This is a genomic window from Bacteroides sp. 2_2_4, from assembly GCF_000157055.1.
Taxonomy (GTDB): Bacteria; Bacteroidota; Bacteroidia; order Bacteroidales; family Bacteroidaceae; genus Bacteroides; species Bacteroides ovatus.
The window spans coordinates 468846-510410 of the sequence record NZ_EQ973356.1 but is presented as its reverse complement, the minus strand read 5'-3'; the positions used below and the strand labels follow the sequence as shown (position 1 = coordinate 510410).

The following is a 41565-nucleotide window of genomic DNA, read 5'->3' as shown; positions in this document are numbered from 1 at the left end:
AATGCATCATGAGAAGAAAGTTGCCGAGCGTTTGTCTAAGATGGGAATTGATTCTTTTGTTCCCGTTCAGCAACAGATCCATCAATGGAGCGACCGTCGAAAGATGGTTGATACAGTCTTGCTTCCCATGATGGTTTTTGTTCATGTCAATCCAAAAGAGCGTATGGAAGTCCTAAGCTTCTCCACGGTTAGCCGTTATATGGTGATGCGTGGTGAAAGCACTCCTGCCGTTATTCCTGACGAGCAGATGGCCCGTTTCCGTTTCATGCTCGATTATTCCGAAGAAGCAGTCTGTATGAATGATACTCCACTGGCGCGTGGTGAGAAAGTTCGTGTCATAAAAGGTCCTTTGAGTGGCCTTGTTGGCGAACTCGTGACTGTCGGGGGTAAGAGTAAGATTGCCGTTCGTTTAAATATGCTTGGCTGTGCTTGTGTAGATATGCCAATCGGTTATGTAGAACCCACAAAGATTAGTAATGACGACACAAAAAAACTTTAACGTATTTCTATTCATTCTACTGTTAGGAGTTTTTTCTCCTTTGATGGCTCAAAATATGAGCGATTCTCAAGTGTTGGAGTATGTCAAAGAGGGGATTAGACAAGGGAAAGAACAAAAACAATTAGCCTCCGAACTTGCCCGTAAGGGCGTGACCAAAGAACAGGCTATGCGTGTGAAGCAGCTTTATGAGCAGCAGAACAACGTCAATGCTTCCAACGCTACCGGTACGGATGTCAATGAATCTCGTCTTCGTGAAGAAATGAAGGAGAACACCTCCGATATGCTGGAAGACCATCCGAGTACTCAAGACCTTGAACGTAGTAATCAGGTTTTCGGACGTAACATTTTTAATACCCGTAACCTGACTTTTGAACCCAGTGTCAACATCGCCACCCCTTTAAATTACCGTCTCGGTCCCGGTGATGAAGTGATTATCGATATCTGGGGAGCCAGCCAGAACACTATCCGCCAACAGATTTCTCCTGATGGCACTATCAACATTCAGAAAATAGGTCCCGTCAACCTGAACGGCCTGACTATTTCTGAAGCCAATGACTATCTCAAGAAAACATTAAACAAGATATATAATGGTCTTAATAATACGAATGACCCCACTTCTGACATCCGTCTGACTTTGGGTAGCATCCGTACTATCCAAATTAATGTGATGGGTGAAGTAGTCCAGCCGGGCACTTACTCTCTTTCTTCCTTTTCTACTGTCTTCCATGCACTTTATCGTGCAGGAGGTGTGAGTGACATAGGAAGTCTTCGCAATGTTCAGCTGGTACGTAATGGTAAGAACATCGCCACGATTGACGTCTACCAATTTATCATGAAAGGCAACATTCAGGATGACATCCGTCTTCAGGAGGGTGATGTAGTAATAGTCCCTGCCTATGACGTATTGGTTAAGATCGATGGAAAAGTGAAACGTCCGATGCGTTTCGAAATGAAGAAGGACGAAAATTTATCTACGCTTATCAGTTATGCCGGTGGATTTGAAGCCGATGCCTACACCCGTTCACTGCGTGTTGTGCGTCAAAATGGCCAAGAATATGAAGTAAACATGGTCAAAGACCTTGATTATAGTGTCTATAAAATGCGAAACGGTGATGTTGTGACAGCTGAGGCTATCCTTAACCGCTTTATCAATAAGCTTGAAATCCGCGGAGCTGTTTACCGTCCCGGTATCTACCAGCTAAACGGTAAACTGAATACCGTCCGCGAATTGGTGAACGAAGCCCAAGGCTTGACGGGTGATGCTTTCTTGAACCGTGCTGTCCTTTATCGTCAGCGTGAGGATCTTACTACTGAAGTTATCCCTGTTGATATTAAAGCCATCATGGATGGTACTTCCCAAAATATCATCCTGGCGAAAAACGATATTCTTTATATTCCGAGTATCCATGATTTGGAAGATAGGGGAGATGTTGTAATCCATGGCGAAGTGGCCAAACCTGATTCCTATCCTTATGCTGACAACATGACTCTTGAAGACTTGATTATTCAGGCCGGAGGCTTGCGTGAAGCCGCTTCTGTTGTTCGTGTGGATGTATCGCGTAGAATCAGGAATCCCCATAGTACAGTGGATAATGATACGATCGGTCGGACGTATACATTCTCCCTGAAAGAAGGTTTTGTCGTCGACGGCACACCGGGTTTTGTGCTTCAACCTTATGATGAGGTTTATGTTCGCCGCAGTCCGGGTTATCAGGCTCAGCAGAATGTGGTTGTTGAAGGTGAAATCCTGTTCGGAGGCTCTTATGCCATGACCAGTCGTGAGGAACGTCTTTCAGACTTGATCAATAAAGCGGGAGGTACTACGAATTATGCTTACCTACGCGGTGCCAAGTTGACTCGTGTCGCTACTGAGGGTGAGAAGAAACGTATGGGAGATGTGATCCGTTTAATGAGTCGTCAGTTGGGTGAGGCTATGATGGATTCTTTGGACATTCATGTGGAAGACCATTTTACGGTCGGCATTGACTTGGAGAAAGCTTTAGCTAATCCGGGGAGCATGGCGGACATTGTCTTGCGTGAGGATGATGTGGTCTTTATTCCCAAAAGTACCAATACGGTTAAGATCAATGGTGCTGTCATGGTTCCTAATACCGTTTCTTATATAGCTGGTAAGAATATTGATTATTATTTGAATCAGGCCGGTGGTTATTCTGATAATGCGAAGAAGAGCAAGAAGTTCATTGTTTATATGAATGGTCAGGTAACTAAGGTTAAAGGTAGCGGTAAGAAACAAATCGAGCCCGGTTGTGAAATAATCGTTCCCAGTAGATCTAAGAAACGTACTAATGTGGGTGAAATCTTGGGATATGCTACTTCTTTCAGTTCGTTGGGTATGATGATTGCCTCTATTGCTAATTTAATCAAGAAATAACGAATACCTTTATTTATGTCTACTTTGATGGAACAAACATCTGAAAAGGAAACAAAACAGTTGCATAATAATCATAATGATGAGGAGATCGAAATCGATTTGATGGATCTTCTTCGTAAGGTTATAGGTATTCGTAAGAAGATCTATAAAGCGGCCGGTATTGGTTTGGTGATTGGGATTATTGTTGCAATAAGTATCCCTAAGCAGTACACGGTTGAAGTTACCCTTTCTCCGGAAATGGGTAATAACAAAGGTGGTGGTTTATCCGGTTTAGCTGCTTCTTTTTTAGGAAGTGGAGTTACTATGGGAGATGGTACTGATGCCTTGAATGCTTCCTTATCAGCTGATATTGTCTCTTCTACTCCTTTTTTACTAGAGCTTTCCGCAATGGAAATACCGATATCGAAAAATGAAGTTATGACATTGAGTATTTATTTGGATGAAGAATCTTCTCCTTGGTGGAGTTATGTAATCGGGTTTCCAGGAATGGTAATTGGTGGGGTAAAGTCCTTGTTTACTGGAGGGGATGAGCCAATATCTTATGATAAAGCAAGTCAGGGTGCAATCGAATTATCAAAGAAGGAGTTAAAAAAGATTGAGACTTTGAAGAAAATGATAAGTGCCTCTGTGGATAAGAAGACATCCATGACTTCCGTTGCTGTCACTTTTCAGACCCCCAGAGTGGCTGCGGTAGTTGCTGATTCGGTAGTGAAGAAGTTGCAGGAACACATTATTGACTATCGTACTTCCAAAGCGAAAGAGGATTGTGGCTATCTGGAGAAACTCTTCAAGGAACGCCAGCAGGAATATTATGCTGCACAGCAGAAATATGCTGATTATCTGGACTCTCATGACAATATAATTTTGCAGAGTGTTCGTGCTGAACAGGAACGTTTGCAGAATGATATGAGCCTTGCTTATCAGGTATACAGTCAGGTTGCCAGTCAGCTTCAGGTTGCCAGAGCTAAAGTTCAGGAGGAGAAGCCAGTGTTTGCTGTTGTAGAACCTGCTGTTGTCCCCTTGGAACCTTCGGGAACCAGTAGAAAGGTATATGTTTTAGTTTTTATTTTCCTATCAGTTTGTATTGTTATCTTTTGGAATTTATTCGGGAAAGATTTTTTGAATAAGTTCAAAGAAGTATGTGCCTAAAATCAATCTTTAATGTGATATGGTATCAACCACCAGTCAAATCAATAAATTTATAGAATTTGTAGCAGTTCTGGGAGACCTGGTCATTTTGAATCTGGTATTGTTCTTTCTCCTTTTCTTTTGGGAAGAAGTATTTGTCTCTTTACCTTTTTCTTGTAGGGTTTCCTGGATGATGACTTCGTTAAGTCTCTGTTATCTGGCCTGTTCCAGTTCTCGTGGGAGGGTTTGGGACAGTCGGGGAATTCGTCCCGACCAACTTGTATTGCGCGTGTTGAAGAATATTATAGCTTTTTCCATCTTTTGGGCATGTATCATGACTTTTAGTGGAATCTCTATCTATTCTCCTCTTTTCTTTGTCGCTTATTTCTCTTTTCTCTTTGTTATCTTAAGTATTTATCGCATTATTATTCGCCATTTCCTGATAGTCTATTGTGCTAAGGGCAAACATAGACGTTATGCTGTTTTTATAGGAGGGGGCAATAATATGCAAGTTTTGTATGAGGAGATGGAGAATTCTTTGGCGTCTTCGCTGTATGAGGTCGTGGGTTATTTTGATATAAAACCGAATGATGCCCTTTCATCGCAATGTTCTTATTTGGGTAATCCCGACGGTTTTTCAGATTTTATGTCTGCACACCCGGGTATCAAACATGTTTTTTGTTCTCTGTCGATGGAGGAGGGACGTTATAATTTTTCTATTATGAATCATTGTGAAAACCATCTTCTTTATTTTCATGGTGTTCCTAATGTATGTAAAGGTTTTCCGCGTCGTATCTGGCACAGTATGGTTGGCAATATGCCTATATTGAATCTGCGTTATGAACCTCTGGGCAAGATGGAGAACCGTATGTTGAAACGGCTATTCGATGTTGTTTTCTCCGGTCTTTTTCTAGTTACTGTTTTTCCTTTTGTTTATCTCATAGTTGGAAGTATCATAAAGTTGACTTCTCCCGGTCCTGTATTTTTTAAGCAAATGCGTACAGGTTTGAATGGTGTGGATTTTGTGTGTTACAAATTCCGTTCTATGAAAGTGAATGATGAAGCTGACAGCAAACAGGCTACAGCTGATGACCCTCGTAAAACAAAATTTGGAAATTTTCTTCGTCGTTCTAATATAGACGAACTTCCCCAGTTTATCAATGTCTTTAAGGGTGATATGTCGGTAGTTGGTCCCCGTCCACACATGTTGGCTCATACGGAGACTTATGCCCGTTTGATTGATAAATATATGGTGCGGCATTTTATAAAACCTGGAGTAACCGGCTGGGCTCAAACGCATGGTTTCCGTGGTGAAACGAGGGAACTTTCACAGATGGAGGAACGTGTAAAGGCTGATATTTGGTATATGGAACATTGGACAATGCTGCTTGACATATATATCATTTATAAGACGGTGGCGAATGTGATTGTGGGGGAAAAAAATGCATACTAAATTATAGTATATATTTTTTCAGATATTTATTTGTTCGATAAAGGTTGTATATGATTCAAATTGTAGATAAGAGTGAATGTTGTGGTTGCAATGCTTGTGGAGATGTTTGTACTCATGAGGCGATCACTTTCCAAACTGATATTGAAGGATTTTGGTATCCTGTAGTTGATAAGGACAAATGTATTGATTGTGGCCTTTGCGAAAAGGTGTGTCCAATTATAAATATTGATGTACTGAAAAAGAATGATTTTGAGAAGCCTATTTGTTATGCTGCTGAACATAAAAATATAGAGGTTGTATTCGATTCCACCTCTGGGGGACTTTTTTCTGCCTTGGCTGATATTATGTATAAAGACAATGGATTCGTAGGTGGGGCTATTTTTAATGATGATTTCTCTGTACGCCAATATATCTCGGATGACAAGTGTGATTTGCTTAAGTTGCGCAGCAGTAAATATTTGCAAAGTAACTGTGAAGGTTTCTATAGGCAAGTACGTGAATATCTTAAGTCTGGTGATAAAGTTCTTGTCTGTGGATGTCCTTGTCAGATGGCGGCTATGAGAGCTTTTCTCCGTAAAGACTATGATAATCTTATTATTGTAGACTTTATTTGCCGTGCTATTGATTCACCGAAGGCATGGCGCAAATATCTTGATACATTCGATGAACGTTATGAATCAAAAGTTATATATGCAAAGGCGAAATCAAAAGAATACGGTTGGCGTAATCTTACTCAAAAGGTCATTTTGGAGAACGGGAAGCATCTTTATGAAACAAAAGATAAGCAACTTGCTCAAATTGGAAGTTTTATTACTTGTGCTCTAAGTCGCCCTTCTTGCTATGATTGTAAATTCAAGGGTTTTCCTCGTATGGCAGATATTACTATTGCGGATTTTTGGGGTATTGAATCTGTCAAACAGCATAAATTAAAAGATAAAGATATAGGTACATCTTTAGGTATGATAAATTCAGAAAAAGGTAAAGAATTTTTTGAGCGAGTGAAGGCTAGACTTAATTATGTTGAGGTACCTTTTGAAACAATCATCCCTGGTAATGTAAGCTTGTATGAATCGATTGCACTTCCGACAGTTGATCGTAAAAGTCTTTTTGAGGATATGGATAAGATGTCATTTTGTGAGGTGGCTAAGAAATATGGTTTTTACGGTTATCCTGTGTCAAAAAAACAACAATTAAAACGAATTTTATGTTCTGTGAAACATTTGCTGTGCGCTACACAATGTCGTCCGTTCTCTATCTTTCGTACGCTGAAGTATAATACTCTTAAAGAAATATTGCAAAATAAGTTTATACTTTTTTATCCATATTCTTTTGTACAGTTTGCTAATGGAGCTAAGATTATTAAGGAAGGGCGGATCAACTTCGGATGTAAGAGATATAGAGATTCTAAGCTTGAAACACGTATGCTTGTTGATAAAGGCGGTACGCTTAAAGTGCTTGGAGATATCTCTATTTCCTATGGAGCAGACATTGAGGTTTTTTCCGGTGGTGAACTTACTTTCAAAGGTGGGCTCGTTTCAAACCTTAACACAGTGATTGTTTGTGCTAACAAGATTGAGATTGGCAAGGATGTAGGGTTTGGACGTAATATTACCATACGTGACAATAATGGTGGGCATTATATCAATATCACAGGATATAAAGATTCAGCGCCTGTTATTATAGGTGACAAGGTATGGCTTTGCGAAAGTTGTACTATTATGCCAGGGGTAAAAATTGGAGACGGTGCAATAATTGGGGCGCATTCTGTGGTTTATGGTAATGTACCCGCCCATGCTCTTGTTTCCGGTAATCCGGCCAAGGTGGTTATGAATAATGTATTATGGAAAAAATAAATCTCAAAAAGATAATATATGGAATTAAATAATTTTATTGATAATGTAGCTTCTCAGTTTGAAGATACTGACAGGTCATATTTTGCTGCTGATACTGAGTTTAAACTTCTTGACGAGTGGTCATCGCTTGCAGTTCTTCTCCTCATTTCTATGATTGATGAAAAATATCATGTCATTATTACAGGAGATGAGGTAATGGCTGCTGAAACGATTGACGACCTTTTTAATGTGGTTAAAGAAAAATTATAAGTTCGAATAAACTTTCAATATGCAGAAAAACGTAATTGAATATCTCCTTCGTACAGCTGAAACTTACCCTCAGAAAATAGCTGTACAGGATAGTGTAAAAGAAATAACTTTTGCACAATTACTAGAACATGCTCATATTTTGGCGTCTAGGGTTCGTCAGTATGGTATTATGAATTCACCTGTTGGAGTTTATATTCCAAAAGGATGCGATGCAGTGACTGCGTTTGCCGCTCTTAGTATGAGTGGCAACTTCTACGTGCCTCTTGATACAAAGTCTCCTTCTAGTCGTGTGGAATCAATTATTACAGTACTTGATACTCCTATACTTATTACTGACAGCGAGCATTTTACAGATTTACAGAAAATTACTGATCGTCCGATCTTAGTGATTGATAACTCTTATACAGACAGTTCTATTCAGTGTATAGCAATAGAGAAGTTGATGGAAAAACAGATTGATACAGATCCTGTTTATTCTATTTTTACATCAGGTTCAACAGGTATCCCTAAAGGGGTTGTCGTATCTCATCGTGGTGTTATAGATTATATTGATTGGGCGATAGAAACTTTCCATATCGACTCAACATCTGTTATTGGTAATCAGGCTCCGTTTTATTTCGATAACTCAACGCTTGATATCTACCTGATGTATGCTACTGGTGCTACGCTGAATATTATTCCTGATACATTCTTTGCATTTCCAGCTAAGTTGGTGGAGTATCTGGACGAGAAAAAAATTACTTTTGTATTTTGGGTGCCGTTTGTTCTTGTTAACATGGCAAACTTCAAGATTCTTGATAGCCGTAAACCCCAATATCTCCGTGATGTATTTTTTGCTGGTGAGGTAATGCCCAATAAACATCTTAATTATTGGCGTCGCAATATGCCGGAATGTCGTTATGTTAATCTCTATGGTCCTACTGAAATCACAGTGGATTGTACTTATTACACTGTAGAACGTGAGTTTAATGATGATGAACCATTACCTATCGGATTTCCATGCAAAAATAGTGATGTGCTGATTCTCAATGCAGATTTTAAGCCTTGTGTTGTGAATGAGCAAGGAGAGCTCTGTGTTCGAGGTTCTTCACTTGCTTTGGGATATTATAACAATCCTCAAAAAACGGCAGAAGCTTTTATCCAAAATCCATTGAACAAACATTATCCGGAGATCATTTATTGTACTGGCGATATCGTTTATAGAAATGAACTGGGCGAGATTATGTATGTAGGACGTAAAGATTCTCAAATTAAACACAATGGATATCGTATTGAACTAGGTGAAATTGAAACAGCCGCTCTTGCTAGCCAAATGATTGAAAACTGTTGTGTAGTTTATGATTTCATGCGTAAAAAGATTGTTCTTATTTATCAAGCTAAAGAAGAACCTAATATGATAGAGTTTCGTAAAGTTATACTTACTAAGGTGCCTAAGTATATGCTTCCTTCAGAATATCATCGTGTAGATGTGATAAAACAAAATTCTAGTGGCAAAATTGATCGTAAATATTATAACGATTTTATAAGTAATGGTTCGAATTAAATCAATAGAGGAGATCCAGAATTTCACTTGTTTTATCCGTTCTCTCCGTAAAGGGCTTATTACGAATTTTTATCTTAATGTAGAGAAACACTCTATATGGATAGAAACTGGAGAATTCTTTGTTCATGAGACTCCAGAATGTATTTTCTTTTTGCATGAAAATGGTAATTTTTATCATCTTTTCTTCACTGCTACTTCAACCGATAGTCTCTGTGCGGCATTACAAAAGGCTTCGTTTTGCAATGAATTATTGAGTATTGATATTCTTGGTGCAAAAGAAAATGTTGTTAAGGATGCGTTGGTTAATATTGGTTTCTATGAGTATAAGAGTCTATATCGTATGTATCATATTGGGTATCCACTTCAATATGAGATGGAGAAGATTGCAGATATGGCAACCATTAAGGACATAGATGAGATTTACCATATTCTTAATCAAGATTTTGATCCATTATCCGAGCAAATTCCAACCAAAGGTGAGTTAGCATTGGCTATTAGTAAAAAGGAGATATTGATATTTAGAGCTGAAAGTAAAATTAAAGGTTTGATATTATTTGAATTATCAAAACTGAATATGTATTTGCGTTTTTGGTGGGTTGATAAGATGTATAGAAACCAACATATAGGCGCTTTTTTATATCATTCACTTATGAATTTAGCAAAAGGTACTAAGCGTCAGATGCACTGGGTTATTTCAACGAATGATAATGCAATAAAACGCTATAAACATTATGGGTATATAGCTGAATCACTCTATGATTACGTTTTATTAAATAAAAAAGTCTAACAGATAAAAATAAAATTATGAAAGAGCAAATTATTGAGATTTTGACAAATCTTCGTCCGGAGTTTGATTTTACAGAAGATGTAGATTTCATAGAAGAAGGTATGATTGATTCTCTAGATGTTGTTAATCTTGTTGCTGAACTAGAATTAACTTATAACATAAATATTGACGGTCTTGATGTTGTTCCTGAAAATTTTTCTACTATCGACAATATTATGAAATTGTTGTCTAAAAATGGTGTAAAATAGTTATGGACTTCCGATTTAAAAATAAAAAAATTACGGGTATACTTTCCATACTTCCATCAAAGGAAATTTATTTTGATAATGAGTTGGAATATTATAACTTTTCTGAATCAAAGGCTACAAAATTGAAGCTTACTATGGGCTATAATAAGCGACGTATTTTTGATAAAGAGCTTTGTGTATCTGATATTTGTGTGCAGGGTATGGAGTATCTTTTTGCTACAGGAAAGTTATGTAAAAAGGATATTGATGCTATGATTCTTGTTACTCAGAGTCAGGATTACTTTCTTCCACCAACTTGTAACCTAATTCAAGGGCGTCTTGGCTTGGGAGTGGATGTATTATGTATGGACATTGTACAAGGGTGCGCCGGATATATTCTAGGGCTCATACAAGCCTTTATGTTACTTGAACAGCAGAATATTAACAAGGTCGTTTTGTTTAATGCAGATATTCTTAGTCGTAAGGTTTCTCGCTATGATCGTCAGATTAGTCCTATGTTAGGTGATGCATGTTCCATCACTATTGTGGAGAAGAGTGATGCTCCATGTGATATTCTTTGTAACTATAACGTAGATGGTGGTCGTGCTATGTCCGTAAATATTCCTGCAGGTGGTTGGCGCGAACCTTCTACCAGTCAATCTGCTATACTTGAAGAAGATAAGGATGGCAATCGTCGCTCTCGTAATGACATGGTAGAAGATGGCAGCCAAATTTTTAACCTGATCCAACTCAACGTTCCTAAAATGATTCATCATGTTCTCGATGCTGCAGGAACATCAAAGTCAGAAATTGATTATTATATGGTTCATCAACCAAACCGTTTCATGATTCAGAAGTTAGCAGATAAAATAAGTGTACCTCGTGATAGGATGCCAAGCAATATCGTTGAAAACTATGGAAACTCAAGCGGAGTGACCATTCCTGTAAATATCGTCCACAATTTAGGTTCTCTTCTTATTTCTGGAAAAAAGAAACTTCTTCTTGCTGGTTTTGGTGTAGGTCTTGCATGGGGGGCAACAATTCTTGACATAGGTAATCTTGATTTTTGTGAAATGTTTGAAGTGAATAACGAAGAATGATGACAGAAATTTCTGTAAATAATAAGCGGATAGCGAAGAATACTCTTTTTTTGTATTTTAGGATGCTCTTGACTATGGGGGTTGCGCTCTATACATCAAGAGTTGCTCTTCAAGTGTTGGGCGTATCTGATTATGGATTATATAATGTAGTCGGTGGGGTAGTAGCTATGTTAGCTTTTATAAATGGATCGATGTCATCAGGAACTTCACGCTTTATCGCCTATGAATTAGGACGCAATAATGTTGAGAAGATGAATCAGGTATTTAATGTTTCATTAGTTTGTCATATACTAATTGCTCTTATTTGTTTTGTCTTGGCTGAAACTGTGGGTCTTTGGTTTTTGAATACGTATATTCAATTTCCTGCAGATCGGTTATTGGCTGTGAACATAGTATATCAAGCATCTATTATCACTTTTATAATGCAAATAACTCAGACACCATATAATGCTTCTATTATAGCCCATGAGAATATGAATGTTTACGCTTATGTGAGTATTTTAGAGGTATCGTTGAAGTTACTTATGGTAGTTTTTTTATTGTGGGTAGATACGTCTGATGCACTCATCACTTATAGTATAATTCTTCTTTTTATTCAGTTGCTTATTTTGATCATATATAGAATTTATTGTATGAAGAAGTATGATGAATCTAAGTGGAAGTTGGTGAAAGATAAATCGATATATAAAGAAATTTTCTCTTTTTCTGGTTGGGATGTAGTTGGAAGTCTTTCTGTGGTAACACAAGGTCAAGGTCTGAATATTCTTTTAAATATATACTTTGGCCCAATGGTAAATNCAGCACGTGCAATAAGTTATCAAGTACAAGGGGCATTCTCGCAATTTACAGGAAACTTCATGACTGCAGTTGTACCACAAATTACTAAATACTTTGCTCAGGAAGAATACAAGAAGATGGTAAAACTAATAAATGATTCTGCCCTCTATTCTTTCTATCTACTTTTAATATTAATTCTTCCACTCTTGTTTCGTTTGGACTATATTCTTGGATTATGGTTAGAGGAAGTACCTGAAGATACGGAACTTTTTACGAAAATTATTTTGATTTATTTGATAATTAGATCATTAGCTCGTCCAGTAGTTCAAGGCCTTCATTCTACTGGTAATATTAAAACAATAAATATTTGGGCAATTTTCTTTGGTCTTACTCCATTACCAATTGCATGGATAGGTCTTCATTGTGGATTGCCTGCCTCTTATACGTTCTATGTACTTCTTATAGATGGGATTTTGTGTAATGTTGCCGAGATTTACGTTTTAAGTCGTCAATTTAAACCGTTTTCACAGATTATACATTATAAATATGTATATGGAAAGAGTTTGTATATTTCTGTTTTGAGTGTTATCCCAGTATATATAATACATTCCCTTGCTCCAAGTGGGTTAGGATATTTCTTTTTATATTATTTGATAAGTGTTTCTATTGAAATTATTTTAATTTTCTATTTAGGAATTGACCAAAATACAAGGGAGAAATTGCTGAAAATTGTTAAAAACAAGATTTGTAAAAATGGAAATTGATAAGACTGTTGTGCTATCCAATGGAGTAGAAATGCCTCGTCTCATACAGGGGGTTCCTCATTGTGATCAATGGACAAATTATTCAGTAGATTTTTTTTATGATATTCTTCGAACTTCTGTTAGAAATGGTATTGTTGCCTTTGATTCATCACATGCGTATGGTAAAAGTGAAAGTACAATAGGTTACGTTTTGAGGCGTTTTGCTGCGGAGGGAATATCACGAAAGGAAGTCTTTATTACTTCAAAAATTGATAATCATCAGCAGTATGTCGGGAATATGAATAAATGTGTGGATGATAGTTTGAAAACAATGAAAACTGATTATCTTGATTGTATGCTATTTCATTGGCCTGTGCAAAATCATTTTGAAGAAAACTGGCTTCAGTTGGAGGACGCATATAAGAAGGGCAAAGTACGTTCTATTGGTATTGCTAATGCTAAGATATTTCATATTGAACGTCTTCGAATGTATGGTGCTACCATTGTTCCTCATGTTATACAAACTGAGATACATCCTTTTAACTCATGTTTGCAATTACGGGATTATTCAGAAAAACATAAAATTGCTCTTCAAGCATGTTCTTCATTGGCTAACATGATTGATAAAATGAAATATAACAAAACACTAATTGATTTATCTCGTAAATATTCAGTGTCATTAGTTCTTTTGGTACTTCGCTGGCATTTGCAATCTAATATAGCTCCGCTTTTTCGTTCGTTCAATCCTAAACATATCGAAGAAATTAAGAGAGTGTTTACATTTAATATTTCAAATGAAGATATGAGATTGATAGATGCTCTTAATGAGAATTATCGTTATCATCCAGAATCATCAAATTGTGCAGGATTTTAAATTATGAAAATTCAAATTGGAAAAAAAGAAAAGACGGTAATATTAATTGCTTTGTTAAGCTTTGTATTTGCGATCTTTATCTCTACTTGGGTAGTTGTTACTTTATTCGTTTTTTATGTATTGATTGTCTTTTTTCTGTATTTAAATTGGCTATTGAAAAAGACCAATTGGTGGAAAAATCAATTTGTTTTTACGCATCAGTTTATTTCAAATCAGGGATATCGTAAGAACTTAACACGCAATATTGAGATAGTTAATGTTGGTAGTAATCCCGCCCGTTTTGCGTTTGATTATGATAAATTGATATTGGGTGCAAATTGGTCTACTGGTAATCAAGGATTAGATATGGATTACCAATTGTTACGTTTTTATCATAGTTTTATGAAAGAAGGTGCTACGGTTTTAATTCCTATTGTTCCTTTTTCTTCTGTTAGTGCCTATCTTATTCCTTCAATATATAAGGATAAGTCTTATATGGTGAAATTCTATAGTGTTTTGGATTATTTACAAGCTAAATATTTACCACAATTTAAACATGTTCGCTATTGGTATAAATATCCACTTTTGTTTAATTGGCTGGCAGTGAGATTTTTGTTGCGAGATGTAAAACCAGACAAGAGAATATTGTATGATTCTGATCTTACTAATCGTGTTGATGCAATTACAGCGGAGTTATGGATGGACAATTGGAAGTCAGAATTTAATATTAAAGATTTAGAAGCACCTTTATCTTTAGAACTTCAAAAAGCGAGAAGACAATCTGTGCAATTAATGAAAATGATATTGGATTATATTACCGAGAGAGGCTATAAGCCTGTATTTATTATGCCTCCTGTGTCTAAAAAGTTATCTACTTATTTTACAGAACGATTTAGAGAGATATACATTGATTCTTTTATTCGTGAATTTAGTGAATATAATGTCCCATATTTTGATTATACCAAAGTCTTAGAGTTTCAGACTGATGATCTTTTTTTTAATGATCTTTTTATGAATGTCAAGGGACGTACAACTTTTACGAAACGAGTATTGATTGACTTAAAGATGATTTGATAGATAGTTAAGACAGTTCTCTTTGTGGGTCTTTATATGAGGAATAATAGTACTTCTGTAAATATTATTGCTCGAAAATAGCGGTGGTACTATGGCAATAGTTAATAAATTATCATCCCTTATTATAGGGAGGTGCGCCTGATAGTATATTCAAGTTTTTGAATACAAAAATGAAATTAACTTAAACATTACATTGCAAGTTTGAGAATAATGCAATTCGTAAAATAATAAAATCAATAAAGGAGGAGTACGTGTGAAAATTGGAATATTAACACTCCAACTGCATACTAATTATGGAGGAATACTCCAAGCGTATGCTTTGCAAACGGTGTTGGAAAGGATGGGGCATGAGGTAGTAGTGCTAAATAAGAGGCATCACCTTTTGCTACCTATTTGGAAATGGCCTTACTCTTATCCTAAGCGGATAATACAGAAATATATATTGGGTAGAGGTGGTCGAGTTTTTTTTGAATCATATTATAATCGTACTTATCCGATTGTTAGTCAAAACACAGAGTTGTTTATTGATAAATATATTCATCGTTTGAAGGTGGAGGATTTGTTTGTATTGAAGGAAGATGATTTTGATGCTTTTGTTGTAGGCAGTGATCAAGTATGGCGTCCTATGTTTTATCCTGGTAAAATAGAAAATGCTTATTTGGATTTTGCAAAAGATTGGGATATTAAACGGATTGCTTATGCTGCCTCTTTTGGAACGAGTAAGTGGGAATACACAAAGAAACAAACAAGGCTATGTGGAGAATTGCTACGAAAATTTGATCTTATAAGTGTACGTGAAGAATCTGGTATAGGATTATGTCACAAGCATTTTGGAGTGAAAGCTAATCATGTGTTGGATCCCACTATGTTGTTGAGTACTAAAGATTACATGTATTTGGTGGAAAAAGCTAATGTTACAAAAAGTAAAGGTTCGCTATTGTGTTATATTTTGGATGAAAAGAAATCCAAAATCAATTTAATATCAAAACTGGCAGATGATATGGGGTTGATTCCTTTCCATGTCAATTCACGTGTGGAGGTTCAAAATGCTCCTTTGGCAGAGCGTATTCAGCCACCAGTAGAACAATGGTTGCGTGGATTTATGGATGCACGTATGGTGGTTACAGATTCTTTTCATGCTTGTGTGTTTGCTATAATATTTAACAAACCTTTTATCGTTATAGCTAATAAAGAGAGGGGGCTAGCTAGGATAGAGTCTCTGTTGGCGATGTTTGGACTACAAAAAGCTCTATATGATTGTAATAATAAAGACTTTGATGTAAATAATATAGATTGGAATACTATAAATGATAGATTGTTGGACTTACAGAACTATTCTTTAGATTTATTGAAAGAATCAAGCTGTGGTATGTTAATGTCCCCAAAAGAAATATAGGCATCTATGAAAAAGTGCTGACCTTTGTTTCTGTTAACTAAATCTTAAAAAGATTATGTCCAGTAACAAAAAGAATACTAACTATTATTTAAGAGAAAAATATTTGAAGGTAGATTTCTAAATACTACATGTCATTTTTGCACATCAACATATGGAATTATTATTATATTCGTATATAATCATTATTGTCTATCTACTTTTTAAATATTCTAAGTCAAAGACATTATATATTTTTTCTCCATATATTATTATTTATCTGAATTTTGTATTTAATGACATTGTTCCATTTTTACTTTTTTATCCTGATATACCTGAAAATTTGCAATACACAACATTTACAGCAACAGTAATAAATCTTTTGTTTTTGTATGCTTTTCGAAAACAATTGTTGATACAAACGACTCTAGATATTCCATCTTTTTCTATAAAATTGAATAGAAAGAGAAAGATTATAATTTGTTGCTTCGCATTGTTTCTTTTTTGTGCGGGGATGATGTCTGGAGTTTTAACAAATTTACTGAAAGGTAACGACATTGAAGATTTAAGAAGAACTAGTGAGATAGGGCTTGGAATTGTTCGAGATATTCCTATGTTGGGAATACAAATTGTTATGCTTGTTCTTTTTCTTCAAAAATCATGGAACTTTTATAGATCTATAGCCTTTTATTCTTTTTGTTTAGGAGCTTTTTTATTTTTAACAACGGGCAATAAGGGAGGAGTTCTAGTAGGTGCTACATTATTTCTTTTGTTTTTTCATTTTAAGAAGAGAGGATTTAAGTGGTATGAATACATTGCATACTATTTGGCAATTCCATTGGCTGCTGGAACATTACAGGGGATTAGAGGAGGTGATTTAACTCTTATAGCATCTCAAATTGCTGTGTTTTTCTCATATCCCATTCTGCTTTATCAGGCTAACTCTATTCCTATAATGAATTCTGTCGGGACAGAAAATATTTTTTTGGTGAGGAATATTATGTGGGATTAGTAAAAATAATACCTCGTTTTTTATGGTCAGATAAGCCTCTTGCTTTTGATTATAAACTAAAGGAATTGGTGGGATATGATTTTGATGGAGGAGGAATTTATACTACTTTGAGTAATGATTTATATATAAATTTTGGATATAGTTATTTTATATTTTACATCTTATGGTTATTGTTTGTTCATTATATATATGGAATAATTATAGATAGTAAAAGGAACTATTATAGCCGTATCATCGCTCTATTTATTATCCTTATGGGAGGTATTGCATCCACTATTGGATCATGTGAAATCTTACTATTATTTCTGTTGTTTATGATGTTGTATTATTCGAGAATTAAAACGTTGTAGGCCCAAATGAAGAAAGTACTATTAATAGCTTCAGAGTATGCGCCAGGCATGCTTTCTTTCGCATCATCTATTATAAATAGATTATCGGAGAGTAGTGAGTTTGAGGTTTATGCTGTTGTTGTATCAAGAGGAAAATTTAAATATGAACCTTTACTCTGTGAAAAAGCAAAGAAGAAAACTATATGTATAGAAGCGCCAGCTAATTGTATTTTAGAAAAACTTCTTTTTAAAATTTGGCCGTCTAAATTAATCTCTAATATAAATAAAACGATAAGGGATAATCATATTGAATGTATTCATTTTTTAACAATAGATTTTACATTGACTTTATTTATCTATTTAAAATTGAGAGGAAATAATAGTGTGTATTATACAGTTCATGATTTGTGGCCTCATGAGGGAGAACGTAAAAGTTTAGCTGGACGTTTGATAAGTTGTTATATTAATTGGAGTACAAAAATAAATATGAAGATAATTCCTAATCTAACGACTTCTTCTCGAACACAATATATAGCTCTTAAAGATAGATATCCTAGTAAGAAAGTAAATTTAACTTGTTTTCCAACGCTTGTTACATCACAAATAGTGAGTGGAGAGAGAGTGGTAAGAGAACTGAATGGAATTACAAATTATATTCTTTTTTTTGGTTCTGTGGATAAATATAAAGGAGTAGATTTACTATTGAATGCATATAGGCTTCTGAGAAATAAAAATTCTTTTTTGGTTGTGGCTGGAAAAGGTATTCAATATTTTGATACAAATATTCAAAAAGGTGAAATTAGAATAAATAGATTTATAGAAGATAGTGAATTGAAGTATTTATATGAAAATGCAGCTATAGTAGTCTATCCTTATCGTTCGGCTACTATGTCAGGAGTTTTATCATTAGCATATTATTTTAAAAAAAAGTTGTTAGTATCGGATATTCCTTTTTTTATTGATAATATAAGTTTGCAAACATCTGTTTTCCAGTCTGGAAATATATATGATTTGAGTGAGAAAATCAGAGTGAAATTGAATGAAAAAAGCCATATAGGAGATAGCGGTTATTATGAGAAATTATATTCAACTGATACATTAATAACTGGATATAAACATTTATATAATAAATCTTGATTGATCTTTTGAGTGTTGATATAATTGTGAGAATGAATCTTTTGATTTAATAATAATGAAAATTCTTATTTTAAACAGTATTCTTTTTACTGCAGAGACGGATATTCCCCAAGTGAAAACAATAAAAGATACAATGATATATGGGGTATGTATGGGATTTGTAAAGTTGGGGCATCAAGTTACTTTAGCAGCTGCAAACGAATATCGTCCTATAAGAGAAGAAGATTATGATTTTGATGTGAGGTTCTTTTCATCTGATTATACAAAATTGTGTAAACCATCTGTATTACCATATAGTAAAACGATGAAACGATATCTCAAAGAATGTCATAAAGAATTTGATATGATTATTTCTAGTGAGGTATTTCAATTTCAGTCACTTTATGCAGCAATGATGTGCCCAAAGAAGACATTGATTTGGCAGGAGCTCACTACACATCAAAATAAGTTGTATCAGATCCCATCCAAGATATGGTATAACATTATTGCTCGATTCTTTATGCGGAAGATCATGGCTGTAATACCTCGTTCTCGGATGGCATATGACTTTGTAAGTCATTATATGCCTCGTGTTTCGAGTATCATTGTAGATCATGGCATTGACATTGATAAATTTGTGTTATTTACAAAAAAGAAGCGCCAAGTTATCAGTTCTTCACAACTAATCCTGCGTAAAAATGTGGATAGTATTATTCATATTTTTGCAAAGTTTCATCAAATGAGAAATTATGAGGATATCAAGTTGTTGATTGCTGGGAGAGGAGAAGAAGAAACAAATTTAAAACATCTTGTTGATGATTTGGGATTGCAAAATTGTATTGAGTTTGTTGGTTTCTTGTCGCAAAGTAAGTTGAATGAATATATCCGAGAGTCATTGGCTTTTTTGGTGAATACTCGAAAAGACTTAAATATGGTTTCAATTCCTGAGGCTATTATATCTGGTACCCCCATCCTAACCAATTTGAAACCTGCTTCTTCAGATTACATTATAAACTATGATTTAGGTATCGCTAAGGATAATTGGAATGAAATGGATATGAAGTTGCTTGTGGACAAAAATGAAGAATATGTAGGAAATTGTATAAAGTGTAGAGAATATTTTACAAACACACATTCTGCTAAACTCTTCTTGGAAATATTTGGACAAAAATAGTTCTTCAGCTATGTTTATTACTCTAAGATGAAAATGTATTAATTAGCAACTTTTGTTTTATTAGTTATTATGAAAATTTTGTTAGCGAATAAGTTCTACTATCGTCGTGGTGGTGACTGCATATATATGCTTAATCTTGAACAACTGCTTAAGACCTATGGGCATGATGTGGCAGTATTTGCTATGGATTATCCAGAGAATATTGAGACTGAGTGGAAACGGTATTTTCCTAATGAAATAAAGTTTACTTCTGGAGTAGGTATGCTCGAAACCTTTATGCGTATGTTTGGTTTAGGTGAAGTGAAGAGGAAATTTAATTCTTTACTCAATGATTTCAAGCCGGATGTGGTACACCTGAATAATATTCATACACAATTATCACCAGTGATAGCTCGTTTGGCTCATGAACGAGGAATTAAAGTTATTTGGACGTTGCATGATTACAAACTGCTTTGTCCAAGGTATGATTGCCTTCGTAATGGGAATAAAGTATGTGAGGAGTGCTTTGCTGATAAACATAAAGTATTGGAATATAAATGTATGAAAAACTCCAAATTGGCAAGTATACTTGCATATAAAGAGGCGGTGAAATGGAGTTGTGAAAAGTTGGAAAGCTACACGGATGTATTTATTTGTCCAAGTCAGTTTATGTACAATAAAATGGCTCAAGGTGGATTCGAGAGAAAAAAGATGTATACTCTTTGTAATTTTATTGATATTGAAAGGACTAAGAGAGACTCTTATGATAAAGAAGACTACTATTGCTTCATAGGAAGGTTATCTTTTGAGAAAGGAATCGAAACATTGATAGAGGCTGCCCGGACTCTTCCTTATCATCTGAAAATTATAGGTGGTGGTCCACTGGCAGATTTTTTAAAAGAAAAAGCAAAAGGGGCAAATATTGAATTTACAGGTTATAAAGAATGGCCTGAAATAAAGGAAATAGTGGGTAAAGCACGTTTTAGTGTAGTTCCATCAGAGTGGTATGAAAATAATCCTCTAAGTGTGATTGAGGCTCAATGTCTGGGTACTCCAGTTTTAGGAGCTAATATTGGTGGTATCCCTGAATTGATAAAAGAAGGAATAAATGGAATGTGTTTTGAAAGTCGCAATATTATGGATTTGAAGAATAAAATAGAAAAGATGTTTATATTAAATGTGGATTATAAACAACTAGCAAAAAGTTCTCAGATACGTTATTCATCTGAGAAATATTACAATGAATTATTAGAGCTGTATCAACAATGAATGTAGGAAAAGAAGCTAAAATATATTGGATATCAATTTTGCAGGGCTGGAGTATGCTCTTAGTAGTCATAGGACATGTCACGCTAACCAATATATTCGAGAATCCGGCAACTCCTATTAGTGCAGAAGTTGAACGAATCATCTACGGGTTTCATATGCCTTTATTTATGTTTATATCAGGAGGTTTATTATATTATACAAAAATCAGAAAAGATAAAAAATACGTAGTTACTATTAGAGATAAGGCCAAGAGGTTATTGATTCCTTTCATCTTTTTCACATTAGTTACTTTTGTTCTGAAGTATATATTTAATCCGTTGATGAAAAGACCAGTCGAATTGTCTTTCAAACAAATAATCAATAGTGTTCTTTATCCAGCTTCAAATCCTTTAGGGGAAATGTGGTTTATAATAACTCTTTTTATAATATTTCTTTTTTATCCTGTTTTTAAATGGTCATTGCAGTGGAATAAATGTATAGTAAGTGTGTGGATAACTGCATTATTATTGAATCTGTTTTTTCCTAAAGATATAGAGATTCTTTGTTTTTCGCAAGTAGCTTATTATTTGGTTTATTTTTATTCGGGGCTACTCTTTTTTAAGTTTGATGCCTATAAATATACCGATACAAAATGCTTTTTTGTAGTTTCTCTTATGTTTTTTGTCCTTTCTAATATACTTGTACTTCCTGGCATTTTCTTAACCTTTACAGGGATAGCTTTCTCTGTTGCTTTATGTTTACTCTTATCCCATTATTGGACTCGCCTCTTTTCAAGTTTCAGGGATTATACCTTTCAGATTTTTTTAATGGGTCTGTTTTTTCAAATGGGAATAAGATTTTTATATGCAAAATTAGATAACGAATTATTATACTGGCCTTTATATGTGTTGAGTATATTGTTAGCTCTTTACATGCCTGTTTTAATATCAAAGATGATTCAAAAAATAGAAAGTCCATTCATACGTCAATGTTTTGGACTATAAAATATCACTATTTCTTTAATTATATAAACAATGTCAATTAATATTCCCCAACCTACGGATATGTGCATCATCACAACTTATCGTTGTCCGATGCGCTGTAAAATGTGTAATATATGGGAACATCCGACCGATAAAAGGAAGGAAATAACTCCCGAAGAAATCAAATTGTTACCTTCTGTAAAGTTCATCAATCTAACCGGTGGCGAACCGTTCATTCGTGAAGATCTGGATCAAATAGTAGAAGTGTGTTTCACAAAATCTCCTCGCGTGGTTATATCGACTTCTGGCTGGTATGAGGACCGGGTAATAGCCTTGGCTAAGAAATTCCCTAATATTGGTATCCGTATTTCTATCGAAGGGCTTAGTTGTAAAAATGATGAGCTTAGAGGACATGCGGGAGGTTTCGACAAAGGACTTCGGACTTTGCTTACATTAAAAGATATGGGTGTGAAAGATATAGGTTTCGGTTGTACTGTTTCCAACAACAACTCTAAAGATATGCTTTCTCTTTATCAACTATCCCGGTCTTTGGGTATGGAATTTGCTACAGCTGCTTTTCATAACTCTTATTATTTTCACAAAGATGATAATGTGATAACCAATAAGGAGGAGGTTTGTGGCGATTTTGAAAAACTGATAAATCTGCAACTTAAAGAAAAACATCCTAAATCATGGATGCGGGCTTTTTTCAATATGGGACTAATCAATTATATAGAAGGTTCACGGCGTATGTTGCCCTGTCAAGCTGGCGAAATGAACTTTTTTGTAGAGCCCTATGGTGATATTTATCCCTGTAATGGTTTAGAAAAGAAGTATTGGAAAAAGCGTATGGGGAATATTCGTGAGACTCCCAACTTCAAAGAAATATGGGAAGGGGAACAAGCAGAACAAGTACGCCAAATGGTACGCCGTTGCCCTAAAAACTGCTGGATGGTAGGAACGGCTTCACCTGTGATGCATAAATATATAAAGTATCCGCTGAAATGGGCTTTAAAAAATAAATTACGGAGTTTGCAGGGAAAAACAGCTTGTTTGGACAAATGTTGGTATAACGTGGGGCAAGATCCTTCTCAAGGAGACTTACGGGAAGTTTTTTGATTATAGAACACGTATTCTTTGTACTAATTCTATGAAGATCTTTGTTACCGGAACTCGTGGTATCCCAGATATTTTGGGTGGTGTTGAAACGCATTGTCAAGAGTTATTTCCCCGAATTGCTGAAATGGGGTTTGATATAACAATAGTACGTCGGAAAAGTTATGTGAAAGATAACATGACTGAATACAAAAATGTGAGGCTTATTGATATAGAAACTCCTAAAAAGAAATCTTTTGAAGCAATCGTACATACTTTCAAGGCTATTCTTGAAGCTAAATTCCAGAAAGCTGACATTGTTCATATTCATGCTATCGGTCCGGCTTTACTTGTGCCTATAGCTAGACTACTAGGAATAAAGGTTGTGTTTACTCACCATGGTCCCGATTATGATCGTGATAAATGGGGCTTTTTTGCTAAAACAATGCTGAAATTAGGAGAGCGTATGGGAACGATTTTTGCTAATGAAGTAATTGTTATATCTGAAGTCATTAACGACCTTCTGGTGAGAAAATATGGTAGAAGAGACTGCCATTTAATTAACAATGGAGTTCCGGAGCCTGAAGTTTGTGACTATCCAGAATATTTTAATGAATTGGGGATTGAGAAAGGAAAGTATATTTTGGGTATGTGTCGGTTTGTTCCTGAAAAGAATCTTCATCATTTAGTAGAAGCTTTTGCTGGAATATGTGCAAGTGACTATAAGTTGGTGTTGGCGGGGGACGCAGATTTTGAGGATGATTACTCACGCAGTTTGAAAAAAAGGTCGAGAGAATGTGGAGTAGTATTAACTGGTTTTATAAAAGGTCGGAAATTACATTCTTTACTTGCTAATGCATGTTGTTTTGTTCTTCCATCTTCACATGAAGGGTTACCTATCGCATTATTGGAAGCTATGAGCTATAAATTGCCTGTCATTGTAAGCAATATTCCAGCAAATATGGAAGTGGGGTTACCTTATTCATGTTATTTCAAAGTAGGGGATGTAGAACAGCTACAAGAAAAACTAGAAGAGCAGATGGAACAAGGGCTGCGTCGGATAGAGTACGATATGAGTTTATATAATTGGGATGTAATAGCAAAACAGGTAATAGATGTATATAAATTAGTATTACAATAATATCCTCCAATGAAATATTAGTTAATAATGCTAATGATAATACGTATGATAAAACGATTTATCCAAGAAAAAGATATGGTATAAAATAAATGTTGAAAATGTTGAGATGTAATAAACACGTGAGTGTTTCGTATGTGAGATGAAAAAATGTAGGTCCCTAGCTTCATGCTGTTTACAGCATGATTCTCCTACATTGTGGATTGGAAATCGTACGACGGTACATTTCTGATCTACGCCCTGACATCGGAGGTTAAAGCCGATGTGAATTTCCCACTATATCAACTGTCTGTGAAGATCGTTGATATTTCCTAATTTTACGTATAGTGATGTATTTAGACACACAAATATAAAGAAAAAACATTGGGAGATTTGTATCGAAATATCCCAATGTTTGATTTCAATCATTGAGATGTTTTTTTCAAATCTTCCGATGTTTTTCCGACTCTCCAAAAGGACAAAAGGACAAAAAGGACATATATGACTGTTTTTATTCATCTTAGTATAAGAATCATGAGGTATATTGCTGATATTTATTATGTTAAATGATTTTGTAGACGTGTTACCTTACGAATGTTGAAATCGTGTTTTGCGCCAACCTGAATCGTTTTGTCTGTCATGAAATGCTTGGTCAACTCTTGAACGAAATTACGTATATTGTAAGGATTATTTAGTGAAAGGACCGTGCTTGGAAAGAAGAGCGATATCTTGTTCGCGTTTGCTTTCGCCTTCAATAATACAATCATTCGACAATAAGGTAAGATTATTGTACGAATTTCGGGGAAATAAAGGAGCTCCTTTCTGGAATTCCTTTCCCAACTAATAGGCTTCGTCGTTGGCATTGGAATTTTTATAGTACCATAGGGGATTTTTGTCCTTATGTCCTTTTGTCCTTTTGAAAGGAGGGCACGTTGGTGGGGGAAAGAAGAGGTGTGTGAGATTTATAACTTGCTTGTATCCAGTAGATAAACTCTCGTTGCTTTTTTAGGGACGAAAATTTGTGTGCTCGAAAAAATGCAGGAAGCTCACGTAATATGCTTTTTTGTGAATAGTGTCAGTGACAGTTGATTTTAGCAGTGGATCGCTAATTGTTTCCCTATGTGGACAATATTTGATAAAGTAATAAAAACTGAAATATTATAAATTATTAATCATAGAATGACATGGCAAAAGAAAAACAGAAACCATACGAGTTTTTAAGCAATTTGGTATTGGCTTTAATGGGAACGGATCGTATTTTCAGTAACAGTTTCTTTTCCAGCGAATTTGCTATTTCTCCCAATACACTGAGTGAGATAAGACGGGGAGAGGATATGTGCATTTATCAGTATGTACGGGTGATACGGTGTATGATGAAGTATCTTCATTTAATTGTTCGAATGGATATGTTGCTAAAGGAATTAAGAACCGTATTAGCTTCCAATTGTGATTTGGTGGTTGCTACGATTCCGCACCGTTTTCACGGAACTTACCAACCGAAAGAGTGGGTGGTAGTAATGCATTGGGATGGTATAAGATAAATGTTGAAATGAAGAAATATGTAGGTCCCTAGATTCATGATAAACTCATGAAATCCCTACATTTTGCAGGTTAGAAATCGTACAGCGGTATATTTTTAACTTGACCCTCGTATCGGTGTAAAAACTGATATGTATCTATATGTGAAATATACCAACTGTCTGTGAGGATCGTTGGTATATTGCGTTTTAAGGGAACGTTGTACCATAGGGGAGTGGAAAATAGAATAGATGGTTAAAGAATACAAAAAAAGAGCAAACTCATAATATTCCTAAATCTTTCCGGAATCTGTATCGTTATTTGTAGCATAGAATAAAGTATAGTATTAACGCTAAAAGAATAACGATTATGAAGAAATTTCTATCTCTACTTGTACTGGCTCTGGTAGCCGTGCAGTTTTCATTCGCAAAAGATGTGATAACTAAAGACATGAATCAGTTGCCGCTTCCGGCACGTAATTTTATCAATAGTAATTTTACAAAGCCACAGGTTGCCCATATCAAAATTGATAAGGATATGATGGAATCTACCAAGTATGAAGTGTTATTGATGGATGGTACGGAAATTGATTTTGACAGTAAGGGAAACTGGGAAGAGGTAAGTGCTAAGAAAGGGCAGACTGTTCCTGTTAGTATTGTTCCGGGATTCGCTGTCAACTACCTGAAAGCACATAATTTTGTGAATGAAGGAGTGACGAAAGTGGAACGTGACCGCAAAGGGTATGAGATTGAATTGTCTACCGGGCTTTCTTTCAAATTTGATAAGAAAGGAAAATTTATCAAGGCTGATGATTAACTAGTTGCAGTAAATAGACCTAAACAAGAAGATAACTATGTGGAGATTTAAGTTTAGCGCATGGGCAGTAGTGTTGCTTATGACTGCCCTTTTTTTCGGCGCATGTGATAATGACGATGATGATACTTTTGTTCCGCCCAGTAATATTACGGAGGCCTTGAAACAGGTATATCCGGCTGCCCAGAATATAGAATGGGAGATGAAAGGTGCTTATTATGTAGCTGACTGTTGGGTGAGCAATGATGAATTGGAAGTCTGGTTTGATGCTAATGCCAACTGGGTGATGACAGAAAATGAACTGAACAGTATTGATCAGTTGGTGCCGGCTGTTTATACGGCTTTTATAGATTCTAAATATAACGCGTGGGTAGTGACAGATGTATATGTGTTGACATTTCCACAGAATCCGATGGAATCTGTGATTCAGGTGAAACAAGGTAGCCAGCGCTACTCGCTTTATTTCACGCAGGATGGCGGATTGATACATGAGAAAGATATCAGTAACGGAGATGATACGAATTGGCCGCCAACTGAATAACTTTTAATCATAAAAATGACAACGGACTATTTCTATAAAAGGAATGGTCCGTTGCTTTTTATAATTACATTTGTTTGTAATCCTTGGCCAATCCTCCTTCACTTGTTTCTTTATAGAGTGACGGTAGGTCATGTCCGGTCTGTTTCATCACTTGCACTACTTTGTCGAAAGAGACACGGTGCATGCCATCGGTGAAAGCTGAATAAAGATTAGCATCCAGCGCACGTGCGGCGGCGTATGCATTTCGTTCGATGCAGGGAATTTGTACCAATCCGCATACCGGGTCGCAAGTCATTCCCAAATGGTGCTCCAAACCCATTTCTGCTGCATACTCAATTTGTGCAGGGCTGCCCCCGAACAATTGATTGGCGGCAGCCGAAGCCATTGCGCAGGCAACACCTACTTCTCCCTGACAACCTACTTCTGCTCCGGAAATGGATGCGTTGAATTTGACGATGTTGCCAAACAAGCCGGCAGTGGCTAACGCACGTAAAATGCGCATATCGCTAAAGTCACGGCTTTTTTGAAGATGATAAAGTACGGCGGGCATGACTCCGCAGGAGCCACAGGTAGGAGCGGTTACTATTTTACCACCGGAAGCATTTTCTTCACTTACGGCCAAAGCATAAGAGAAGACGAGTCCTCTGGATTGCAGGGATTGTTTGTATCCGGTGGCACGTATGTAGTAAGTGGAGGCTTTCCGCCGGAGATTTAGTGGTCCGGGTAGTACGCCCTCTGCTTCGAGTCCACGGTGAATGGCATCTTTCATGGTAGCCCATACTTCAGCCAGGTAGTCCCATATATCTTCTTCCTCGCATTCCTTTACGTATTCCCAATAACTTTTTCCGGTATCTTCACACCATTGGAGTATTTCAGTCATGTTTTCCATACCATATACATCGGGGCTTTCGATGGTTGGATTGTCATTATTTTCTGCCAATGCACCACCACCGATGCTATAAACAGTCCAATTCTCCTGCACTTTATCGTTGTTATCCAGAGCTGCAAATGTCATTCCGTTCGGATGGAACGGTAGAAAGACTTTGGGCTGCCACACAATTTCTACCGGGGCAGTGGGTTGCAAAGTGTCTATAATGGCTACATCCGTCATGTGTCCTTTGCCTGTAGCAGCTAAACTGCCGTAAAGGGTTACTTTAAAAGATGCAGCATCCGGATGACGTTCCAGAAACATTTCGGCAGCTTTGCGCGGTCCCATAGTGTGGCTACTGGAAGGTCCTGTGCCTATTCTATATAGCTCTTTTATCGATTTCATGACTGATGATGTGTTTTTGTTAATACCATTTCTTTTTTCTGAAGTACAAATATACAATAATACCGATAATTGCCATTACAATCCAGGCAAATAAATACCCGTATTGCCATTCGAGCTCGGGCATCCATTTGTAATTCATTCCCCATACTCCGACCAGAAATGTCAAAGGGATAAAGATGGTGGATACGATGGTTAACCTCTTCATGATGTCGTTCATACGTAAATCATTGTTGGAGATGTACAGATCGACTAATGAGGAAAGAGTTTCCCGGCAGATCTCAATGGTCTGTAATACAAATTGCAAGTGGTCGTTTACATCATTGAAAAAGGCACGGTTCACTTTGTGAATAAGCAGGTTTTCTGCCCGTAGTAACTTGATATATTGTTCTTTTAGTGGAAGGATGGATTTTTTCATCAGCATATATTGGCGTCGTAATGCCTGAATCTGAATTCCGATGTCATCACCGCTGGTGATGGTGAGCAGTTCTTCTTCCAAATCTTCGAGTGCGTCATCAATGGAAGAGATTGTTGAAATATAGTTTCCCATGATGCTGTTGAGCAGCACGCTAAGTAGATAATCAGTCTGGCGGCTGCGTATCTTCAGGACATCATTACGCAGGGCGGAGCTGACATCATCGAAGAAGTCGGTTTCTTTTCGAGGAAAGTAAGTACGTAGTTATTACCTAGAATAAGACAAACTTGCTGTTGGAGCAACTCGTCCAGTTCGTCTTCTTCTTTATGTTCGTTGGGGTAGAATATTTTTAAGATCAGGACGATGTATTTGTCATGCTCTTCTATCTTGGTAGGATGATCCGCATTCAGTATATCTTGCAGGACTAGGAAGTCTATTTCAAAATGACTGCAAATTTCTCGGATAGTCTCCGTATCTTTCATTCCGTGTATTTGTAGCCAATTGATCCGATCGCTGTTCAGTGTTCCCTTGATGGCTTGAAAGGTGTCGTTGGCGCTTTCCTGCATCTCGGTAGCATTGTAAGTACAAAGATGTAAGTGGGTAGGAGTAAGACTGTCTCCTGTGTAAATAAGCTTTTCGCTTAACAGATTATTCTTCATGCTTTATTCTCGTTTTAGAAAACCACTGTAACAAAGGTAGTGGTTTTCTAAATGAGAACAAGTTCTTTGGACGTTTTGTTTACAGGTTAGTCAAAATCGACTACTGTGATTCCGGCACCGCCAAACTGCACATGTTCGTCGGCATAGTGGCTCACTCCCGGTACGGTGGCCAGATACTGGCGGATCAATGTACGAAGTATTCCCGTTCCTGTGCCGTGAAGGATGCGTACACGGTCCATGCCGACTAATATGGCGTCATCGATAAAATAGGTGACTGCTTGCAGAGCTTCGTCTCCGCGCATTCCACGTACATCAATGTCCTGTTTGAAGCTAAGCTTCTTTTCGTACATTTGGTCATGCGTCTGGCTACTGACAAAGGTGCTTTTGGCGATTCCTTCCGTCTTGGGTGCATTATTGGTACGTTCCAGACGGTCTGTTTTTACGGTCGTTTTTATGCTTCCAAAAGCAACGGTCGCATTTTTACCATTGATTTCCATCACTTGGCCGACACTTGTTTGTCCTTTGATTTTTACATTCTCACCTACTGCAATCGGCACTACTTTAGGAGCACTTGACGGGGAAGAGACTGCGGCTTTCGGTTCGTTTTTCTTATTTTTCTTCCGTTCTTGTTTCTCCTTTAATTTCTTCATTTTCTGTGCAATCTTCTCTTCATGCTCTTTAGAAGCCAGCGCATCTAAAGAAGTACGGAAGTCTGTCAGTTCCTGACGTGCCTGGCGTGTCTTTTCCTTTTCAGCTTGTGCTTCCTTGATTGTGCGTATTGTATTTTCAATGCGTGCATTGGATTCCTGAAGCATCCGTTCCGCTTCTTCTTTTGCTTGCCGGATGATCTCTTTCCGTGATTTCTGCAACTCTTCCATTTCCGTTTGGTAGCGGGCAATGGTTTCTTCCATGTGTTTTTCCCGTTGACGGATAGTTTGACGTTTTCCTTCCCAGTAACGCTTGTCGCGCACGATGTCCTGAAGGTATTTGTCGGCATTGATATATTCACTTCCTACGATTTCCGAAGCATCTGCGATGACATCTTCCGGTAGTCCGATTTTTCGTGCAATTTCTACGGCGAACGAACTTCCCGGATTACCGATTTGTAATTGGAAAAGTGCTTGCATGAGATGACGGTCGTAAAGCATGGCTCCGTTCACTACTCCTTCATGATCTTCGGCAAAATGTTTCAGATTCTGGTAGTGGGTAGTGATGACTCCGAATGTTCCTTTCTGGTTGAAACGTTTCAGTACAGCTTCGGCAATAGCACCTCCGATTTGCGGCTCCGTACCTCCACCGAACTCGTCAATCAGGATGAGGCTCCGTTCGTTACAGCTCTTCATCATGATTTTCATATTGGTCAAGTGAGAAGAGTAGGTACTCAAATCATCTTCAATAGATTGCTCATCACCAATATCGATAAAGATGCTACTGAATATACCGGCATGACTACGTTCGTGCAAGGGAATCAGCATGCCGCATTGCAGCATATATTGTAGCAAACCGACTGTTTTCAAACAGACGGACTTACCTCCGGCATTCGGTCCGGATATAATAAGGATACGTTGTTTTTGATCGAGCTCTATATCCAGTGGTACGACTTTCTTTCCATGTTTGGCTAATGAAAGTTGTAATAAAGGATGCACTGCCATTGTCCAATCCAGTAGTTGCTCATTCTCTACGGCGGGTTTCAGACTATTGGTCTGTATGGCGAAGTAACTTTTCGCACGGATAAAATCTATTTCTGCCAGAAATTCGTATGATTGAAGAATTTCCGGAATAGATGGACGAAGGATATTCGAGAACTCGGTAAGGATACGAATGATCTCACGTCGTTCATCACCTTCGAGTTCACGGATGCGGTTGTTGGCTTCTACCACTTCTGCCGGTTCTATAAACACAGTTTTTCCGCTGGCAGATTCATCGTGTACGATACCTTTGATTTTTCGCTTGAGTCCAGGGGCAACTGGAATCACCAGACGTCCGTCACGCATGGTGGGAGCTACATCTTTGTCCACGTATCCTTCGGACTGCGCACTACGCAGGATGCTGTTTAATGAACGGGAAATATTTCCCATCGTACTGGCAAGTTCGCGACGTATGCGGGCTAATTCGGTAGAGGCATTATCCTTGATTTTTCCATATTTGTTAAGGATGCCATCTATTTTCCCTATCAGTTGCGGGAACACGGCAATATCTCCTGCCAGTCGTTTCAGGCTAGGGTAGGGGGTATTGTTTTCTTCTTCATCTTCATTCCGATGTAGAAAGCGTACAATGTCACGGATGGTTTCTAATGAACGGCGTAGGTCAAATAATTCTTGTTCGTCCAAATACATTCCTTCTATCCGCACACGTTTTAGCGAAGGACGGACATCAAAGAAAAATTGATCGGGAAATCCGTCCTCTTCCTGGATGATGCGGACAAACTCTGTTACTTGGTTTAATTTCTCCTCAACCTCTTCATGTTGCTCGGAAAAGTTCATGTCTGTAACTCTTTCTTCACCTAAAGTACTGAGGCACTTATCTTTTAGTAACTGTCTTATCTGGTCGAATCCTATCTTTTGCTCAAAGTTTTGAGGGTATATCATATTTCTGTTCTTACTAATGAACTGCAAAAATACGATTAATTCGCGAAAAAAATATCAGAATGTTTGCAGATTTAAAAATGATTCGTACCTTTGCACCGCTTTCAACGGAAAGCACTTCTGATAAAGGAGTTTTGGAGAGGTGGCAGAGTGGTCGATTGCGGCGGTCTTGAAAACCGTTGTACTGCGAGGTACCCGGGGTTCGAATCCCTGTCTCTCCGCTGAACTAACCGGACAAAACCGGACAATGAACAGCCAAGTCCCACAAATTCAACGATTTGTGGGACTTTTTTTATCCCCTTATGTCTGCCCTACCGGACATCATTTAGACCTTAAAAAACAAAGTTAGTAACCTAACTCGTACCCCCGACAACTGAAAGTCCAAAAGGGGTACACTTAGTCCGAAATTGGCGAACTTCTGTCGCTATTTGGCGAGCCTGTATAAACTTCACTTTGAGTTAATTACCGTAGTTTTGTAACCAAAAAAAGTGAGTTTATGAAGAGTACATTTTCCGTTCTTTTCTTTGTGAAAAAGGACAAGCAAAAAAACAATGGCAGTTACCCTATTTTCGTCCGTGTCACGATTGACGGTGTGGCAAGTCGTTTTAATTCCAAACTTGATGTTCAACCCAAAATTTGGGATGGTAAGGCAGGTAAAGCCGCCGGACGTTCTGCGGAAGCTACCCGCATCAATAGATTGCTGGATGATATAAACGCATCCCTGAACACCATTTATCACGAACTGCAACGGCGTGACAATTATGTTACCGCCGAAAAGGTGAAGAATGAATTTTTGGGTCATAGTGAGAACCACGACACCATCCTTAACCTTTTCCCAAAGCACAATGACGATGTTAAGCAGTTGGTCGGTATATCTAAAACGATTGCCACTTATCGTAAATATGAAGTGACTCGCCGCCATCTTGCAGAGTTCATCCAAAGCAAATATAACCTGTCGGATATTTCTATAAAGGAAATAACCCCGATGTTCATTACTGACTTCGAGTTATATTTGCGTACCACCTGTAAATGCGGCTTTAATACGACCGCCAAGTTTATGCAGTTTTTTAAACGCATTATCCTGATAGCCCGTAATAACGGCATCTTGATAGGCGACCCATTCGCCAGTTATAAAATACGTTTAGAAAAAGTGGATAGGGGGTATTTGACAGAAGATGAAATAAAGATAATCCTCAAAAAGAAAATGGTTTCCGAGCGATTGGAACAGGTGCGTGATGTTTTTATTTTTTCCTGTTTCAGTGGTTTGGCTTATGTGGATGTTGCAAACTTAAAGGAAGATAATATCCGCAAGTCCTTTGACGGTAATTTATGGATAATAACCAAACGCCAAAAAACAAATACAGATGTGAATGTTCCTTTGCTGGATATTCCTAAAATGATATTGGAAAAGTACAAAGGTAAATTGCCGGACGGAAAGGTACTTCCTATTATCAGCAATCAGAAACTTAATGCGTATTTGAAAGAAATAGCAGATGTATGTGGTATTAAAAAGAACTTGACATTTCACCTTGCGAGGCATACTTTCGCAACCACGACTACGCTTGCTAAAGGTGTACCCATTGAAACAGTCAGCAAGATGTTGGGACACACCAATATAGAAACGACACAGATATACGCCCGAATTACCAATAACAAAATCAGTAACGATATGCAGGGGCTTGACAAGAAGTTTGTCGGCATTGAAAAAATCTACAAAGAAGTATCAATGAAATAGTTGTATAGGGGACTTGTCACAAGTTGTGATAAGCCCCTTTATGCTTTTAATTACTCACCATTAAATAATAACATTATGGACTTACAAATCATTCAGAGCAAGATTTATGAAATCAGAGGTTGCCGGGTTATGCTTGATAGTGACCTTGCGGCACTTTATCAGGTGGAAACAAAAGCCTTGAAACAGGCTGTCAAACGTAATATTGAACGTTTCCCAAGTGATTTTATGTTTGAACTGACAAAGGAAGAAGTAGAATGTTTAAGGTCACAAATTGTGACCTTAAAGAATAATCCCGATGAAACGGAAGAAGAAACCAGTTCAAAACGTGGTAAACATACTAAATATTTGCCCTATGTTTTCACGCAGGAGGGAGTAGCCGCCTTGTCCGGTGTGCTACGCAGTCCTATTGCCATACAGGTGAATATTTCCATCATGCGGGCATTTGTAGCCTTGCGTCAAATGATAACAGGCTATCAGGAACTACTAAAGCGCATTGAAGAACTGGAAGAAAGTACGGATGCACAATTCAGCGAAGTGTACCAAGCACTTACCCAGTTATTAAGCAAGCCCGAACCAAAACCACGAAAACCGATAGGATATAGAACCTATGACGAATAACGGTTTAAGGTATTCGGTTGTCTAAGGGGTGTCACCAGTGATACCCCTTTTTCAGTTCCCTAAAATAATGTACCTCAATCACAAATTTTAGCAAAGTTACAGCCCGGCGGGGACAAGTACCAAATCCGAACCGTCCCGGTTTTCTAAAAAATCTCCACACCTGCGGGTTGTATTTTTTGAAAAGATTTGGTTGAAGTCCCCGCCAAACTGTGGGTGTCCGGCAAAATTTCTTATTGTTTAATTTAAAATTCAGTAGTCATGAAAACAACAGAGTTTACCATGCCGGAAATCACTATTTCTTATAAAGACAATGTAAAAGCATCCGAAAGGGTGAAAATACTCTCTTCCGAAACGTCCTATTCTTATCTGAAACCGTTCTATGCGGAATGTATGGAACACCACGAAGAAAGTTATGTAATGTTCCTCAACCGGGCAAACAAGGCTTTAGGCGTTTCCCTGATTTCCAAAGGCGGGATGGCTGAAACTGTAATGGACGTGAAAATCATCCTGCAAACCGCCCTGAAAGTCCACGCTTCCGGGATAATCCTCTCACATAACCACCCATCGGGCAACCTCAAACCGAGCGAACCGGACAAACAAATCACCTCAAAAATAAAGGAAGCCTGCAAATGCTTGGATTTAGTTCTATTAGACCATATCATCTTAACGGATGAACACTATTACAGCTTTACGGACGAGGGGCTTATCTAAGCCCTTTTTTTGTTATTGGCAACAAAAACACAATATCCTACCTTTAAAATAAAACCTTTTTCCCTGTTTCTCTGATTGTAAATCTTCCTCTTAGGCAGTCATCTAGCCGCAGCAGTCATTTTCGTATCACATAGGCAAAGGTATTTCCGTGTTCTTAACGGCTTTGCAAGGTCAAGCCCTAAAGGGTTTAAACAAAAATCTTCCTGCTGTACTTCGTCTAGAGAATATTTTTCTTTAAAACCTTGCAAAGCCTAAACACTACCCTTTAAAGCCTATATGAAACGAAAACGACCGCCCCGACCGGAAACGCATAAAAAAAAAGTCAGATTTACGAGAAACAGGAAAAAAGGTTATGAAACTTCAACTCCCTTACCTCTCAAATCCGCATAAATTTAAAAATACAGAAGTCATGGAAACAGTAACATTATCAGAAGCAAGAGTTTATGTAGGTACGTATGCCAAGTATAACAACGGTTCACTTTTTGGCAAGTGGTTAGAGCTGTCCGACTATTCGGATAAGGACGAGTTTTTGGAAGCGTGCCGGGAGCTGCACAAGGACGAAGAAGACCCGGAACTGATGTTTCAGGACTACGAGAACATACCCGAAGCCCTGATTTCCGAAAGCTGGCTTTCTGAAAAGTTCTTTGAATTGCGGGACGCCATCGAGCAGCTAAGCGAAACCCAGCAGGAAGCGTTTTTCGTATGGTGCGACCACCATAACAGCGATATAAGCGAAGAAGATGCGGACGACCTTATTTCTTCTTTTGAGGACGAATATCAGGGAGAGTATAAAGACGAGGAAGATTACGCCTACGGAATTGTAGAGGAATGTTACGACCTGCCGGAGTTCGCAAAGACCTACTTTGATTATTCGGCTTTTGCCCGTGACTTGTTTATGACTGATTACTGGATGGATAACGGTTTTGTTTTCCGTTGTGCCTGATTACTAACCGGGTGGAGCAATCCACCCATAACACACCAAGACAATGAAAGTATATAATAAGATAACGACTTTTTTACGATGGTTTATACTTGCTTTTATCATCTATCAGGCAGCCACCAGCACCGCCGGAATGTGGATAGCCCTAACCATAGGCTTTTTTATTATCCGGTTCGTTCTCCGGCTGTTTATCTCTGCCGTTTACCTGTTTTGCATGGCGATTATTTTCATTGTGCTGCTTTCGCTTTTGATTATCTGACAACTCATTTTAAATTATAACGATATGGAAACTTTAAACAAAAACGGGGTAAGCATTACCCAAACACCGGGAGAGGAAAAATATGTAAAATGCTGTTTAGGCGCATTCAGGGGACAGATTTATTTTCAGTATGATTATCGCCATACAGATATGGAACTGTTCAGCACAGTGGCTAAAACACTTGCCGAATGCCGCCAGCGGGATGAATGGATAGCGAAAAAAGAAAAGAAACAATAACGATATAAATAAGTACATTTATGAAAACGACAGAAGTAAATAACAAGATTATCGGCAGACGTTGCAAGTGCATATTTACAGGATTACTGGTAACGGGTGTTATCGAAGCCGTAGAGGAAAACGAATATTCCGTGCAGATGAAAGTACGTTTTGACACGCCGCACCAATGGGGTGATGAACTTTATTCTTATGACTGGTCTTTCGGACGCAAACCGGACGGTTTCGGCTCCTTGAAATATTTGGAACTCCTGCCGGACGAAACGACATTCGATGCAATGATAGTTACTTTCGGCGAACCCATCGGCACACTGGACGCCATTTTTGAAGACGTGAAAACGTGGGGGGGCTGTTCCCTGAAAGGATGGATAGACAGCTACGAAAGCACCCGTTTCACTCCCATAGGCGCAGATAAGGCAGTGATAACAAGTGAATATAACATGGACTGTGTAAAAGAATGGCTGGAACATAACACGCCCGTCAAGGATATTGTAACCTGTTGATGAAGAACGGCAGCAGATTTGCTGCCGCTACTTTCTTTCATGAGTACCGGGAAATAAAGTAGCAAAGAAACCCATATATGTTCCCTATTTTATATCATTGCTCCAAATGTTAGCTACTTTAATAGTTTATTCATTGGAATTTGTAATTTCAAATCTTGTGTATTTTGTTCATTTATTGATATTCTTAAACGCTTCATTGGAACGCATAATTCCAAATGCAATTTGTCTATAAATTGGTCGTATGCTACAGTTGTGTACCACTCTTCATTAGAATCAGTGTTCATTATCTCTGTTCCATGAATTTTTATGGAATCAAGATATTTCCTTTTAATAGATTTTCCCAAAAAATCTTCATCTATTTCTTTTAGTCGAATATCAACAGGTAGTGTTACTGGTGATGAGGACGGTAAATAGAATAGAAAATCTCGGAATGCCTCTAATTGATTATGAATAAAAGCAAAAGACTTAGCAAATTTCTTATTTTCTTCTAAATCAAAAATTTTGTCTATTAGACCTGATTTGAAATTTGTTTGTCTAAACTTTCCCTCTGAGTTAAAATATATTTCATATAAAATTCCATTTAAGACATGATTTTCTTTTCCATTAAACCATGTATCTAACCAATTTGATAGATTGTTAAAAATGGCATTGGCAGCAAATTCTCCACCTATCGCTGTTTGTAGCAAATTTCTACCTAACAAAAAGCGTGTGCTTATATCTATTGTGGCTTTATTTAATCCATTTAGTTTACTTATTGCAGGATTTTGTTTATACCAATCGTATGATTTTAATGAATCAATAATATCATCAATAGGTGACCCCTTAGAAATAAAATCTTTATCTGCAATATGTTCTTTATTGTATGGCAAATTAGTGGAATGTATCAATTGTCCCGAATTGAAACAAAAATTACCTATTAATGAAGTATGTTCCCAACTTGTTTGTTTGCCATTGGACAATGTGAAAACTGAAGTTCTAACTCTTTTGAAAAAGTCTTCAATAGGAATATTTTTATCATCGATATGATTTAATAACGAACCTGTATAGATACTATTTCTTCCTGCCCCATAATCCATCGCTGTTTCTCCTGGAGATGTTGAAAATGCAATTATTGTTCCCTTAGGGGCATGAATGGGAGCCAATCCTGCATTGATACCTCTATCTGGTAATGGGTTATTACGACACGCATCTAAAATTAGGATTTTTACAATTGTCTTATTTTGCTGCATATAATCCATTACCTCATCTAATGGAATAGATGTATGCTTTGCTGATATAGAATCTGCAAAGCTCGTGTCAATAGATGTTAGATAGTTTTTTCCTTCTATTTGAAGACCATGACCGGAAAAATAAAATAGCCCAACATCATATTTTTTTAAGTCTTCTGAAAATTTCCGAATATCTCTATCAAAACTTTCATTAGTACAATCTGTTGATTTCATAACAACAAATCCCAAATTTAATAGTTTTGCAGAGAAATCATTTGCATCATTTATAGCATTAATGAGTTTATTGTGTTCCCCATCGTAATTTGCATTTCCGACAACAAAAGCAAGAGCATTCATGTTTTTTATTGCAAAAATAAGCACAAAATAAACACCCAACAATATTTTATTGGATGTTTATTAACATATTCATTTAAAAAGGCTTATTATTCCTTGCCGTTGCCATTATAAAAACTTAGTAAAAGTTGCTGCATCTGTCCAAAGCTGTCGATGATATAAATGTCAATCGTCTGCTGGTCGGTAGATGCAGAGGTATAGTAAAGCCGGAATGTTTCACTCGGAAGCGGGTACAGGTCATTCGGCAGTAAAACTGTCCCATCGGACATTTTCAGTGTTCCTGCCCCGTCCGGCTGGAAATAACGGATGAAATACTTTGTTTCCTCAAACCGTCCGTCCCGGTGAAGCTGGCAGCGTATTTCCGCCGTTTCGCCCACCTTTAATTTCTTCGGTACAGGCATTGTTTCGATACGGAACGGGTAAGACTGCTGTATATCCACATTGTCATTACAGGCACTCACTAATAAGATGGCGGCCATTACATAGCAGCCCATCAAAATACGGCTTAAAATCTTTCTCATATACATTATATATAATAGGTTAGTTTATCACATGATTATCTTTAGACCGATACCGAACTGTGTATGGAACTTGCCAACGGAAGAACCGAACAGGCATCTTTCCCGTGCGTTAATCAGGAATACTACCCGGTCGGTAATATAACTCTCCAGTTCCAGCGTCAGCGCACCGCCATAGACAAAACCGTCCTTATCCATCAGGGTCGAGCCATCCGACAGCAGCTTGTCACCCCAGTTACTTGTTTCGTACCCGGCAAGGGCAGATAGACCCAGAGAGAGGAAAAAGGTTTTCTTCCGGTCGGAAAGGAAATTTAGGTAGTAACCGCCCTCGCCTGTAAACTGGCTCACGGGTATTTGCAAATCCTTATAGGGGTAATGCTTTTCGAGGTATTCCCCGCCAATCACCCAACGATTCCCGTTTTGGGTATAGGTGGAAAGAGCCGCCCCGAAATAATAGGCAAAATCGCTTTTACTGTTCCAGTGAACACCGTCCGCCATGCCGCCCGTAACCTGCAAGCCTTTCATTCCCGGCAGACATCTTTGTGCGTGTGCCTGGTTGAAAGTCAGGCACAGCACAAAAAGGGATATAATACAGCATATCCTTTTCATGTTCATTTGATTTTAAGTTCGTTAATCACTTTGGCTGCCACGACATCCGAGTTTTCCACCCGGATAGTTTGGTGTCTGCCCCCGTTTTTTTCCACCAGTTCGATAACCAAGACCTTATCATCCGGTATGGTGAACTGTGGAACGGTGTACACGGTACGGACGGTACTTTTACCACCAATAACCAGTATCTCGTTATAGCTCCGTACCGGGTCGATAACGGTTTCCTGAATAGCCGTTCTTTTGGCTACTTTCTTATCCACAATTTTGAATCGGATAAAATCGGTATCAAACGGCACGTTTGAACTGTTCTTTACCTGTGTGTGGAAGTAAAAAAAACCGTTATGCGAATAAATCCCCTTTACCAAGAACTGCACCCCGAAACGCTTGCATCCCAAATGCTTTATTTCCCGGTCATTGTTCTTGTAGATGGACTGCATAATCAGCTTTACCAAAAGCGGGCTTTCGCTGCCCAGTTCACGGAAATAGATGTTCATCCGGGTATGGCTGAAATCCGTTGTGTCCTCATTCTCCAAGAAATCTTTCATTTCGATGTTCAGCATTTCCGGTTCATGTGCGTACTTTGCATTAAAGGAATAAAAACTGCCATCCTCACAGATAACGGAAAAATTGGTTTCACCGGGAAAGCCCTCTGTCGTAGCCTTGACCCTGACAACATTTTCCGCCCCGTCCGCTTTTCCGGCAATGATGTAGTTACTGCCTAAATCCACGTACTTAACGGCAGACGGGAAAATGATATGTACCGTTTTGGCGAATGTCACCTGTACGCCGTAAGGTGTCACCATTTGGCGGTAAGGCAGTTTCTTTGTGATGCCCTGATACAAATCGTTACTTTGTGCTTTCATTGAAACCACGCCCAAAAGTAGGGCGAACATGATAATTAACTTTTTCATTTTGGATTGAAATTTTTATGGTTGATAAATAAATTACTGTTGTTTGGCGTAAAGCATCACCTGATAGTTCGCTTTCAGGTGTATCTTTACCGTTCTGAACTTCTTGGCAAGGTATTGCGACCCGCCTTGCATCACGCCCCTTGTTATATCCATTGCGACCTGCTGCCCGGCACTTTGCGCAAAGGAAATGCTCGTACCCAGTCCCGCACCGATGTTCGCCATCGCTTCTTTTGCCGCTTCCTGTTCCAGTGACGAGGGGACGGAAAGCCCCTTTTGCCCGTCACTGTCGTAAACGGCAAGTTCCACCGGAATGATGTTACCCGCATATTCGAGCGAGGAAACCAGTATGTCGAGCCGTTCCCCCTGTACTTTGGCACTTCCCGATACAAGGCTGTTTTTGGGGACAATCACGTTCCCTGCTTGCAACGGTTCTAACAACCGCAGTTTGACGGTCTGCCCGTCCATAAGTGTTTGGTCGTTATGCACACACGCCCGGATAGTGTTCTTTCCCATCGAATAGCTACTACCGACCGCCGTATTAAACCCGTAATTGCGTGGCTTACTGTATTCGGCGATAAATTCGCTGTTGCTCATGGGCTGCTGCAATCCTGAAACCGTCCTGTCCGATACCGATTTTACGGGTGTGGCATTTCCTTTTTCCTGAATAGCTATGGTGGGTGTTACTTGTGCTACCTGTCCCGGCTGTCCGCCGTTCATGTATTTTGCCGCCAGTTCGTAGGACTTTTCCATAAGAGCCACCTGTTCATCCATGCTGCCCGCCCCGTTTTCTTTGGCATCGAGCCGGGCAGTAAGTTCTTCCACCTGACGTTTCAGTTCCTCTTTTTCCTTGTCCTCTTTCGGCGTTTCGTAGAAACTGCCTAACTGACGGTTCATGTCCCGATAAGCTGCCGCCGAAGACTGGATAGAGGAACGGCTATTGTTCGGCGCACCCGCCCCGAAGTCTATTACATTGGTTTTCGGCTTTTCTGCCGGAGCATCATCTATCAGGGTCAATTCTTCCCCGTTCCCGTTTTCCTCTCCGAGCGAAAAGGCAAAATCCT

Annotated in this window: 38 protein-coding genes, 1 tRNA gene and 1 pseudogene; 32 read left to right on the top strand and 8 right to left on the bottom strand. The window is 37.9% G+C overall.

The window, feature by feature from the left end; translation table 11 throughout:
- From BSCG_RS22130 to BSCG_RS22240, 24 genes are all read left to right on the top strand, one after another.
- Window positions 1–499, top strand: a 499-nt coding sequence (locus BSCG_RS22130; protein ID WP_008775073.1) for a UpxY family transcription antiterminator, incomplete at its 5' end; no start/stop codon positions are given.
- Window positions 477–2891 (top strand): SLBB domain-containing protein, encoded by a 2415-nt coding sequence (locus BSCG_RS22135; RefSeq protein ID WP_008775072.1) that lies wholly within the window; start codon window positions 477–479, stop codon window positions 2889–2891. The genes BSCG_RS22130 and BSCG_RS22135, both read left to right, overlap by 23 nt.
- A 15-nt stretch (window positions 2892–2906) precedes the next feature.
- Entirely contained in the window at window positions 2907–4040 is a 1134-nt protein-coding gene (locus BSCG_RS22140) for a chain-length determining protein (protein ID WP_032849327.1), read from the top strand.
- Between the two features lie 19 nt (window positions 4041–4059).
- Window positions 4060–5472, top strand: a complete 1413-nt coding sequence (locus BSCG_RS22145) for an undecaprenyl-phosphate glucose phosphotransferase (protein WP_004315214.1) — start codon at window positions 4060–4062, stop codon at window positions 5470–5472.
- A gap of 50 nt (window positions 5473–5522) precedes the next feature.
- Entirely contained in the window at window positions 5523–7325 is a 1803-nt protein-coding gene (locus tag BSCG_RS22150) for a Coenzyme F420 hydrogenase/dehydrogenase, beta subunit C-terminal domain (protein ID WP_004315213.1), read from the top strand.
- Window positions 7326–7343: 18 nt separating this feature from the next.
- Window positions 7344–7574, top strand: a complete 231-nt coding sequence (locus BSCG_RS22155) for a hypothetical protein (protein ID WP_004315212.1) — start codon at window positions 7344–7346, stop codon at window positions 7572–7574.
- 19 nt (window positions 7575–7593) lie between these two features.
- Window positions 7594–9117 (top strand): amino acid adenylation domain-containing protein, encoded by a 1524-nt coding sequence (locus tag BSCG_RS22160; protein WP_004315211.1) that lies wholly within the window; start codon window positions 7594–7596, stop codon window positions 9115–9117.
- On the top strand, window positions 9104–9904 hold the full coding sequence (locus BSCG_RS22165; protein WP_004315210.1) for a GNAT family N-acetyltransferase: 801 nt from the start codon (window positions 9104–9106) through the stop codon (window positions 9902–9904). The genes BSCG_RS22160 and BSCG_RS22165 overlap by 14 nt, the downstream gene beginning before the upstream one ends.
- 17 nt (window positions 9905–9921) lie before the next feature.
- Window positions 9922–10152: an acyl carrier protein gene (locus BSCG_RS22170; protein ID WP_004315209.1), complete on the top strand. Its 231-nt coding sequence runs from the start codon at window positions 9922–9924 to the stop codon at window positions 10150–10152.
- A 2-nt stretch (window positions 10153–10154) separates the two neighbouring features.
- On the top strand, window positions 10155–11231 hold the full coding sequence (locus BSCG_RS22175) for a 3-oxoacyl-ACP synthase III family protein (RefSeq protein ID WP_004315208.1): 1077 nt from the start codon (window positions 10155–10157) through the stop codon (window positions 11229–11231).
- Window positions 11228–12772: a lipopolysaccharide biosynthesis protein gene (locus tag BSCG_RS22180; protein ID WP_008775070.1), complete on the top strand. Its 1545-nt coding sequence runs from the start codon at window positions 11228–11230 to the stop codon at window positions 12770–12772. Before BSCG_RS22175 ends, BSCG_RS22180 begins: the two co-directional genes overlap by 4 nt.
- Window positions 12762–13625 carry an aldo/keto reductase family protein gene (locus BSCG_RS22185; RefSeq protein ID WP_008775069.1) on the top strand — a complete coding sequence of 288 codons (864 nt, stop codon included), beginning with the start codon at window positions 12762–12764 and terminating at the stop codon, window positions 13623–13625. The genes BSCG_RS22180 and BSCG_RS22185 overlap by 11 nt, the downstream gene beginning before the upstream one ends.
- Window positions 13626–13628: 3 nt before the next feature.
- Window positions 13629–14678: a hypothetical protein gene (locus BSCG_RS22190; protein WP_008019051.1), complete on the top strand. Its 1050-nt coding sequence runs from the start codon at window positions 13629–13631 to the stop codon at window positions 14676–14678.
- A gap of 253 nt (window positions 14679–14931) precedes the next feature.
- Window positions 14932–16074 (top strand): polysaccharide pyruvyl transferase family protein, encoded by a 1143-nt coding sequence (locus BSCG_RS22195; RefSeq protein WP_004315204.1) that lies wholly within the window; start codon window positions 14932–14934, stop codon window positions 16072–16074.
- A 151-nt stretch (window positions 16075–16225) separates the two neighbouring features.
- Complete coding sequence (locus BSCG_RS0127240; protein ID WP_008775067.1) at window positions 16226–17062, top strand: hypothetical protein; 837 nt, start codon at window positions 16226–16228, stop codon at window positions 17060–17062.
- A gap of 356 nt (window positions 17063–17418) precedes the next feature.
- Window positions 17419–18528, top strand: coding sequence for a glycosyltransferase (locus BSCG_RS22200; RefSeq protein ID WP_004315202.1), 1110 nt, complete (start codon window positions 17419–17421; stop codon window positions 18526–18528).
- Between the two features lie 55 nt (window positions 18529–18583).
- Window positions 18584–19681 (top strand): glycosyltransferase, encoded by a 1098-nt coding sequence (locus BSCG_RS22205; RefSeq protein ID WP_008775065.1) that lies wholly within the window; start codon window positions 18584–18586, stop codon window positions 19679–19681.
- 69 nt (window positions 19682–19750) lie between these two features.
- On the top strand, window positions 19751–20929 hold the full coding sequence (locus BSCG_RS22210; RefSeq protein WP_008775064.1) for a glycosyltransferase: 1179 nt from the start codon (window positions 19751–19753) through the stop codon (window positions 20927–20929).
- Window positions 20926–21912, top strand: a complete 987-nt coding sequence (locus BSCG_RS22215) for an acyltransferase family protein (protein WP_008775063.1) — start codon at window positions 20926–20928, stop codon at window positions 21910–21912. Before BSCG_RS22210 ends, BSCG_RS22215 begins: the two co-directional genes overlap by 4 nt.
- A 30-nt stretch (window positions 21913–21942) precedes the next feature.
- Window positions 21943–23010: a radical SAM/SPASM domain-containing protein gene (locus tag BSCG_RS22220; RefSeq protein WP_008775062.1), complete on the top strand. Its 1068-nt coding sequence runs from the start codon at window positions 21943–21945 to the stop codon at window positions 23008–23010.
- A 31-nt stretch (window positions 23011–23041) separates the two neighbouring features.
- Window positions 23042–24127, top strand: a complete 1086-nt coding sequence (locus BSCG_RS22225; RefSeq protein ID WP_008775061.1) for a glycosyltransferase family 4 protein — start codon at window positions 23042–23044, stop codon at window positions 24125–24127.
- Window positions 24128–25287: 1160 nt separating this feature from the next.
- Window positions 25288–25644: a hypothetical protein gene (locus tag BSCG_RS22230; RefSeq protein ID WP_008021509.1), complete on the top strand. Its 357-nt coding sequence runs from the start codon at window positions 25288–25290 to the stop codon at window positions 25642–25644.
- Window positions 25645–25990: 346 nt separating this feature from the next.
- On the top strand, window positions 25991–26437 hold the full coding sequence (locus BSCG_RS22235; RefSeq protein ID WP_004315194.1) for a PepSY-like domain-containing protein: 447 nt from the start codon (window positions 25991–25993) through the stop codon (window positions 26435–26437).
- Window positions 26438–26474: 37 nt separating this feature from the next.
- Window positions 26475–26975: a PepSY-like domain-containing protein gene (locus BSCG_RS22240; RefSeq protein WP_008775058.1), complete on the top strand. Its 501-nt coding sequence runs from the start codon at window positions 26475–26477 to the stop codon at window positions 26973–26975.
- A 64-nt stretch (window positions 26976–27039) separates the two neighbouring features.
- Here BSCG_RS22240 and BSCG_RS22245 read toward each other — a convergent pair whose 3' ends face one another.
- The 3 genes and pseudogenes from BSCG_RS22245 to BSCG_RS22255 form a co-directional block, all read right to left on the bottom strand.
- Entirely contained in the window at window positions 27040–28248 is a 1209-nt protein-coding gene (locus tag BSCG_RS22245; RefSeq protein ID WP_008775057.1) for an L-serine ammonia-lyase, read from the bottom strand.
- Window positions 28249–28267: 19 nt separating this feature from the next.
- Window positions 28268–29319, bottom strand: a pseudogene (corA, locus tag BSCG_RS22250) (magnesium/cobalt transporter CorA).
- 86 nt (window positions 29320–29405) lie between these two features.
- The gene (locus BSCG_RS22255) at window positions 29406–31907 is read right to left on the bottom strand and encodes an endonuclease MutS2 (protein WP_008775055.1); all 2502 of its coding nucleotides are present in this window, start codon (window positions 31905–31907) and stop codon (window positions 29406–29408) included.
- Between the two features lie 133 nt (window positions 31908–32040).
- Between BSCG_RS22255 and BSCG_RS22260 the strand changes: the two genes are divergently transcribed.
- The 8 genes from BSCG_RS22260 to BSCG_RS22295 all read left to right on the top strand — a co-directional run bounded on the left by BSCG_RS22260 (window position 32041) and on the right by BSCG_RS22295 (window position 36904).
- Window positions 32041–32125, top strand: a tRNA-Ser gene (locus BSCG_RS22260).
- Window positions 32126–32400: 275 nt separating this feature from the next.
- Window positions 32401–33639 (top strand): site-specific integrase, encoded by a 1239-nt coding sequence (locus BSCG_RS22265; RefSeq protein ID WP_008775053.1) that lies wholly within the window; start codon window positions 32401–32403, stop codon window positions 33637–33639.
- Window positions 33640–33714: 75 nt separating this feature from the next.
- On the top strand, window positions 33715–34257 hold the full coding sequence (locus BSCG_RS22270) for an ORF6N domain-containing protein (RefSeq protein WP_005841798.1): 543 nt from the start codon (window positions 33715–33717) through the stop codon (window positions 34255–34257).
- A gap of 258 nt (window positions 34258–34515) precedes the next feature.
- On the top strand, window positions 34516–34968 hold the full coding sequence (locus tag BSCG_RS22275; protein ID WP_008775052.1) for a RadC family protein: 453 nt from the start codon (window positions 34516–34518) through the stop codon (window positions 34966–34968).
- A 409-nt stretch (window positions 34969–35377) separates the two neighbouring features.
- Complete coding sequence (locus BSCG_RS22280) at window positions 35378–35911, top strand: antirestriction protein ArdA (protein WP_008775051.1); 534 nt, start codon at window positions 35378–35380, stop codon at window positions 35909–35911.
- A 43-nt stretch (window positions 35912–35954) separates the two neighbouring features.
- The gene (locus BSCG_RS22285; RefSeq protein ID WP_008775050.1) at window positions 35955–36167 is read left to right on the top strand and encodes a hypothetical protein; all 213 of its coding nucleotides are present in this window, start codon (window positions 35955–35957) and stop codon (window positions 36165–36167) included.
- Between the two features lie 24 nt (window positions 36168–36191).
- Window positions 36192–36404, top strand: coding sequence for a DUF3873 domain-containing protein (locus tag BSCG_RS22290; RefSeq protein ID WP_008775049.1), 213 nt, complete (start codon window positions 36192–36194; stop codon window positions 36402–36404).
- A 20-nt stretch (window positions 36405–36424) separates the two neighbouring features.
- The gene (locus tag BSCG_RS22295; RefSeq protein WP_008775048.1) at window positions 36425–36904 is read left to right on the top strand and encodes a DUF6956 domain-containing protein; all 480 of its coding nucleotides are present in this window, start codon (window positions 36425–36427) and stop codon (window positions 36902–36904) included.
- A gap of 113 nt (window positions 36905–37017) precedes the next feature.
- Here BSCG_RS22295 and BSCG_RS22300 read toward each other — a convergent pair whose 3' ends face one another.
- The 5 genes from BSCG_RS22300 to traM all read right to left on the bottom strand — a co-directional run.
- On the bottom strand, window positions 37018–38469 hold the full coding sequence (locus tag BSCG_RS22300) for a caspase domain-containing protein (protein WP_008775047.1): 1452 nt from the start codon (window positions 38467–38469) through the stop codon (window positions 37018–37020).
- Window positions 38470–38555: 86 nt separating this feature from the next.
- Complete coding sequence (locus BSCG_RS22305; RefSeq protein ID WP_008775046.1) at window positions 38556–38993, bottom strand: DUF3872 domain-containing protein; 438 nt, start codon at window positions 38991–38993, stop codon at window positions 38556–38558.
- Window positions 38994–39014: 21 nt separating this feature from the next.
- Window positions 39015–39593: a conjugal transfer protein TraO gene (locus tag BSCG_RS22310; RefSeq protein ID WP_008775045.1), complete on the bottom strand. Its 579-nt coding sequence runs from the start codon at window positions 39591–39593 to the stop codon at window positions 39015–39017.
- A 2-nt stretch (window positions 39594–39595) separates the two neighbouring features.
- Complete coding sequence (traN, locus tag BSCG_RS22315; protein ID WP_008775044.1) at window positions 39596–40504, bottom strand: conjugative transposon protein TraN; 909 nt, start codon at window positions 40502–40504, stop codon at window positions 39596–39598.
- A 33-nt stretch (window positions 40505–40537) separates the two neighbouring features.
- Window positions 40538–41565 (bottom strand): conjugative transposon protein TraM (traM, locus tag BSCG_RS22320; protein WP_139016490.1); only part of this gene is annotated, 1028 nt, incomplete at its 5' end.

Bases quoted from the DNA above. Each gene is read 5' to 3' on its own strand.
- BSCG_RS22135 (WP_008775072.1), top strand. From the start codon at position 477: ATGACGACACAAAAAAACTTTAACGTATTTCTATTCATTCTACTGTTA.
- BSCG_RS22140 (WP_032849327.1), top strand. From the start codon at position 2,907: ATGTCTACTTTGATGGAACAAACATCTGAAAAGGAAACAAAACAGTTG.
- BSCG_RS22145 (WP_004315214.1), top strand. From the start codon at position 4,060: ATGGTATCAACCACCAGTCAAATCAATAAATTTATAGAATTTGTAGCA.
- BSCG_RS22150 (WP_004315213.1), top strand. From the start codon at position 5,523: ATGATTCAAATTGTAGATAAGAGTGAATGTTGTGGTTGCAATGCTTGT.
- BSCG_RS22155 (WP_004315212.1), top strand. From the start codon at position 7,344: ATGGAATTAAATAATTTTATTGATAATGTAGCTTCTCAGTTTGAAGAT.
- BSCG_RS22160 (WP_004315211.1), top strand. From the start codon at position 7,594: ATGCAGAAAAACGTAATTGAATATCTCCTTCGTACAGCTGAAACTTAC.
- BSCG_RS22165 (WP_004315210.1), top strand. From the start codon at position 9,104: ATGGTTCGAATTAAATCAATAGAGGAGATCCAGAATTTCACTTGTTTT.
- BSCG_RS22170 (WP_004315209.1), top strand. From the start codon at position 9,922: ATGAAAGAGCAAATTATTGAGATTTTGACAAATCTTCGTCCGGAGTTT.
- BSCG_RS22175 (WP_004315208.1), top strand. From the start codon at position 10,155: ATGGACTTCCGATTTAAAAATAAAAAAATTACGGGTATACTTTCCATA.
- BSCG_RS22185 (WP_008775069.1), top strand. From the start codon at position 12,762: ATGGAAATTGATAAGACTGTTGTGCTATCCAATGGAGTAGAAATGCCT.
- BSCG_RS22190 (WP_008019051.1), top strand. From the start codon at position 13,629: ATGAAAATTCAAATTGGAAAAAAAGAAAAGACGGTAATATTAATTGCT.
- BSCG_RS0127240 (WP_008775067.1), top strand. From the start codon at position 16,226: ATGGAATTATTATTATATTCGTATATAATCATTATTGTCTATCTACTT.
- BSCG_RS22200 (WP_004315202.1), top strand. From the start codon at position 17,419: ATGAAGAAAGTACTATTAATAGCTTCAGAGTATGCGCCAGGCATGCTT.
- BSCG_RS22205 (WP_008775065.1), top strand. From the start codon at position 18,584: ATGAAAATTCTTATTTTAAACAGTATTCTTTTTACTGCAGAGACGGAT.
- BSCG_RS22210 (WP_008775064.1), top strand. From the start codon at position 19,751: ATGAAAATTTTGTTAGCGAATAAGTTCTACTATCGTCGTGGTGGTGAC.
- BSCG_RS22215 (WP_008775063.1), top strand. From the start codon at position 20,926: ATGAATGTAGGAAAAGAAGCTAAAATATATTGGATATCAATTTTGCAG.
- BSCG_RS22220 (WP_008775062.1), top strand. From the start codon at position 21,943: ATGTCAATTAATATTCCCCAACCTACGGATATGTGCATCATCACAACT.
- BSCG_RS22225 (WP_008775061.1), top strand. From the start codon at position 23,042: ATGAAGATCTTTGTTACCGGAACTCGTGGTATCCCAGATATTTTGGGT.
- BSCG_RS22230 (WP_008021509.1), top strand. From the start codon at position 25,288: ATGGCAAAAGAAAAACAGAAACCATACGAGTTTTTAAGCAATTTGGTA.
- BSCG_RS22235 (WP_004315194.1), top strand. From the start codon at position 25,991: ATGAAGAAATTTCTATCTCTACTTGTACTGGCTCTGGTAGCCGTGCAG.
- BSCG_RS22240 (WP_008775058.1), top strand. From the start codon at position 26,475: ATGTGGAGATTTAAGTTTAGCGCATGGGCAGTAGTGTTGCTTATGACT.
- BSCG_RS22245 (WP_008775057.1), bottom strand. From the start codon at position 28,248: ATGAAATCGATAAAAGAGCTATATAGAATAGGCACAGGACCTTCCAGT.
- BSCG_RS22255 (WP_008775055.1), bottom strand. From the start codon at position 31,907: ATGATATACCCTCAAAACTTTGAGCAAAAGATAGGATTCGACCAGATA.
- BSCG_RS22265 (WP_008775053.1), top strand. From the start codon at position 32,401: ATGAAGAGTACATTTTCCGTTCTTTTCTTTGTGAAAAAGGACAAGCAA.
- BSCG_RS22270 (WP_005841798.1), top strand. From the start codon at position 33,715: ATGGACTTACAAATCATTCAGAGCAAGATTTATGAAATCAGAGGTTGC.
- BSCG_RS22275 (WP_008775052.1), top strand. From the start codon at position 34,516: ATGAAAACAACAGAGTTTACCATGCCGGAAATCACTATTTCTTATAAA.
- BSCG_RS22280 (WP_008775051.1), top strand. From the start codon at position 35,378: ATGGAAACAGTAACATTATCAGAAGCAAGAGTTTATGTAGGTACGTAT.
- BSCG_RS22285 (WP_008775050.1), top strand. From the start codon at position 35,955: ATGAAAGTATATAATAAGATAACGACTTTTTTACGATGGTTTATACTT.
- BSCG_RS22290 (WP_008775049.1), top strand. From the start codon at position 36,192: ATGGAAACTTTAAACAAAAACGGGGTAAGCATTACCCAAACACCGGGA.
- BSCG_RS22295 (WP_008775048.1), top strand. From the start codon at position 36,425: ATGAAAACGACAGAAGTAAATAACAAGATTATCGGCAGACGTTGCAAG.
- BSCG_RS22300 (WP_008775047.1), bottom strand. From the start codon at position 38,469: ATGAATGCTCTTGCTTTTGTTGTCGGAAATGCAAATTACGATGGGGAA.
- BSCG_RS22305 (WP_008775046.1), bottom strand. From the start codon at position 38,993: ATGTATATGAGAAAGATTTTAAGCCGTATTTTGATGGGCTGCTATGTA.
- BSCG_RS22310 (WP_008775045.1), bottom strand. From the start codon at position 39,593: ATGAAAAGGATATGCTGTATTATATCCCTTTTTGTGCTGTGCCTGACT.
- traN (WP_008775044.1), bottom strand. From the start codon at position 40,504: ATGAAAAAGTTAATTATCATGTTCGCCCTACTTTTGGGCGTGGTTTCA.